This window comes from Streptomyces sp. TLI_146 (assembly GCF_002846415.1).
In the GTDB taxonomy this organism is placed as follows: Bacteria; Actinomycetota; Actinomycetes; order Streptomycetales; family Streptomycetaceae; genus Streptomyces.
On the sequence record NZ_PJMX01000001.1, the window covers coordinates 1,990,810 to 2,047,146 of the forward strand.

Here is a 56,337-nt window from a genome sequence, read left to right on the forward strand (position 1 = left end):
TGGAGGACTCGGCGGTGCTCCTCACCGCCGTCACGGCGACCGGGTAGCGGCGGGGTCCCCGGGGCGCCGCCCCGCTCCCCCGCCCGCCCGGGTCACCAGGAAGCCGGCCAGCGTCAGGACCCAGGCCGCCACCGCGACCCACAGCAGCACCACGCCCAGCGTGTGCAGCCCCTTGACGTGCGCGGCGGCGCCGGTGGAGAGCGTGGCCACGGCCGCCATGCCCAGCGGGAAGACGGTCGCCCAGCGCCGTACGTCGTAGTGCGGCCGGGGTCTGACCACCTCGGCCGTCAGCAGGATGGCGTACCAGGCGAGATCGAGGCCGAGCAGGACCAGGGTGGCCGTGCGCAGGGCCTGGTGGGCGTGCCCGGTCCACAGCGGGGACGCGGTCAGCTTGGAGCCCGCCAGCGCCGAGATCGCCAGCGCCCCGCCCGCGATCCACTGGTCGCCCGCCCCCGTCCACACCTGGCGGAAGTCGAACCGGACCAGTGCCTCCCCGTAGAGCAGCACCCCGAGGCAGAAGATGACGAGGGCCGCCCATGCGAGCCACTCGCCCTCGCCCGCCGCGGCCAGCGCGGCCGCGAGGACCGCGAGGCCCTGGGTGGCGACGCACACCAGGAACGCCCCGCCGGGCATCCGCCGCTTCCAGTGGCGTACGACCGAGTAGAGCAGCCCGGGCCAGAGCGCCGCGGCCAGAGCGAGCAGCGCGGCGGCGGCCGTCTGCCAGCCGAGCAGGGAGAGCCGGGTGCCGAGCACGGCCGTGGCCGCGACGGCGGTGAGCGCGGGCGGTGTGTCGGCCTCCGCGTGCCAGCGCGGGCGGTCGCGCAGGAAACGGGCCGAGAAGTTGGCGGCGAGCACCAGCCACACCGCGCCCGCCAGCGCCAGCGCGGCGCGCGAGAAGGTCTCGTGGCCGACGAGGTGGAGGCCGACGGAGACGATGCCGGTCGCCATGACGGCGGCGCCGGCCGCCGGGGGGAGTTCGGCCCACCAGGGGCCGGGAGGACGGGTCACCGTGCCATCGGTACGCGGCGGCCGCCGGGCCCGCCACTTCGGCTGCGCCAAGGGGACCACGGGAACGCCGCCCCCGGCTTGGTCCAGACCTATTGACGGAAGGTCTGGACCACTTTACGGTGTGGCGCAACCGAACCCCGTACCGCAACCGGACCCGTACGTCTCCAGGTTCCCCACAGCCCAGGAGGTACCCCCATGCTCGGTCGGAAGTTACGTCTCGCGGGAGCCGGCCTCGCGCTGGCCCTCGCCGCGCAGTTGCCCGCCGCGGCCTCGCCCGCGGCGCCCCAGGGCGACACCTGCGCGGTCAAGTCGAAGCCCGCGGGCAAGGTGCTCCAGGGCTACTGGGAGAACTGGGACGGCTCCTCCAACGGCGTCCACCCGCCGTTCGGCTGGACCCCGATCACCGACTCCCGTATCGCCACGCACGGTTACAACGTCGTCAACGCGGCCTTCCCCGTGATCCGCTCCGACGGCACCGCGCTGTGGGAGGACGGGATGGACGCGACCGTGAAGGTCGCCACCCCGGCGGAGATGTGCGCGGCCAAGGCGGCCGGGCAGACGATCCTGCTGTCCATCGGCGGGGCGGCGGCCGGGATCGACCTGAGCTCCAGTGCGGTCGCCGACCGGTTCGTCGCGACGATCGTGCCCATCCTCAAGAAGTACAACTTCGACGGAATCGACATCGATCTCGAAACCGGTCTGGTCGGCAGCGGAAATATCGGCCAGCTCTCCACTTCCCAGACGAACCTGGTCCGCATCATCGACGGCGTTCTCGCCCAAATGCCCTCGAACTTCGGACTCACGATGGCTCCGGAAACGGCGTACGTGACGGGCGGCAGCGTCGCATACGGGTCGATCTGGGGCGCATATCTGCCCATCGTGAAGAAATACGCGGACAACGGCCGGCTGTGGTGGCTGAACATGCAGTACTACAACGGCAGCATGTACGGCTGCTCCGGCGACTCGTACTCGGCCGGGACCGTCCAGGGCTTCACCGCCCAGACCGACTGCCTCAACAAGGGCCTGGTCGTCCAGGGCACCACCATCAAGGTCCCCTACGACAAGCAGGTCCCGGGGCTGCCCGCGCAGCCGGGGGCCGGGGGCGGCTATATGTCGCCGAGCCTGGTGGCGCAGGCGTGGAACCGCTACGGCGGCGCGCTGAAGGGCCTGATGACCTGGTCGATCAACTGGGACGGCTCCAGGAGCTGGACGTTCGGCGACAACGTGAAGGCGCTGCAAGGGCGCTGATTTTGTTACTCCACTGCGGAACCTCACCTTCCACAAACCTGCACACGGCATGCCCGAACCGGTCACGCCGGGCCCGCCGGGGACGGAGCCGCCCCCGGCGGGCCGGCGGCTTAAGGGCCGGAGTGTCCCACTTGGGAGAAAGGGCGCCCGGGCGAACGGAATCCATGAGGTGAAGCTCGTGAAGAAGCTGCCACCACTTCCTCAACGGACCTGCACGGGGCGGTAGTCCAGGACCGGAAGAAGGCCTGATCAGGCCTGGTGGGATTGGCTGGGCGCCGCGTCGGCGTGCTTTGATCCTGGCCCATGCGGAGCCCCCCTGACGGGCACTCTCCGCAGGGATTCCCCCACACCATTCCCCCCAACACGAAGGGCAGTTCCCCATGAACATCACCCCCCAGGTCGAGACCCGCGAGATCTCCGACGCCGACCTCGACAACGTGTCCGGCGGCCTCGTCGGCACCGCGCTCGGCAACGTGACCGGCACCGCCGACTCGCTGCTCCCGGTCTCGGGCATCGTGGGCTCGGTCACGGGTCTGGTCGAGTCGACCACCGGTGTGAACACCGGCGCGGTCACCGGCCTGGCCTCCGGCCTCGTCGCCGGTCTCTGAGACTGCGCGCGAGCCCCGGAACCCGCTCGGTTCCGGGGCTTCCCGCATTGGTTCCCAGGTAAGGGCAGCGTCCCGTGCAATTCCGTCAACAGGCCCTTTCCAAGCTGCAGTCACCGGAGGAACTCGACCTGCCGGTGCGTTTCGCGCGCCCGCAGGGGCGGCTCGTCCTCGCCGTCACCGTGGCCGTCATGGCCGCCGCCTGCTTCTGGGCGGTCACCGGATCGGTCTCCTCCACCCTGAGCGCGCCGGGCATCCTCACCCACGCCCAGGGCAGTTACGTCCTGCAGAGCCCCGTGGCCGGACAGGTCACCGGTGTACTCGCCAAGGAGGGCCAGACCCTCCCCGCCGGAGCACCGCTCCTCAAGGTCCGCACCGAGCACGGCGACCGGGTCGTCCGCGCCATCGCCGCGGGCCGGCTGACCGCGCTCAGGGCCGCCATCGGCGCGGTCGTCGCCACCGGCGCGGACGTGGCGAGCGTCGAGCGGACCGGCGGCGCCGACGACCCGCTGATGGCGATGCTGTACGTACCGGGCGACGGCGGCGCCTCGGTCCGGGTGGGCGCGCCCGTGGACCTCACCGTCCAGTCCGTGCCCAGCGGGCAGTACGGAGTGCTGCGGGGCAGGGTGGCGGCCGTCGGCCGGGTCGCCCAGACCCGCGAGCGGATCGCCGCCTTCCTCGGCGACGCCCAGCTGGGCGAGCAGTTCTCGCGGCACGGCAGGCCGGTCGCGGTCCTGGTGGAGCTCGACCGCTCGGCCGCCACGAAGTCGGGCTACCGCTGGTCCTCCGCCCAGGGCCCGCCGTACGCCGTCGACTCCATGACCCCGGCCACCGGCTCCGTCCACCTGGCCGACCAGCGTCCCCTCGATTGGCTCCTCCCGTGACCGCACCGACCGCCTCCTCCGCACCCCCGCAGCTCCCGCCCCCGGCCGCGGCCGCCACCGCCCCGAGGGCGCCCCGGCGGGCCGGCGCCGGGCGCGGCCGGCGCCGAAGGCGAAGCGGGCGAGGACCGTGCGCAGCCCCACCGTCCTCCAGATGGAGGCCCTGGAGTGCGGCGCCGCCTCGCTGGCGATGGTGCTCGCGCACCACGGCCGCCATGTGCCGCTGGAGGAGCTGCGCATCGCGTGCGGCGTCTCGCGCGACGGCTCGCGGGCCAGCAACGTGCTCAAGGCCGCCCGGAGTTACGGGCTCACGGCCAAGGGCATGCAGATGGAGCCCGCCGCGCTGGCCGAGGTACGCGGGCCCGCGATCCTCTTCTGGGAGTTCAACCACTACGTCGTCTACGACGGCACCGGCCGCCGCTTCGGACGGCGGGGCGTGTACATCAACGACCCCGACAAGGGCCGCCGGTTCGTGCCCGCCGAGGACTTCGACACCAGCTTCACCGGTGTCGTCCTGGTCCTGGAACCCGGTGACGGATTCCGGCGCGGCGGCCGCAGGCCCGGGGTGCTCGGCGCGCTGCCCGCGCGGCTGCGCGGCACCACCGGCACGATGCTGGTCGCGCTCCTCGCCAGCCTGCTGCTCGTGGCGGTCGGCGCGACGCTGCCCGCGCTGAGCCGTACGTACATCGACACGTTCCTGATAGGCGATCAGACCTCGCTGCTCGGCGTGCTGTTCGCGGCCATGGGCACCATGGTGGCGCTCACCGCAGCGCTGACCTGGCTCCAGCAGGCCAATCTGCTGCGCGGGCGCATGATCTCGTCCACGCTCGGCGGCGCCCGTTTCTTCCGGCACCTGCTCCGGCTGCCGGTGACGTTCTTCGCCCAGCGCAGCCCCGCCGACCTCGTCCAGCGCCTCCAGTCCAACGACGCGGTGGCCGAGACACTGGCCCGCGACCTCACCGCGGCGGGCGTCGACGGCGTCGTGGTGCTGCTCTACGCCTTCCTGCTGTGGACCTACGACCCGCAGCTCACCGTCATCGGGGTGGGCATCGCGCTGCTCAACGTGGTGGCGATGCGGGTGGTGGTACGGCTGCGGGCGACCCGTACCCAGAAGCTGCGGGCCGACAGCGCCCGGCTGACCAACACCTCGTACACCGGCCTCCAGTTGATCGAGACGATGAAGGCGACCGGCGGCGAGGACGGCTACTTCCGCCGCTGGGCGGGGCAGCACGCCACCACCCTGGAGGAACAGCAGCGGCTCGGGGTGCCGAGCGCGTGGCTGGGTGTCGTCGCCCCGCTGCTCGCCACCCTCAACAGCGCGCTGATCCTGTGGATCGGCGGGCTGCGGGCGGTCGAGGGGCATCTCTCGATCGGGCTGCTCGTGGCGTTCCAGGCGCTGGTGACCCGCTTCACCGCGCCGGTCACCCGGCTCAACTCGGTGGCGGGCCGCATCCAGGACTTCGCGGCCGACGTGGCCCGGCTCAAGGACGTGGAGAACTTCCCGGTGGACGCGCTGTACACGCGCGACGAGCCGGAGGCGAGCACCCGCAGGCTCAAGGGCCATGTGACGCTCGACGACATCACCTTCGGCTACAGCCCGCTGGACGCGCCGCTGCTCACCGGCTTCTCGCTGTCCGTGGGGCCGGGGCAGCAGGTGGCGCTGGTCGGCGGGTCCGGCAGCGGCAAGTCGACGGTGTCGAGGCTCATCTCGGGGCTCTACACCCCGTGGGAGGGCACGATCCGCATCGACGGGCAGCGCCTGGAGGACATCCCCCGCAGCGCGCTCGCCGCCTCGGTGTCCTTCGTCGACCAGGACGTCTTCCTCTTCGAGGGCAGCGTGCGGGACAACGTGGCGCTGTGGGACCCGTCGATCCCCGACGACGCGGTCGTCGCCGCTCTCCAGGACGCGGCCCTGTACGAGGTCGTCGCCCGCCGCCCCGGAGGCATCCACGGCCGGGTCGAGCAGGACGGCCGCAACTTCTCCGGCGGGCAGCGCCAGCGCCTGGAGATCGCCCGCGCCCTGGTGCGCCGCCCCAGCATCCTGGTCCTCGACGAGGTCACCAGCGCCCTGGACGCGGAGACCGAGCAGGTCATCATCGACAACCTGCGCCGGCGCGGCTGCGCCTGCGTCGTGATCGCCCACCGGCTGAGCACCGTCCGCGACAGCGACGAGATCGTGGTCCTGGACCACGGCGCCGTGGTGGAGCGCGGCCGCCACGAGGAGCTGCTCGCGGCGGGCGGAGCCTACGCCGAGCTGGTCAAGGAGCACTGAGGTGACGTCCGTACACGGTTTCGCGGAGCCGGGCGCGCTCGGCCACGACCCGGTCCTGGCGGCGCTCGGCGGCCTCGGCCAGGAGGTCGACTGCACCGGTCTGCGCGGCTTCTCCCTGGAGGGGCCGCAGGTGCTGTGGCTGGTGGTGGGCGGCGCCCTCGACCTGTTCGCGGTGGACGCGGCGGCGCAGGGCCACTGGCACTTCCTCGGCCGCCTCGAACCCGGCACGCTGCTGCTCGGCCCGGTGGAGGGCCCCCAGCACACCCTCGTCGGCAGACCTCTGCGGGAGTGCGTGCTGCGCCGGATCCCGCTGCGGGAGCTGTACCGGTCCGCCTACGCCGACGCGATGGCGTACGAGAACGGCTACGGCAGCCACTACGACACCGGCGACGCGGCCCTCAGTCTGCTGGAACACGCCTTCTCGCTCGGTGTCGGGCGCGGCCAGCGCGTGCTGTTCGAGGCGCCGCTGGACGGCCGGACGACCCTCGACGAGCCGGTGGCCGACGACGACGTGCTGTGGCTGCCGGTCTCCCCCGGCAGCGTCCAGTACGGCGCCGCGTTCAGCGCCGAGGCGGCCGGGGACCTGCTGGTCGACGGGGCGCTGTGGCAGGGCATGGTCAACCGGCAGCACCGGCTGCTCGCCGCCCTCGACCGCTGGATCGAGCACATGGAGCGCGCGCACGAGGACCGCACGGCGGCCGGTATCAAGGCGGGCGAGGCCGTACGCGACGAGGCCGACCGGGCCCTGCTGACCTCCATCGGCCGCCCCGGCAGGACGCCTTCGCGCACGGCCGGGGCGAGCGACGACGCCACGTACGCCGTGTGCTCCCTCGTGGCCCGCGCGGCCGGGATCACGCTGACCGAGCCGTCCAGGAGCGGCGCGGTGAGCGAGCGCATCGACCCCGTCGAGCAGGTGGCGGTCGCCTCCCGGATCCGGACCAGGCCGGTGCGGCTCGACGGGAGCTGGTGGAGCGAGAACGCCGGGCCGCTGGTGGGCCACCGGGCGGGCGGAACGCCGGTCGCCCTGCTGTGGCGGCGCGGCGGGTACGAGGCGGTGAACCCGGCGACCGGGCGGCGCACCCGCGTCGGCGCGGCCAACGCCGAGGAGTTCGAGCAGCGGGCCGTCATGTTCTACCGGCCGCTGCCCGACACACCGCTGAGCAAGTGGGGGCTGCTGCGGTTCGGGCTCCGCGGCACCCGCGCCGATCTGCGCAACCTGGTCCTCGCCGGGCTGGTGACGGTCGGGCTCGGCGCGCTGGTGCCGCTCGCCACCGGCCAGGTGCTCGGGGTGTACGTACCGCGGGCCGAGACCAGCCTGATCGCCCAGGTCTCGCTGGCGATCATCGTCAGCGGTGTCGTGTCGGCGGCCTTCTCACTGCTGCAGAACCTGACGCTGCTGCGGATGGAGGGGCGCATCGAGAGCACGCTCCAACCGGCCGTGTGGGACCGGCTGCTGAGGCTGCCGACGAAGTTCTTCGCCGAGCGCTCCACCGGCGAGCTGGCGAGCGCGGCGATGGGGGTGAGCGCGATTCGCCGGGTGCTGTCCGGGCTGACCCCGGTGGTGGTCCAGGCGGGCACGGTCGGCGCGATGAACCTGGTGCTGCTGCTCTGCTTCAGCGTCCCGCTCGCCCTGGCCGCGCTCGGGATGCTCACCGTGATCGCGGCGGTGTTCCTCGCCCTGGGCATCTGGGAGCTGCGCTGGCAGCGCCGTCTGGTCGAGCTCGGCAACAAGCTCAACAACCAGGCGTTCCAGACCCTGCGCGGACTGCCCAAGCTGCGGGTTGCCGCGGCCGAGAGCTTCGCGTACGGGGCGTGGGCGCGGGAGTTCGCCCGCAGCCGGGAGCTCCAGCAGCGGGCGGACCGGATCAAGAACCTGACGACGGTGCTCAACGCCGTCTATCTGCCGCTGTGTTCCCTGGTGATGTTCGTGCTGCTGGCGGGTCCGGCGCGCGGGTCGCTTTCGGCCGGGGCCTTCCTGACGTTCAACACCGCCGTGACCATGCTGCTGACCTCGGTCACCCAGCTCACCGGCGCGTTCCTGTCGGCCGCCGCCGCGCTGCCGATGTTCGAACAGATCAAGCCGGTGCTCGACGAGGCGCCCGAGGTGCGGGGCAGCGGCACCCGGCCCGGCGCGCTGTCCGGGGAGATCGAGGCCCGGGGCCTGTCGTTCCGCTACACCGACGACGGCCCGCTGGTCCTGGACGACGTGTCCCTGAAGGTGCGGCCCGGCGAGTTCGTGGCGATCGTCGGCCCCAGCGGCTGCGGCAAGTCGACCCTGCTGAGGCTGCTGATCGGCTTCGACCGGCCGGTGGCGGGCAGTGTCCTGTACGACGGGCAGGACCTGGCGGCGCTCGACCGGGCGGCCGTGCGCCGCCAGTGCGGTGTGGTCCTCCAGCACGCCCAGCCGCTCAGCGGGTCGATCCTGGAGTGCATCTGCGGCGCGGAGGCGTTCACCCAGGAGGAGGTGTGGGAGGCGGCCCGGATGGCGGGGCTGGCCGAGGACATCCAGCGGATGCCGATGGGTTTGCACACCATGATCGCCAATGGCGGCGCGGTCTCCGGCGGCCAGCGCCAGCGGCTGATGATCGCCCAAGCCCTGGTCCGGCGCCCCCGGATCCTCTTCTTCGACGAGGCGACCAGCGCCCTCGACAACGAGACCCAGCGCGTCGTCATCGAGAGCACCCGCGCCCTGGACGCCACCCGCGTCGTGATCGCCCACCGGCTCTCCACGGTCCTGGACGCCGACCGTGTGATCGTGATGTCCGAGGGCCGCGTCGTACAGCAGGGGCCGCCCGCCGAACTCCTGGCGGACACGGGCGGACGGCTCCACGAGCTGGTGCGGCGGCAGCTGCGTTAGCTCTCAGGGGCGCTGACTATCCGTCAGAAGCTGACCTGCGCCCGGACGTCGGCGCGCCCGACGGACTCCAGCTCGTACATCGTGCAGTACAGGTGACGGATGTACTCGATGTCGCGGTCGCGGGTACGGGCCTCCGTGACGGGATACATCACCGTCAGCTCGTACGAGCGCTCCCGGTTGATGTCGCCGTCCTTGTCGCGCCACTGGCCGCGCCCCTCCTGGAGGGTGAGGCCGGAGGGGAAGCGCGGGGTGACCACGTCGGCGACGAACTTCATGAACTCCTCCTCGGTGATGGGCGGCTTGCCGCCGTGGCGGCCCGTGCCGAAGTAGAGGTGCGTGGAGAGGTACGGGCTGCCGCGCCCTTCGATGCTCTCCTCGGTGCTCCGCGCGGCCGAGGCCGCGGCCGTGCCATAGGCGACCTCGGAGACCGGGCCCCCGGTGGCGAAGAGGAGCGCGATCGCCACGAGGGCGGCGGCCGCGGGCGTCGAAATCCGAATGTGCAGCATGCGGGTCCTGTCTGTCGACGGGCGGTGGGGGTGGTTCTCGGAACGGGTGGTTCACGGAACAAGTGGTGCGCGGAACCGGCGGCTCTCAGGCCGGGTGGTTCCGAGGGGCGAGGGGATCGGGGCCGCCGGTCCCGGCGGGCAGCGACTCCAGCAGGAAGGCGGCCGCGTCCCGCAGGTTCGACGGGGCTCCGGGGCGCGCGAGCAGCCGGACCGCCGTGGCACCGAGCGTCTCGGTGGTGCGTACGGAGCCGATCCCGGCGGCCCGCGGCGCGACCTGGGCGATCAGCTCCTCCGCCTCGGCCCAGGCCCGCGCGCGTACCAGCGCGGACAGCAGCTCGGCGGTGAACAGGTGGCGGTAGGACGGGCCGGGCGCGGTGGTCGCCTCGTACAGCAGGGGGACGGCCCGGCCCCAGGCGCGCAGCCGGGAGAGCACCCAGCCCTCGTGGCCGAGCAGTTCGGTGCGGTCGATCCACCAGGCCCACGGAGGGTCGTTCGGGGACGCGCCGTCGAGGAACCGGCTGCGGGCCCGGGAGATCAGCGCGACGGCTTCCCGGCTCCCGCCCAGCATGGCGGTCGCGTGCGCCCGGCGGACCAGGACGAGGCTGCCCACCAGGGCGGGCAGCGGCCGGGGCCCGGCCACCCGGGCGGCGGCCTCCAGCGCGGCCTTCGGGCGGCCGGTGTGGGTCTCCAGCATGCTGTGGTTGAGCAGGGTCAGCCGGGCCGTGGCCCGGTCGCCGCAGAGCTCCGCGAGGGCGAGGGCCCGGGCGTTCATCCGGCGCGCGCGGCGGTAGTGGCCCGCGTCGAAGAGGATCCAGCCGATCACCTCGCTCAACTCGGCGAGGGCGGCGAGCAGATCGCGGTCGTGGCCGCGCAGCCGGGCGGGTACGCCCGACAGCTGTGGGATGCGGCGCAGGGTCTCGCGCACGGCGGGCACCGCGGCCGTGGCGCCGTGCGAGGCGTCGAGGGCGACCAGGCGCTCGATCGCGCCCAGGGCTTCGGGGATCAGCGCGGCGGGCTCCTCCTCGGCACACGTGTGCGCGCGGGCCGAGGCGGCCCGGTACGTCCGAGCGCTCACGTGGTGACCCGGGGCTCGGCGCGCGGGGAGCGGCCCTGGGCGAGCGCGGTGAACGAGGAGGCCACCTCGGTCAGCCACTCCACCTCGTCGCGGAAGTCCTCGTACGGCGGGCGCGCCGGGATGTCGGAGGCGTCGGCCTGCTCGGCCCGCTCCTCGGGCGGACGGCTCAGCACGGCCCGCACCTGGAGCGCCTCGCCGAGCGGCGAGGTGGGGTCCTCGGGCAGGTCCAGGGAGCGGGCCTCGCGCGCGAAGTCGGCGAGCGAGAGCGAGGTGCGCAGGGTCAGCTGGCCGTCGCGGATCTCGATGACGCGGCGGTAGAGGCTGTAGTGCAGATCGCGGGGCGGGATGAGGTCGCGCGGCCAGGACCGCGGCGGGTCGAGCGCGATGTCCGGGGACGCCTGGTACAGCGCCCACCACAGCGGTCGCAGCCGCAGGTACGAGCGGTAGCTGCGCAGCCAGCCGAGCGCGCGGGTGATGTGGATGCCCCAGGACGGGATGGTCCAGCCGGTGATCTGGAGCAGGGCCCCGATGCTGCCGCACGACCACTGCACGGGGTCGAGGGCGGAGCCGTCGAAGTGCAGCCGGGTGCCGGCGATCTGGATGCTGCGCGTGACGCAGTAGACCAGGATCAGGCTCGCGCCGAGCGTCACCGTCCGCATGCCGACCTTGAGCCATTGCCGGTTGGCCATCTTGGTGAACCGCAGGGAAAGCCGGACGGTCTCGAATTGGCCGATCGCGCAAATCACCAAATAGAACGACATGTACAGCGCGTATTCGCCGTGCTGAATACTGAGCAGGATCGTCGAGGTCGCCGTTTTGGACTTTGTCACGGGGCTCACCGCGATGGACGCGGCCACCAGTACGCAGAGCGCGACACCGAAGAACAGCACCCGGCGCCGGGCCCGGAGCCGCGCCTCTTCGGGCGGGCACGACCAGTACACGAGCACGACCTGCTGTGCCGCGGTGAGCACGACCACCGCCACCTGCACGATGAGCGAGGTGACGTTGGGGCGGCCGAAGAGGGCCGAGATGTGCACCCGCAACGCGTCCAGATCGACCAGGAAGCTGATCCCGGAGCAGAGGAAATAGGTGCACAGCGCCCACAGGGCCGGGTCGTGCTTTCTGCGCAGCAGATCAGGCAGCCGGTACGCGAACGCCGCGAGGCCGCCGACGGCGCAGGTCCACGCCAGGAATCCGTAGACAGTGTTCATCTGTTGTCATTCATCCGTTTTCCGGCTTCCCCACACCGTTCTCGATCCGGGCGACGACCTCGGCGGCCTCCTCGGGCACGCCCCAGGCGGGTTCGAGCCATCGCTTGGTGGCCCTGGCCAGGATCAACGAGGCCATCGTCTCGGCCTCCTGCTCCTCGTCGTCGCTGTAGCGCGAGCGCATCAGCATGCTCTGGACGACCCCCGGTTCGACGTCGGTGAACAGCTGTCCCGCGTCCCCGCGGTCGAAATTCACGGAGCCGCGGTGCTGGAAGGCGATATGCGCCAGCTCATGGGCGATGATGTGTTCCTTGTGTGACTGCGATGCGGCCTTCTCGTAAGCGATGACGTCGAAGTCGTCCATTTTCAGCCAAAGACCGAAGAGATGGCGCTCGGGGAACGGCATCGGAATCAGATGGATCGGCCGCCGGTTCTGGACGCTGAGAAAGCGGTGCAGTTCCTCGATGCCGCAGCCGTGCTCCATGCCCCACTTCGCGAGCAGCGCCTCACAGGTGTGGCGGACCTTTTTCAGGCGGCGCCTGCGCCGACGGTCCTCCGCTGACGGTAACGCTGAGTCAGGCAGCACGGAATTGACCTCACTGATTCAACGAGCCCGTGATTCAGGGCCCCTGATCCCCGCGGACAATGCGGCCATGATGCCATACCCCTCAACTCGCGAAAGATTGCCGTGAGTTCCGTTCGGCCGCGTGTGACAGCACCGCGCCGGTGCCCCTTTCGTCCGGGTCATGGTGAATGGGTGTGCGCGAGCCCGTCAGCGGAACTCCGCTCCCGCCGCGCCGCGCGGCGACGATCTCCGCGGCGATGGACAGGGCGGTCTCCTCGGGCGTACGGGCGCCCAGATCGAGGCCGATCGGCGAGCGCAGCCGGGCCAGTTCGCGCTCGCTGAGACCGGTCTCGCGCAGCCTGCGGTCGCGGTCCTCGTGGGTGCGGCGCGAGCCCATCGCGCCGACGAACGCGACGGGCAGCCGCAGGGCCGTCTCCAGGAGCGGGATGTCGAACTTGGCGTCGTGGGTCAGTACGCACAGCACCGTGCGCCCGTCGGTCCGCGTGCCCCGCAGATAGCGGTGCGGCCAGTCGACCACGACCTCGTCGGCCTCCGGGAAGCGCTCGCGGGTCGCGAAGACGGGGCGCGCGTCGCACACCGTCACGCGGTAGCCGAGGAATTTGCCGGTGCGCACCAGGGCCGCCGCGAAGTCCACGGCACCGAAGACGATCATGCGGGGCGGCGGCACGCTCGACTCGACGAACACGGTGATCCGGCCCGCTCCGCAGCGCTCCCCGGTCTCCGCGAGGCCGAACTCCCCGGTGCGCCCCGCCTCAAGCAGGGCGTGGGCCTCCACCGCGGCCGCGCGGTCGAGGCCCACCAGCCCGCCGAGGCTCCCTTCGTACGATCCGTCGGGGCGTACGAGCAGGGCCCGGCCAAGGCGTCCGGCCGGGCCCGCGACCACCCGGGCCAGGGCGGCGGCCCCGCCCCCGGCGGCGGCCGCGAGCGCCGCCGCGACCACCGCCCGGTCCGGCGCGTCCCCGCGCACCGGCGTGACCAGCACGTCGACGACCCCGCCGCAGGTCAGGCCGACCGCGAAGGCGTCCTCGTCGCTGTAGCCGAACCGCTCGCGGACCGCCTCGCCGTCCTGGAGCGCCTGGACGCACAGGTCGTAGACCGCCGCCTCCACACAGCCGCCGGAGACCGAGCCGATGGCCGTGCCGTCGCCGTCCACGGCGAGCGCGGCGCCCGGACCGCGCGGCGCGCTGCCGCCCACGGCCACCACGGTGGCCACGGCGAAGTCCCGGCCCTCCCGCGCCCACCGGTCGAGGTCCCCGGCGATGTCAAGCACGCCGGCTCCCGTCCGGCCCAGTCCCGATCCCTGTCCCGGTCCTCGTCCCGGCCGACAGGACGCGGTCGGGGCGGATGGGGAGGTCGCGGTAGCGGACGCCGGTCGCGTGCCAGACGGCGTTGGCGATCGCCGCCGCGGCCCCGACGATCCCGATCTCCCCGATGCCCTTGATCCCGACCGGGTCGTCCGCGTCCGGGTCGTCGACCCAGTCCGCCTCGATCCGCGGCACATCGGCGTGCGCGGCGAAGTGGTAGCCCGCGAGGTCCGGCCCGACATGGGCGCCCGAGGCCCGGTCGCGGACCGCCTCCTCGTGCAGCGCCATGGAGATGCCCCAGGTCATACCGCCGACGAACTGCCCGCGTGCGGTCAACGGGTTGACGATCCGGCCCGCGGCGAAGATGCCGAGCATGCGCCGGACCCGGACTTCGCCGCTGGTGGTGTCCACGGCGACCTCCGCGAACTGCGCCCCGTACGAGTGCCGCTCCTTCTCGGGCAGCGCGGCGATCGCGGCGGAGGTGTCCGAGCGCGCCGTGACGCCCTCGGGCGGGATGTCGCCGCCGAGCGCCAGCCGTTCGCGCAGCTCGGCCGCGGCCGCCATGATCGCCCAGGCCCAGGAGCGGGTGCCCGTCGAGCCGCCGGCGATCATCGCGGGGCCGAAGTCGCTGTCCCCGATGCGCACCTGGACCCGGCCGGGCTCGACCTCCAGCGCGTCCGCCGCGATCAGGGTCAGCGCGGTGCGCGCGCCCGTCCCGATGTCGGCCGCGCTGATCCGTACGGTGAAGGTGCCGTCCGGCTGCGCCGTGACGGCCGCGGTGGAGGGGGCGGCGCCCGCCGGGAAGGTGGCCGCCGCCGTGCCGGTCCCCAGCAGCCAGCGCCCTTCGCGGCGCACTCCCGGACGCGGGTCGCGCTCCGCCCAGCCGAACCTGCGGGCGCCCTCCTCGAAGCAGGCGAGCAGATTGCGGCCCGCGAACGGCAGCCCGGAGACGGGTCCGGCGGCCGGCTCGTTGCGGGCGCGCAGCTCGATCGGGTCGATGCCGCACCGCTCGGCGAGCTCGTCGAGCGCGGACTCCACGGCGAACGACCCGGGGGCCTCGCCCGGCGCGCGCATCCAGGTCGGCGTCGGCACGTCGAGCCGCACCAGCCGGTTGGCGGTGCGGTGCGCGTCGGCGCCGTACATCACGCGTCCGTACGCGGCGCTCTGCTCGACGAACTCCTTGACGGTGGAGGTGAGGTTCTGGGCGTCGTGCCCGAAGGCGCGCAGCCGTCCGTCGGCGTCGGCGCCCAGCCTGACCCGGTGCGCCGTGGGGCTGCGGTAGCCGACGAGGGAGAACATCTGACGGCGGGTCAGTACGACGCGGACCGGGCGGTGCAGCACGGTCGCGGCCATCGCCGCGGCCACCTGGTGGGGACGGACGCCCTTGGATCCAAAGCCGCCGCCGATGTGCTCGGACAGCACGCGCACCGAGGCCGGGTCGAGCGAGAACAGCCTGGCGAGCTCGTCGGCCACCCACTTGCTGCCCTGGTTGGAGTCGTGGACCTCGAGGCGGCCGCCGTCCCAGCGGACCGTCGCCGCGTGCGGCTCCATGGGGTGGTGGTGCTCCTCCGGCGTGCTGTACCGCGCGTCCACGACGACGGCGGACGCGGCGAGCTCGCGCTCCAGGTCCCCCTTGCCGGTCTCCATGGTCTCGCGCGGCTCCGGGGTGTACGTACCGGGCCGGTCCGGGGCGAACTCGATGTCGTGCGGCTCCGTCTCGTACCGGACGACCAGCGCCTCGGCGGCCTCCCTGGCCTGTTCGGAGGTCTCGGCGACGACCAGCGCCACCGGCCAGCCCGCGCACGGCACCCGGTCGCTCTGGAAGAGCCCGACGATCGGGTCGGGCTTCCCCAGCAGGCCCGTGTAGTCGGCGTCGACGCGCGGCGCGTTGCCGTGGTGCAGGACGGTGAGGACGCCCGGCATGGCGAGGACCGGGGCACTCTCCACCGAGCGGATGCTGCCGCGCGCGACGGTCGACACCACCAGCCAGCCATGGGCGAGGTCGGCGAACGGGACCTCCCCGGCGTAGCGGGCCGCCCCGGTGACCTTGTCGCGGCCCTCGACGCGGGTGTGGGCGGTCCCCACGGCGCCGACGGCCCGGGGGGATCCGGCGGTCGTGGTCATCGGGCGGCCTCCTCGGCGAGTTCGGTGAGCACGGCCACGACGAGATTGCGCATCAGCGTCACCTTGTATCCGTTGTGGGGCAGCGCCTCGGCGGCCGCGAGCTCCGCGTCGGCCGCGGCGGCGAAGGCGTCCGCGCTCACCGGTCCCCCCGTCAGCGCCCGCTCGGCGGTACGGGCCCGCCACGGCCGGGACGCGACCGCGCCGAAGGCCAGGCGCACTTCGTGGACGACGCCGTCGCGCACGTCCAGGGCGGCGGCGATCGAGCCGATCGCGAAGGCGTACGAGGCGCGCTCGCGCACCTTGCGGTAGCGCGAGAGGGCGGCGACCAGCGCGGGCGGCAGGGTCACCGCGGTGATCAGCGCGCCGGGCGGCAGCGCGGTCTCCCGGTGCGGGCTGTCGCCGACCGGGAGGTAGAACGCGTCGAGCGGCAACTCGCCGGGCCCGTCGGCCGTTTCGTAGGAGACGACGGCGTCGAAGGCGGCGAGCGCGACCCCCATGTCCGAGGGGTGGACGGCCACGCAGTGCGCGGAGGCGCCGAGGATCGCGTGGTTGTGATGCTCGCCCTCGACGGCGGAGCAGCCGCTGCCGGGGGCACGCTTGTTGCAGGGGGCGGCGAGGTCGGTGAAGTAGCCGCAGCGGGTGCGCTGGAGGAGGTTGCCGCCGACCGTGGCCATGTTGCGCAGCTGGCCCGACGCCCCGGCCAGGACCGCCTGCGCCAACGCCGGGTAGCGGCGGCGCACTTCGGGGTGGGCGGCGAGGTCGCTGTTGGTGACGGTCGCGCCGATGCGCAGCCCGCCGTCCTCGGTCGCCTCGACGCGGTCGAGGGGCAGTTCGCGTACGTCGACGAGGAGCGCGGGCCGCTCCACACCGGACTTCATCAGGTCGACGAGGTTGGTGCCGCCGCCGAGGTAGCGCGCCTCGGGTTCGGCGCCGAGCAGCGCCACCGCGCCGGGAACGTCGACGGCGCGCCGGTAGCCGAACTCCCTCATGCCGCCGCCTCCGCCCCGGCCGCCGGGCCCTGGGCTGTCCCGGCTGCCCGCGCCACCGCTTCGACGATCGAGACATAGGCGCCGCAGCGGCACAGGTTGCCGCTCATCCGCTCGCGGATCTCCTCCGCGGTCAGCTGCGGCACGCCCGCCTCCGGCCGCACGTCGGCGGTCACGGCGCTCGGCCAGCCCGCCGCGTGCTCCTCGATCACGGCGAGGGCCGAACAGATCTGCCCCGGCGTGCAGTAGCCGCACTGGTAGCCGTCGAGATCGAGGAAGGCCTGCTGTACGGGGTGGAGCCGGTCGCCGTCCGCGACGCCCTCGATGGTGGTGATCTCGCGCCCCTCGGCGGCCACCGCGAGCTGGAGGCAGGAGACGGCACGGCGCCCGTCGATCAGTACGGTGCAGGCCCCGCACTGCCCCTGGTCGCACCCCTTCTTCGTACCGGTCAGATCGAGGCGCTCGCGCAGGGCGTCGAGCAGCGTGGTGCGGTGGTCGACGGGCAGCGTGTGCTTCTCGCCGTTGATGTTCAAGGTGATGGCGCTGGACGTCGATGGGGTCATGAGCAGCCTTCTTTCGCGTGGTTGATGCGAAGCGCCGTCCATCGGAAACCTGCGGCGGGCACTGCGGGCGAAAGGCGGTCGGACGTGCACCGGCCGTCCACTCCGGGCGCGTCTGCCGCTATGGTGGACCTAAACGGACAGTTGTCCGTTATCCCCGAACCTAACGGACAGCTGTCCGTTTAACAAGAGCCGAATCCGCCGGGCGGCCCGGCGGCAGGTGCCCGCGCCTGCGGAAGGAGGACGAGTGCAGCAGAGGAAGGACGCGCCGTTGCGCTCGGACGCGCAGCGGAACCGCGAGCGCATCCTGGAGGTGGCGCTCGCCGAGCTGACCCGTTCGGCCGACGCCCCGCTGAGCGCGATCGCCAAGAAGGCGGGGGTCGGGCAGGGGACGTTCTACCGCCACTTCCCCAACCGCGAGGCGCTCGTCCTGGAGGTCTACCGGTACGAGGTGCAGCAGCTCGGCGAGACCGCGGCCCAGCTCCTCGAAACCCGCGCCCCGGACCGGGCCCTGCGGGAGTGGATGGACCGCTTCGCCCAGTACTCGATGGCCAAGGCGGGCCTCGCCGACGCGCTGGGCAAGGCCACCGCCCGGGGCACCCTGGCCGCGCTCGGCCACGGGCCGGTGACCGCGGCGATCACGCTGCTCCTGAACGCCAACGACGAGGCGGGCACCATCCGCCCGGGCGTGACCCCCGACGACTTCGTCCTCGCCATCGCCGGACTCTGGCAGATCGACCCGCACAGCGACTGGCAGCCCCGCGCCGCCCGCCTCCTCGACCTCGTCATGGACGGGCTGCGGGCGGGGGCGCCGGGCGCCGGGGCTCGCGGCTGAGGCCGGTCCCGCGCAGCTCAGCCGAGAAAGCTCAACCGAGGAAACTCAGCCGAGGAAACTCAACCGCACCTGCCGCTCCGGGTTGTCCTTGTTCGTGTCGACCAGGCACACCGACTGCCAGGTGCCCAGCTCCAGCCGCCCCGCGACCACCGGCAGCGTCGCGTGCGGCGGCACGAACGCGGGCAGCACATGGTCGCGGCCGTGGCCGGGGCTGCCGTGGCGGTGCTGCCAGCGGTCGTCGGCCGGAAGGAGCGTGTGCAGCGCGGCCAGCAGGTCGTCGTCGCTGCCCGCGCCGGTCTCGATGACCGCGATCCCGGCGGTGGCGTGGGGCACGAAGACGTTCAGGAGGCCGTCGCCGCCGCCGGCCGCCTCGCGGAGGAACCGCTCGCACTCCCCGGTCAGATCGGTGACGGTCTCGGACGTTCCGGTGGTGAGGCGCAGAACGCGCGTGGTGAAGACGGACATGGCCCCATCCTCGCGCCCATCCGGCAAGATCGCGCGTCCGGCTGGCGAGACACCATTGACCGGGTCCTGACCGGTCGCTACCTTCGGCGCCATGTTGCGTACAGCTCTGCTCACCACGCGCGGTCACATCGACCTGCTGCGGGTGGCCTCCGCCGCGTGTCCTCGCGGCTGCTGACGCCCTTTCAGCGCCTTCGCACGCTCCCCGTCCGGCTCGCCGTCCACCGGCTGAGCCCTGCCGTACGCGCGCCCCGCTGACGTCACCCCCCCGGGTCCGTCCGGCCGCGTACGCGCCCGCTCTCCCCGACCGCCGCCCCTACGGCGGCTTCCCTGGAGCCCTCATGACCGTCGGCCATGCTCCGCCGGATATTTCCGGTAAATCCCCCTCCTTCGAGCCACCCCTCCCGGCCCGCGCCCAGGGCCTCGAACTCGTCACCGTCCCGCCCTCCTCCCGCCGCCGTCGGCTCGCCGTGCCGCGCTGGCTGCGGCGGACCGCCGGGCCGCTGCTGCTCCTCGCCGTGTGGCAGGTGGCCAGCGCCACCGGCGCGCTCGACCCCGACGTCCTCGCCTCGCCCGGCACCATCGCCCGGGCCGGCCGGGACCTGATCGCGGACGGCACCCTGCCCTCCGCGATGGCCGTATCGCTCCGGCGCGTCGTCTTCGGGCTGCTCATCGGCGGGGTCGCCGGCGTCGGGCTCGCCCTGGTGTCGGGGTTGTCGCGACTGGGCGAGGATCTGGTGGACGCCACCGTCCAGATGCTCAGGACCGTTCCCTGGGTCGGCCTCATCCCGCTCTTCATCATCTGGCTCGGCATCGGCGAGGCCCCCAAGGTTGCCCTCATCGCCCTCGGGGTCGCCTTCCACCTCTATCTGAACGTGTACGCCGGGATCCGCGGCGTGGACGAGCAACTCGTCGAGGCCGGGCAGTCGTTGGGGCTCGGCCGGTGGGGGCTCGTACGGCACGTGGTCCTGCCGGGCGCGCTGCCCGGCGCGATGACCGGGCTGCGGTACTCGCTCGCCACCGCCTGGCTGGCCCTCGTCTTCGGGGAGTCCATCAACGCCGAGGACGGCATCGGCTTCCTCATGAACCAGGCCCGCGAGTTCTTCCGCACCGACGTGATCGTCGTCTGCCTCGTCGTCTACGCCTTCCTCGGCCTGATCGCCGACGCCGTCGTCCGCACTCTCGAAAGGCTGCTGCTGCAATGGCGACCGACCTTCAAGGGCCAGTGACCGCACCGGTGACCACCGACGCCGTACGGGTACGGGGGCTCACCCGGGCCTTCGAGGGCCGTCCCGTCATCGACGGCCTCGATCTGACCCTGCGCGCGGGCGAGTTCACCGCGCTCCTCGGCCACAGCGGCTGCGGCAAGTCGACGCTGCTGCGCGTGCTGGCCGGGCTCGACCGCGACATCGAGGGCACGGTCCTCGTCCCCAAGCGGCGCGCGGTCGCCTTCCAGGCACCCCGGCTCATGCCCTGGAAGCGGGTGTGGCGCAATGTGCTGCTCGGCCTGCCGGGCAAGCCCGAACGGGCCGTGGCGGAGAGGGCGTTGGAGGAGGTCGGGCTCGGCCACCGCTCGGGTGCCTGGCCCAAGACGCTCTCCGGCGGCGAGGCCCAGCGCGCCTCGCTGGCCCGCGCCCTGGTGCGCGAGCCGGACCTGCTGCTGCTCGACGAGCCGTTCGGCGCGCTCGACGCACTGACCCGGATCAAGGCGCAGCAGCTGGTGGCCGAGCTGTGGCAGCGGCGCGGCTGCGCGGTGCTGCTGGTCACGCACGACGTGGACGAGGCGCTGCTGCTCGCGGACCGCGCGCTGGTGATGCGGGACGGCGTCATCGCGTACGACACCCCGGTCACCCCGGCCCGTCCGCGCACCCGCGACGCCCCCGCCCTGACCGGGCTGCGCTCCCGACTGCTCACCGAACTCGGCGTGGAGCAGCCCGCGGCCCCCGCCGCCGGCCACCCCACCGCCGCCTGACCACTCCCCGAGGAACTCCTCCATGCGACACCGCTCACTCCCCCTGCTCCCGCTGCTCCTGCTTCCGCTCCCCCTCGCCCTCACCGCCTGCGGCGGCGACTCCGCCGCCGACGACAGGTCCGGTTCCGCCGCCGTCACGCTCAACGTCGGTGACCAGAAGGGCGGTTACGAAGCCGTCCTGCGAGCCGCCGGTGAGCTCGACCATCTCCCGTACAAGATCAAGTGGTCCACCTTCACCTCCGGGCCGCCGCTGCTCGAAGCCGTGAACGCCAAGGCCGTCGACATCGGCGGCGTCGGCAACACCCCGCCCGTCTTCGCCGCCGGAGCCGGCTCCAGGATCAAGGTGGTCGCCGCCACCCACGGCTCCTCCGCCGGGGAGGCGGTCCTCGTCCCCGCCGACTCCCCGCTGAAGGGACCGGCCGACCTCAAGGGCAGGTCCATCGCGGTCGCCCGGGGCAGCTCCGCCCACTACCAGTTGCTGACCACGCTGAAGAAGGCCGGGCTCACCCTGTCCGACGTCAAGGTCGACTACCTCCAGCCGGCGGACGCGCTCGCCGCGTTCAGCCGGGGCAAGGTCGACGCCTGGGCGGTGTGGGACCCGTACACCTCTCAGGTCCTGAAGGGCGGAAAGGCCCGCGTCCTCACCACCGGCGAGGGCAGCGTCAACGGCCTCGGCTTCCAGGTCGCCGCCCCGGCCGCCCTCTCGGACCCCGCGAAGGCCAAGGCGGTCGCCGACTACCTCAGCCGCCTCCAGCGCGCCCAGGACTGGGTCTTCAAGCACCCCGAGGCCTGGGCGAAGGCCTGGTCGAAGGAGACCGGTCTGCCCTACGACGTCGCCCTGGACTCGGTGAAGCGCAGCAACGGCACCCGGGTGGCGGTCGCCGTCGACGACGCCGCGATCGCCTCCGAGCAGCGGATCGCGGACACCTTCGCCGACCTGAAGCTGATCCCGCGCCGCTTCTCCTTCAAGGAGTACGTCGACACCCGCTTCAACGGCACCCTGCCCGCCTCCACCACCGCGCCCCGCACCTATGGAAAGGCCGCCTCATGACCGTCCGTCTGCACTGGTTCCTGCCCACCGGCGGTGACGGCCGCACCCTGGTCGACCGCCACGCGTACACCGACGGGGGGATCAAACGCTCCCGGATCACCCCGGTCAGCGGCGTCCGCGCGCCCGACATCGACTATCTGGTCCAGATCGCCAAGGCGGCCGAGCAGTTGGGGTTCGAGGCCGTGCTCACCCCGACCGGGACGTGGTGCGAGGACGCCTGGCTGACCACGGTCGCCCTCTCCCAGCACACCGAGCGGCTGAAGTTCCTGGTGGCGTTCCGGCCGGGCGTGATCTCGCCGGTGCTCGCCGCGCAGATGGCCGCGACCTACCAGCGCGTCACCCGCGGGCGACTGCTCCTGAACGTCGTCACCGGCGGCGACTCCACCGAACAGCGGCGCTTCGGCGACCACTTGGACCACGACCGCCGCTACGCCCGTACCTCGGAGTTCCTCTCGGTGGTACGGGGTGTGTGGCGCGGGCAGCCGTACGACTTCGACGGCGAGCACTTCCAGGTGGCGGGCGGGCTCACCGCCCTGCCGCCGGACCCGCTGCCGGAGATCTTCTTCGGCGGCTCGTCGGCCGCCGCCGGGCCGGTCGCGGCCGACCACGCCGATGTCTACCTCACCTGGGGCGAGCCGCCCGCGCAGGTCAAGGAGAAGATCGACTGGATCCGGGCGCTGGCCGAGGAGCGCGGCCGGACCGTCCGGTTCGGCATCCGGCTGCACACCATCTCCCGCGACTCGGCGCGCGAGGCGTGGGCGACGGCGTACCGGCTGCTCGACGACCTCGACCCCGAGACGGTCGCCGCGGCCCAGCAGGCGCTCGGCAGGAGCGAGTCGGTCGGCCAGCAGCGGATGCTGGCGCTGCACGGCGGCGGCTCGCTGGAGCGCGACCAGTTGGAGATCTCCCCGAACCTGTGGGCGGGCGTGGGCCTGGTGCGGGGCGGCGCGGGCACCGCGCTGGTGGGCAGCCACGGCGAGGTGGCGGACCGCATCGAGGAGTACCACGACCTGGGCATCGAGCACTTCGTACTGTCGGGCTATCCGCATCTGGAGGAGGCCTACTGGTTCGGCGAGGGCGTCACCCCCGAGCTGGCCGCGCGGGGCCTGCTGCCGACGGTCCCCGCCTCCCCGCTCCTCGGCGTACCAGCGGCCAACGGGCGCCCGGCCTCGGCACCCGGAGGGGCTCCGCTGCTGGTGGGAGGGGGTCGCTAGCCTCCGGGAAGATCCACGTACCTCCCTTGGTTGGTAGAACCGTGAACGACTTCGGGGCACAGGACGTGGACGTGGTGGTCATCGGCGCCGGACAGGCGGGTCTGTCCGGCGCCTACCATCTGCGCCGGGCGGGGTTCGAGCCGGACCGCGACTTCGTGGTCCTCGACCACGCGCCCCGGGCGGGCGGCGCCTGGCAGTTCCGCTGGCCCTCACTGACGTACGGCAAGGTGCACGGGATGCACGCGCTGCCCGGAATGGAGCTGACCGGCGCGGACCCGGCCCGGCCCTCCTCGGAGGTGATCGGGGAGTACTTCACCGACTACGAGGACGCCTTCGGGCTGCGGGTGCACCGGCCCGTGGACGTGAGCGCCGTACGGGAGGGCGAGGGCGGGCGGCTGCGGGTGGAGACGTCCGAGGGTGTGTACGCCACGCGCGCGCTGATCAACGCCACCGGCACCTGGGACCGGCCGTTCTGGCCGCGCTACCCGGGCCAGGAGACGTTCCGGGGACGCCAGCTGCACACCGCGAACTACCCCGGGCCCGAGGAGTTCGCGGGCCGGCGGGTGGTCGTGGTCGGCGGGGGCGCCTCCGGCACCCAGCATCTGATGGAGATCGCGGAGTACGCGGCCGCCACGACCTGGGTGACCCGGCGCCCGCCGGTGTTCCGGGAGGGCCCGTTCACCGAGGAGTGGGGGCGGGCGGCGGTCGCCATGGTCGAGGAGCGCGTACGTCGGGGCCTGCCGCCCAAGAGTGTGGTGTCGGTGACGGGGCTGCCGCTGAACGACGCGATCCGTGCCGCGCGCGAGAGCGGGGTGCTGGACCGGCTGCCGATGTTCGACCGGATCACGCCGAGCGGGGTGGCGTGGGACGACGGGCGGGTCGTGGACGCGGACGTCATCCTCTGGGCCACCGGGTTCCGGCCCGTGATCGACCATCTGGCGCCGCTGAAGTTGCGGGGGCCCGGCGGTGGCATAGCGATCGATGGCACCCGGGCGGTCAAGGACGAGCGGATCCATCTGGTCGGCTATGGGCCTTCGGCGTCCACGATCGGGGCGAACCGGGCGGGGCGGGCGGCGGTCCGGGAGATCAGGAAGCTGCTCGACGCCCCCGTTGAGGTGCGCTGACGTCGCTCAGCGGGTGACTTTGGCCTGGTTCCGGTTGAACTCCCGTACGTTTCGCTGCTGTTCCGCGTAGTCCGCCGTGAAGCGCGTGTCCCCGGGCGCCACCGTGACGAAGTAGAGCCAGTCCCCCGGCGGCGGGGCGATCGCCGCGTCCAGCGCCTGTTGTCCCGGGTTGCCGATCGGTGTCGGCGGCAGCCCGCCGCGCGCGTAGGTGTTGTACGGGCTGTCGGTGCGGGTGTCGGCGTGGGTGGTGGCCAGGGTGGAACGGTTGAGCGCGTAGTTGAGCGTCGAGTCCATCTGCAGCGGCATGCCCTTGGCCAGCCGGTTGTGGACGACCCGGGAGACCCTGCCCATGTCGGCGGCGGTGTCGGCCTCGGCCTGCACGATGCTGGCGACGGTCACGGTCTGATAGACCGTCATGCCCTGCCGTCGGGCGCCCGCGCCGATGTGGTCCTTGCCGAACCGCTTGTTGGCGGTGTCGACCATATAGGCGAGCAGTCCGCGCGGGGTGGTCTTCCCCGTCACCGGGTAGGTGGCCGGGAACAGATAGCCCTCGGGGTTGCCCCGGGCGTCGGCCGGGAGGGCGAGCTCCGCCTCGGAGGCCGCCCGGCGGGTGGTGCCCGCCGCCACGCCGAGGCTCTTGTCGACCGCGGCGTACACCTGCCCGGCCCGCCAGCCCTCCGGGACGACCAGGGACTTCACCTTGCCGCCGGTCTCCCGCAGCACCAGGACGAGCACCGCTCCTCCCACCACGAGCAGCAGGGCGAGGAGGCCCAGGAGCAGCCGGCCGCGCCGGGTGAGCCGGGGCCGGGGGCCGGACGCCCCGCGCGTGGACTCCGTCATACAGGCACGGTAAACCCGCGACCCCCGTCAGGAGGCGACCGGCGCCAGCCGTGCGTCGCGGCGCACCAGTGCGGCGTACTTGCCGTCCTGGTCGAGCAGTTGCTCGTGAGTGCCGCGCTCGGCTATCCGGCCGCCGTCCAGGACGACGATCTGGTCCGCGTCGCGGACGGTGGAGAGCCGGTGCGCGATGGTGAGCGTGGTGCGGCCCGCCGAGAGCGCGTCGATGGCCTGCTGCACCGCGTGTTCCGTACGGGTGTCCAGTGCGCTGGTCGCCTCGTCCAGGATCAGGACGGGCGGGTCGCGCAGGATCGTCCGGGCGATGGCGAGCCGCTGCTTCTCGCCGCCGGAGAAGCGGTAGCCGCGCTCGCCGACCACCGTGTCGTAGCCATCGGGCAGCGAGGCGATGTGGTCGTGGATCTGGGCCGTGCGGGCGGCGGCCTCCAGTTCCTCGGCGGTGGCGTCGGGCTTGGCGAAGCGCAGGTTGTCGGCGACGGAGGCGTGGAAGAGGTAGGTCTCCTGGGAGACGACGCCGACCGCGCGCGCGAGGGTGTCGAAGTCCAGGTCGCGCACGTCGACGCCGTCGAGCGTGACCCGGCCGCCCGTCACGTCGTACAGCCGGGGCACCAGATAGCTGAGCGTGGACTTGCCGGAGCCGGTGGGACCGACGACGGCGAGGCTGGTGCCGGCCGGGACGGTCAGGTCGACCCCGCTGAGGGTGGGGCCGCTCTTCTCGTCGTAACTGAAGTCGACCGACTCGAAGCGGATCTCGCCGCGGACCTTCTCCAGGCGGACCGGGTCCTCGGTCTCGGTGATGTCGACCGGGAGGTCGAGGTATTCGAAGATGCGCTGGAAGAGGGCGAGCGAGGTCTGCATCTGCACGCCGGTGGAGAGCAGGCTCACGGCGGGCCGGAACAGGCCCTGCTGAAGCGAGACGAACGCGACGAGCGTGCCGATGGAGATCGAGGGGCCGCCGGACTGGAGGGCGATGCCCGCCGCCCAGTAGATGACGGCGGGCATGGCGGCCATGACGATGCCGATGGTCGACATCCGCCACCGCCCGGCCATGCTGGAGCGCACTTCGAGGTCGACCAGGCGCTCGGACTCGGCGGCGAAGGACTTGGTGAGCGAGTCGGCGCGGCCCATGGTGCGGCCGAGCAGGATGCCGCTGACCGACAGCGACTCGGTGACCTCGGCGGCCATCGCGGCCATCTGCTTCTGGCGCTGGGTCGTGATCTTCTTGCGCTCGCGCCCGACCTTGCGGCTGATCCAGACGAAGACCGGCAGCAGGAGCAGCGAGACGGCGGTCAGCCGCCAGTCGAGCGCCAGCATGGCGACGACGGTGGCGATCACGGCCGTGAGGTTGGAGACGAGCGAGGTGGCGGTGGAGGTGACGGTCGCCTGCATGCCGCCGATGTCGTTGGCGATGCGGGACTGGACCTCGCCGGTCCGGGTCCGGGTGAAGAAGGCGAGCGGCATCCGCTGGAGCTGGGCGTAGACACCGGTGCGCAGGTCGTGCATGACGCGCTGGCCGACGGTCGTCGAGATCAGCGTCTGCAGGACGCCGAAGACCCCGGTGACGACGGCGGTGGCGAGCATGCCCAGGGCGAGCAGGCTGAGCAGCCCGGTGCGGCCCTGCGGGATGGCGACGTCCAGGATCTCGCGCAGCAGGAACGGCGAGGCGACCGAGACGAGTGAGGACGCGGCGACCAGCAGGCCGACGATCGCCAGCCGGCCGCGGTAGGGGCGGAAGAGCCGCAGGATGCGCCGCGTCTGGGCGGGCGGCTGCTCGCGGTCACGGGGCGAGGGCGTCCAGGAGGATTCTTCGGGGTGCATGGGCTCCTTCGGCAAGGGGTGGGACGGCAGGACGGCGCCGTTCGCAGGTCCGTACGGCCCGCTGGGGCGACGCCACTGACAGGACTTTGTGGAGCATAGCTCACTGTTACCTATACTCACAATGCACAAGGTCCTGTTATTGTTCCCGTATGAGCACCACCGACGCCGACGGCGTGCTGGCCGAGCAGCTGCTCCGGCTCACCCGCCGGCTCCACCGCATCCACAAGCAGCATCTGGAGCCGGTCGGCATCACCCCCGCCCAGTCCCGGCTGCTGCGGACGGTCGCGCACTACGAGAGCCCGCCCCGCATGGCCGATCTCGCCGCCCGTCTGGAGGTGGTCCCGCGCGCCGTGACCACCCTGGTCGACGGGCTGGAGGAGAGTGGCAACGTGCGCCGGGTCCCCGACCCGACCAACCGCCGCGTGGTGCGTATCGAGCTCACCGACACCGGCCGGGCGACGCTGCGTTCCCTGCGCGGCGCGCGCCGGGGCGCGGCGGAGGAGATCCTGGCGCCGCTGTCCGCCGACCAGCGCGAGGTGCTCGGCGGACTGCTGTCCGCTCTGGTCGACGGAGTGCCGGAGCGCCGCTGCTGAGGGGATCCGCCGCATGCCGCTCCTGGAGCCGAAGCCGCAAGCCCTGCGCCCCTCCGGGCGGCGTACTGAATCCCCGGACACGGTCCCGGACCGGGTCCCCGACCGGCTCGCGGACGGCACCCCTCAGCCGCTGCGCGGTGAGCTGACCGCCCTGCTCGGCGCCGAGAAGGTGCTGTGGAAGGTCTCCGACCTGGTGCGGTACGCCTCGGACGCCAGCCCTTACCGGTTCGTCCCCCAGGTCGTGGTGGTCGCCGAGGACATCGACGACGTCTCGGCCGTCCTCTCGTACGCGCACGGCAAGGGCCGCGAGGTCGTCTTCCGGGCGGCCGGGACCAGCCTCAACGGCCAGGCGCAGGGCGAGGACATTCTCGTGGACGTGCGCCGCCACTGGGCCGGTGTCGAGGTCCTGGACGGCGGCGCCCGCGCCCGGATCCGGCCCGGCACGACCGTCGCGCAGGCCAACGCGGCGCTCGCCCGGCACGGCCGCGTCCTCGGCCCCGACCCGGCCAGCGCGCTCGCCTGCACGATCGGCGGGGTGGTCGCCAACAACGCCTCGGGCATGACGGCGGGCACGACCCGCAACTCGTACCGTACGGTCGCCTCGCTCACCTTCGTCCTGCCGAGCGGCACCGTGGTCGACACCGGCGACCCGCGCGCCGACGACGACCTGGCGCACGCCGAACCCCGGCTGTGCGCGGGCCTGCTGGCGCTCAAGGCGGAGATCGAGGCGGACCCGGAGCTCACCGCCCGGATCCGCGCCAAGTACACGATCAAGAACACCAACGGCTACCGGCTCGACGCGTTCCTCGACGGCTCGACGCCGGTGGAGATCCTGCGCGGACTGATGGTCGGCTCCCAGGGCACCTTCGGCTTCCTCTCCGAGGTCGTCTTCGACACCCTGCCGCTGGAGCGCCTGCTCAGCACGGCGCTGCTCTTCTTCCCCACGCTCCCGGCCGCCGCCGCGGCGGTGCCGCTCTTCAACGAGGCCGGGGCGCTCGCCGTGGAGCTGATCGACGGCAACACCCTGCGCGCCTCGGTGAGCGTGGCGGGCGTCCCCGCCGACTGGGCCGCGCTGCCCAAGGAGACGGCCGCGCTGCTCGTGGAGTTCCGCGCGGCGGACGAGGCGGCCCGTGAGGCGTACGAGGAGGCGGCCGCCCGGGTGCTCGCCGGGCTCGACCTGGTGGCCCCGGTCGCCTCGGTGACCAACGCGTTCACCCGGGACCCGGAGGCGATCGCCGGGTACTGGAAGGCCCGCAAGGCGTTCGTGACGGCGGTCGGCGGCTCCCGCCCGGCCGGGACGACGCTGATCACCGAGGACTTCGCGGTGCCGCCGCCACGGCTCGCCGAGGCCTGCGAGGCGCTGCTCGCCCTCCAGGAGACCCATGGCTTCGACGCGGCCGTCGCGGGCCACGCGGCCCACGGCAACCTCCACTTCCTGCTGGCGTTCGACGCGGCCGAGCCCTCCGACGTCGAGCGGTACGCCGCGTTCATGGCCGACTTCTGCCGCCTGACCGTGGAGCGCTTCGACGGCTCGCTCAAGGCCGAGCACGCCACCGGCCGCAACATCGCGCCGTTCCTGGAGCTGGAGTGGGGGCCGCGGGCCACCGAGCTGATGTGGCGGACCAAGCAGCTCATCGACCCGGACGGGGTGCTCGCGCCGAGGATCGTGCTCGACCGCGACCCGCGCGCCCATCTGCGCGGCCTCAAGACCATCCCGAAGGTGGAGCGGATCGCGGACCCGTGCATCGAGTGCGGCTTCTGCGAGCCCACCTGCCCCAGCCGCGACCTGACCACCACACCCCGCCAACGGATCGTGCTGCGGCGGGAGATGATGCGCCAGGGCGACGGCTCGCCGGTCCAGGACGCGCTGCTCGACGCGTACGGATACGACGCCGTGGACACCTGCGCGGGCGACTCGACCTGTGCGCTCGACTGCCCGGTCGGCATCGACACCGGCGCCCTGATGAAGCACTTCCGGCATCTGCGGCACAGCCCGCGCGAGGAGCGGGCCGCCGCCCTCACCGCCCGGCACTTCAAGGCCGTGGAGGCCTCGGCGCGCCTCGCGGTGGCCGCCGCCCGCGCCCTCGGGGACCGCGTCGGCGACCGCGCCCTCGCGCGCGTGACGGGCCTCGCCCGCAGGGCCGTGCGCCCCGATCTGGTGCCCGAGTGGCTGCCCGAGATCCCGGGCGCCGCCGCCCGCGCCCTGCCCCGTACGCGACGGGTCGGCGCGAGCGCCGTGTACTACCCGGCCTGCGTCAACCGGATCTTCGGGGAGCCGGAGGGCCACCGGGGCCCGTCGCTGCCGCAGGCCGTGGTGGCTCTCGCCACGCGCGCGGGGAAGCCGGTGTGGATCCCCGAGGACGTGAGGGGCACCTGCTGCGCCACCATCTGGCACTCGAAGGGGTACGAGCTGGGCAACGCCGTGATGGCCAACCGGATCGTCGAGGCCGCCTGGGGCTGGACGGCCGGCGGCACGCTCCCGCTGGTCGTCGACGCTTCCTCCTGCACCTTGGGCATCGCGCGCGAGGTGGTGCCGTATCTCACCGCGGACAACCGGGAGTTGCACGCCGCGCTGACCGTCGTGGACTCGGTGGTGTGGGCCGCCGATGAGCTGCTGCCGGAGCTGACGGTGCTGCGCCGGGCGCGCTCGGCCGTGCTCCACCCGACGTGCTCCCTGCGGCATTTGGGCGACGAGGCGCGACTGCGGGCCGTCGCCGAGGCCTGCGCGGAAGAGGTCGTGGTGCCGGACGACGCGGGGTGCTGCGCCTTCGCGGGCGACCGGGGGATGCTCCACCAGGAGCTCACGGGGGCGGCGACCGCACGGGAGGCGGCCGAGGTGACGGGCCGTCACTTCGATGCGCACCTCTCCGCGAACCGGATGTGCGAGATCGGCATGGAGCGGGCGACCGGCCGCGCCTACGTCTCCGTACTGCTGGAGCTGGAGCGTGCGACCCGGCCCGGTCCGGAGTATCTGCGGCGCACCTGAGCCGCGCACGGGCCGACGGTGACTGACGGACCGTCAACGACCCGTCGGCGTCCGTTCCCCGCGCCTCCCACGACCCGGGCGTATCCGGACGTACCGTGACGGGGTGCAGCGGTGTACCTTCCCGGGGCGGCCCCGAGCGTCGACAGGCCCCCTTGCGCGGCAGCAGCCCCAACAACCATGGTCCTTACCGAGGTTCGTGTAACGCCGCGCAGAAATCAGCTCCCTCTCTTTCCAGGAGACTCGATGAACGACGCAGCTCCGCAGAACCACGACATCAGCCGACGTGACGTCCTGTGGACGGCGGGGGCCGCGGGCGCCGGGATCGGAATCGGCGGCCTGGGCACGGGCAGCGCCTCGGCCGCCGAACAGGCCCCGGCCCAGCCCCAGGAGGCGCCCGCGCCCAAGCGCCAGGGCAGGACCATGATCGGGGTGCCGTTCCAGCGGCGCTCCACGGTCCGGGTGGGCCTGATCGGCCTCGGCAACCGCGGCGGGAGCATGATCGACCTGTACCTCGCCGTCCCCGGGGTGCGGGTCGTGGCGCTCTGCGACCCGGTGAGGGCCAAGACGGAGAGCGCCGCCGCCAAGGTGATCGCGGCGGGCCAGCCCGCGCCCGCCGTCTACGTCAACGGCGACCACGACTACGAACACCTCCTCAGGCGCGGCGACATCGACTTCGTGCACATCGCCACGCCCTGGGACTCCCACTTCGACATCACCAAGGCGGCCCTGCTCAACGGGGTGCACGCGGGCGTGGAGTGCCCGGCCTCGATGCGCCTGGACCAGCTGTGGGAGCTGGTCGACCTCTCCGAACGCACCAGACGCCACTGCATGCAGCTGGAGAACTGCTGTTACGGCAGGAACGAGATGCGGGTGCTGCGGATGGCGCACGCGGGCAAGTTCGGCGAGCTGCTGCACGGCGCGGGCGCGTACATCCACGATCTGCGCGGTCTGATGTTCGACCCGAAGTACTACGAGGGGCCCTGGCGGCGGCTGTGGCACACCCGGCTGCGCGGCGACCTCTACCCCACGCACGGCTTCGGCCCGGTCGCCAACTACATGGACGTCAACCGCGGTGACCGCGTGGTGTCCATCGTCAGCGTCGGCACGCCCGCGCTCGGCCTCGCCGAGTACCGCGCGGCCCATATGCCCGCGGGCGACCCCAGCTTCAAGGAGTCGTACATCGAGAGCGACCGGACGATCAGTCTGGTGCAGACGGCCAAGGGCCGGGTGATCCGGCTGGAGCACGACGTGTCGACGCCGCACCCCTACAGCCGCATCAACAGCCTCGGCGGCACCAAGGGTGTCTTCGAGGACTACCCGGAGCGGATCTACCTGGAGCCGGACCAGCACGACGACAACTGGGGCGACTTCTCGAAGTACACCGACTGGGACCACTGGCTCTGGAAGGAGCACGCCAACCCGCCCGGCGGGCACGGCGGCATGGACTACATGCTGGTGTTCCGCACGATGCAGTGCATGCGCCTCGGGCTCGTCCCGGACTTCGACGTGTACGACGCGGCGACCTGGTCGGCGCCGGTGCCGCTGAGCCACCTCTCGCTCAAGGCGAAGGGCGCGCCCCAGCGGATCCCCGACTTCACCCGCGGTGAATGGCACCGACCCCGCCCCGGCATGGACTCCGAGAAGCCTGCCGAGGCCTGATGCCGCGGGGCCCGTGCTTGGCGGCGAGCACGGGCCCCGCACCCGTCGTCAGCAGCGCCGCAGATCCTCGGTGAGAGTGCCCTGGGCGGTCCTCAGGCTCCGGTCGTAGCAGCCGTCGGAGCCGTACAGACGGTAGCGCTCGGCGGAGGTGCCGGTGGCGTGCCGCTGGTCGCGCGGGACGTTCATGGTCCAGGAGGCGTCGCCCCGGTAGGTGTCGTCCAGATGCGAGAAGGAGGCGGTCCGGCCGCCGCGCAGGGTGGCGGAGTCCGCGCGGTCCCCGAGGGTGATCACGGTCCGCAGCCGGTTGTCCGCGCCGATGGTGATGGTGCCGTCCATCGTGTACGTACGGTGCACGCGCGCGGTGACGGCAGGGCCGCGCCCGTCCGTGGTGACCGCGCTGTCATCGGTCCAACTCCCCTTCAGGGCGTCGGTGTTCTCGCCCTCGGTCCAGCGGTGGACCGTGTCGGCGGCGACGCCGCGGGCGACCGTGGTGGTGACGCGGCCGTGCGAGGTGTCCACATAACCCGCCGTGGTCAGCCGGTGGCCCGCCTTCGCGTCGAGGCGCAGTTCGGTTCCGGGCGTGTAGGTGGTGGAGTCGGTGGGCGCGCTCTCCTCGTGGCGGGTGAGCGCCCCGGTGACGACCTCGCTGCCCCGGTCCTGCCAGACCAGCACGTTGACCGGTGTCGACCAGCCGGACTGCCCCTCGGGGACCCCGGCCACCGACACCTCCACCTGGTGCGCGCGGCCGTCGTTGAGCAGCGCCGCGTACGGCGTCAGGTCGTACTCGATCGGCCGGACGTCGAAGGCGTGGGGCGCCGGGACGACGTACCAGAGGAAGGGGTTGGACCAGCCGCCGGTCCACACGTTCGGGAACGGTGAGGCGATTCCGGCGAGTCGGCCGTCGACCTTGATCCGCACCTCGCGGTTGGGTCCGGCGGCGGCCTTGCAGGAGTAGGGCGCGGGGTCGGGCACCGCGAGGTACCAGAACTCCTCGCAGCCGCCGCCCGAGCCGGTCGCGTACACCTCGGCGAGAATGCGTTCGGAGTTGCGCGGCGTGGTCAGCGTGGTGCCCTCCAGCGGCAGCACCTTGTCCGGCGTCGCGGCGGGCTTCACGCGGCCCTCGGCGGCGTAGAACGTCAGCGTGACCTTGACGTCGATCACGCCGGTGTACGTCTCGTCGACAACGTTGCCGATGAGCATCTCCACGGGCTGCGCCGAGCGGAAGGTGTCGCTGTAGCGGGTGACGTCCTTCTCCACGTTCCAGGCGATGCCGTCCGGCGAGGGCTCGGGCGTCGACGTCCGCAGCACCTCGACGCCGCCGACGTGGAGGTAGCCGAGGCGGTCGTACTGCCTGCCCTTGACGGTGCCGTCGAGCCGCAGCACCACCTTGCTCCACCGTTCGCCGCACCCCTTGGGCGGCGCGTAACTCCCCTTGTACGGCGTGAAGTCGCGGAACTGCGCCTGCGCCAGGGTGACTTGGCAGCCGCGGGTGTGCGGGACGGCGACCGGCGGCGCCGCGGTGACCGGGTCGTGCCAGTCGGTGCCGAACTCGGCGGGCGGCTCGGCCGGTTGGGCGGCCGCCGCGGCCGGGCCTGCGCCGAGCAGCGCGCCCGCCGCGAGTACCAGACCGCCGATCATGGACATGATCCTGAGTGATCTCATGCGTCAGGAGTGAAGCGCGAGCGGGCGCCGTGCGCCAGGGGTGGACCGCCGGTCTTGGCGTGTTCCGGTCTCCCGGACGCGAAAATCGTTTGCCCCGGGGCTCCGCCGAACGCGAACCTTGTTCGGTTTGAACCACTCTTTCCGATCCTTGGGACGTCATGCAGATTCGCGATCTTCCTTATACGGATCCAGGCGAACCGGACGTCCGCTCGGGTCCCCGCTTCCTGCTGTGGCTGGGCCGCGGCCAGCTCGCCGGACAGCTCAAGTCGCTGGCCTGGGGGCTGCTGCACCAGTGCGGCATCGCCGGGCTGCCGCTCGCCGTGGGCATCGCCGTCCAGGCCGTGATCGACCGCTCGGGGGCGCGGCTCGCGCTCGCGGGCGGCCTCCTCGCGCTGCTCGGTGTGGCCATCGCCGTCGGCGAGACCATGCTGCACCGCACCGCGGTGACCAACTGGATCACGGCCGCCGCACGCGTGCAGCAGCTGCTCGCGCGCAAGACCGCCGAGCTCGGTTCGGTGCTCACGCGCCGGGTCGCTGCGGGCGAGGTCGTGGCGGTCTCCACCAGCGACGTCGAGAAGATCGGCTGGTTCGTGGAGGCGCTGTCGCGGTTCGCGGCGGCCGCCGTGACACTGGTGATCATCTGTGTCGGCCTGGTGCTGTACCAGCCGGCCCTCGGCGTCGTGGTCGCCCTCGGCGTTCCCGTACTGGCCCTGGCCGTCCTGCCGTTGCTGCCGCACGCCACCCGGCGGGCCGACGTCCAGCGCGAGAAGGCGGGCCGCGCCACCGAGCTGGCCTCGGACACCGTGGCCGGGCTGCGGGTGCTGCGCGGCATCGGCGGCGAGGAGCTCTTCCTCGGCCGCTACCGCGAGGCCTCCCAGCAGGTCCGCGGGGCCGCCGTGCGCAGCGCCCGTATGTGGTCGCTGATCTCCGCGGTCCAGGTGCTGCTGCCGGGCCTGCTGCTGATCGCGGTGGTCTGGTACGGCGCTTCGCTGGCCCGCGACGGCCGGATCGAGGTCGGTGAACTGGTCACCGTCTACAGCGCGGTGACGCTGATGCTGTACCCGCTGCGCCACTTCGAGGAGATCGCCATGGCGTACTCCTTCTCGCGGCCCTCGGCCAAGCGCGCGGCCCGGGTGCTCGCGCTGAGCCGTTCCATCGACCCGTCCGGGACGGACACGGGGGTGCCGTCCCGGGCGGGTGCACAGGAGGCAGGGGCCGAGGGGCCGTCCGGCGACCTGTACGACCCGGCGAGCGGACTCCTCGCGCCCGAGGGCCGGTTCACGGCCGTGGTGTGCGGCGACCCGGACGCGGCCGGACGGCTGGCCGAGCGGCTGGGCGGGCACGCCGTCGAGGCCGACGGCCTGCCGTCCGCCCTGCTCGGCGGGGTCGCGCTCGACGGGCTCCCGCTGGATGCGGCACGGGCCGCCGTCCTGGTGCAGGACAAGGACCCGGTGCTGCTCTCCGGCACGCTCCACGAGCTCCTGGACGTGCCCTCGTCCGGAAAGGTCACGCCCGACGAGGCCCTGGCGGCGGCGCAGTGCGACGACGTCCTCGACGCGCTGGCGCAGGCGTCGGTGGACACCGACGGCGACCCGATGCGCACCCGGATCACCGAGCGCGGCCGGTCACTCTCCGGCGGCCAGCGCCAACGCCTGGCGCTGGCACGGTCGTTGGTGACCGACCCGGACGTGCTCGTCCTGGACGAGCCGACCTCGGCCGTCGACTCGCACACCGAGTCGCGGGTCGCGGGCGGCATCAAGCGGCTGCGCGCGGGCCGTACGACGGTGGTGTTCTCCTCGTCGCCGCTGCTGCTGGACCTGGCGGACCGGGTCGTCCTCGTGCACGACGGCGAGGTCGCCTCGGTCGGGGTGCACCGCGAGCTGCTGCACACCGACACCCGCTACCGCGCGGTGGTCACCCGCGAGACCGACGAAGAGACAGACGCACTTCAGACCTGGGAGGAGACGGCATGATCGGCGTGGCACCACCCGAGTACGACCCGGCGGCCCCGCGGTCGGCCACCACCCTGCCCGTGGGCACCCCGGCGACCGTCCTGGCGTACGTACGTGAGCTGATGCGGCGCCACCGTACGGCGTTCGCGCTGCTCGTCGGCGTCAACGCGATCGCGGTGATCGCCTCGATGGTCGGCCCGTATCTGCTCGGCGGCGTGGTCGAGGACCTGTCGAACGACGCACGGGACCTCCATCTGGAGCGCACGGCCGCGCTGTTCGCGCTCGCGCTGCTCGTGCAGACCCTGTTCGTCCGGCTGGTGCGGCTGCGCGGCGCGATGCTCGGCGAGGAGATGCTGGCCGATCTGCGCGAGGACTTCCTGGTGCGGTCGGTGGGGCTGCCGCCGGGCGTCCTGGAGCGGGCGGGCACCGGCGATCTGCTCTCCCGGATCACCACCGACATCGACCGGCTGTCCAACGCGATGCGCGAGGCCGTGCCGCAGCTGGCCATCGGGGTGGTGTGGGCGCTGCTGCTCCTGGGCGCGCTCGGCGTCACCGCGCCCCCGCTGGCGCTCGCGGTGCTGGTCGCCGCGCCGCTGCTGGTCACCGGGTGCCGCTGGTACTTCAAGCGGGCGCCCTCGGCGTACCGTTCGGAGACCGCCGGGTACGCGGCGGTCGCGGCCGTGCTCGCCGAGACCGTCGACGCGGGCCGGACCGTCGAGGCGCACCGGCTGGGCGAGCGCCGGATCGCGCTGTCCGAGCAGCGGATCACCGAGTGGACCGCGTGGGAGCGGTACACGCTGTGGCTGCGGTCGGTGCTCTTCCCGGTGATCAGCTTCACCCATATGACGATCATGCTCGCGGTGCTGATGATCGGCGGCACGTTCGTCCTCCACGACTGGCTGACGGTGGGCCAGTTGACCACCGGCGCGCTCCTCGCCCAGATGCTGGTCGAGCCGGTCGGCCTCATCCTGCGCTGGTACGACGAGCTCCAGGAGGCCCAGGTCTCGCTGGCCCGGCTCGTCGGCGTCCGGGAGATCGAGCCGGACGCGGGCGACGCCGAGGTGCGCCCGGACGGCCGGGACGTCGAGGCGGCCGGGGTGCGCTTCGGCTACCGCGAGGGCGTGGACGTACTGCACCAGGTCTCCCTGTCGGTGGCGCCGGGCACCCGGCTGGCCCTGGTGGGCCCGTCCGGCGCGGGCAAGTCCACGCTCGGGCGGCTGCTGGCGGGCATCTACGCCCCGCGCGAGGGCCGCGTCACGCTCGGCGAGGCGGAACTGTCGCGGATGCCCGCCGAGCGGGTGCGCGAGCATGTGGCGCTGGTCAACCAGGAGCACCATGTGTTCGTGGGCTCGCTGCGGGACAACCTGCTGCTCGCCCGGCAGGGCGCCGGGGACGCCGAGCTGTGGGCGGCCCTGGGCGCGGTCGACGCCGACGACTGGGCGCGGGCGCTCGACGACGGCCTGGACACCGAGGTCGGCTCCGGCGGGCTCTCCCTCACCCCGGCCCAGGCCCAGCAGATCGCGCTGGCCCGGCTCGTCCTGGCGGACCCGCACACGCTGGTCCTGGACGAGGCGACCTCGCTCCTGGACCCGCGCGCCGCACGGCACCTGGAGCGCTCGCTGGCCCGGGTGCTGGACGGCCGTACGGTCGTGGCGATCGCCCACCGGCTGCACACCGCGCACGACGCGGACGTGATCGCGGTGGTCGAGAACGGCCGCATCAGCGAGCTGGGCAGCCATGACGCCCTGGTCGAGGCGGACGGGGCGTACGCGGCGCTGTGGCGGTCCTGGCACGGGTGAGGCGCGACTGGGGGCGCGGCGGTCAGTCGGGGAAGGCATCTCCCGGACCGACCGCCTCCCGGGACAGACACTTCCCGATCGTGGTCAGCAGGGCGTCGGGGTCGACCGGCTTGGTCAGATACGCCGATGCGCCCGCCTCGATGCAGCGTTCGCGATCGCCCGGCATGGCCTTGGCGGTGAGCGCGATGACCGGCAGAGCCTCACGGCCCGGCATACGCCGGATCCGTGCCGTCGCCTCGTTGCCGTCCATGTGCGGCATCATCACGTCCATCAGGACGAGCGCGATGTCGGTGTGTCCTTCGAGCAGTTCGATGGCCTCCTGGCCGCTCTCGGCGTAGAGGACGCACAGCCCGTTCTTTTCGAGGACCGAGGTGAGGGCGAAGACATTGCGTACGTCGTCGTCGACCACCAGGACGTACTCGCCGTGAAAACTGCCGGTGAACGACGGAAGCAGGACCGACTTCGCCTGGGGCGGCGGCTCGGGCGGCGCTTCGGGGCCCGCCATGTCCACCGGCTCCCTCGGCAGGTCGAGGGTGAACGTCGAGCCCCGGCCGACCTCGCTCTCACAGCGGATCTCGCCGCCCAGCAGCCCGGCCATCTCGCGGCTGATGGTCAGACCGAGCCCCGTACCGCCGTATCTGCGGCTCGTCGTGCCGTCGGCCTGCTGGAACGCGTCGAAGATCATCTGGATTCTGTCGGCGGGGATGCCGATCCCCGAGTCCGAGACCGAGAACACCACGCGCTGGCCCGCCTGGCCGATCCGCAGCTCCACGGCCCCGTCCACATCGGTGAACTTCAGCGCGTTGGAGAGCAGGTTGCGCAGCACCTGGAGCAGCCGCTGCTCGTCGGTGTGCAGCTCGGCGGGGAGCCCGGGGGCCAGGCTCACGGAGAAGTGGAGCCCCTTCTCCGCCATCAGCGGGCGGAACATCGCGTCCACGTGGTCCACCAGCTGGGCCAGCCGGACCATGGCGGGGGAGATGTGCATCCGGCCCGCCTCGATGCTGGAGAGGTCCAGGATCTCGCTGATGAGCTGGAGCAGGTCGGAGCCCGCGCGGTGGATCGTCTCGGCGAACTCGACCTGCCGGGAGGAGAGGTTGCCGTCGACGTTGTCGGCCAGCAGCTTCGCGAGGATCAGCATGGAGTTCAGCGGAGTGCGCAGCTCGTGGGACATGTTGGCGAGGAACTCCGACCGGAACTGCATCGAGACCGCCAGCATCTCCGCCCGCTCCTCCAGGACCTGGCGGGCCTCCTCGATCTCGTGGTTCTTCACCTCGATGTCCCGGTTGGCGCGCGCGAGGAGCTCGGCCTTCTCCTCCAGCTCCGCGTTGGAGGCCTGGAGCGCCTTCATCTGCCGCTCGGTGCGCTCCTGTTCGACCAGCACCGCGAGGCTCCTGCGCGTCAGCGCCCCGACCTCCGGCGGAATGTCGTCAGGGCGCTCGTCCAGCCAGCGCTGCGCCTCCGCGACCCGAGCGGCGGACAGCAGGTCGCCCTCCGTCGCCCGCTCCTCCGCGACCGCCAGCCACTGCTGGAAGTCGGCGTCCTCGTCCACCCAGCCGGCCAGCCGCTGCCAGCCCCGGATCAGGGCCTCGTGGGCGATCTCCGCCGTGCCGGGCCCCTCCGGCCCCAGGACGACCAGACGCCGCTCGGGGTCGGCCATCAGCTGGGCCACGTACCAGTCGGCGCCGAGGTGCTCGCGCCGGGCCGCGACCCGTACCGCGCTGGCGGCGCCGCCCCGGGCCCGGATCATGGAGAGCAGGACGCGCCGGATGCGGGCCTCGTCCAGAGTCTGGGTCAAGAAGCGGTAGACCTGCTCGGCATGGCGGTTGAGGGCGCCCGAGACGCCGCCCAGGCCGTGGTAGCTGTCGAAGCTGATCCGGCGCTCGCGCTGCATCGGCCACAGCTCGGTCAGGGCGAACTCAAGGAGCGGCAGCCCGCCCGGCCCCTTGCTCGCCTCGGCCGCGACGGCCTCCGCCAGCCCCTCGGTGAAGGTCACTCCGGCGAGCGCGGCCGGCTCCACGATCACCCGGGTCAGCGCCGCCTCGTCGAGCGGGGACACGTTCAGCTGCCGGTCCTGCAGCCGTGGCCCGATGTCCGCCAGCTCCAGCAGATCGGGCAGGAAGTCGGAGCGCAGGGTGCAGACGAGGCGCACATCGGGGCTCTGCACCGTCTCGGGCGGCGGGAAGGTCTGCTGGAGGAAACGCACCGGGTCCGCCCCGTCCGCACCGGCGCTGAACACCTCCTCGAACTGGTCGCCGATGAGCGCGAGTCGGCGGCCCGAGAGCACCGACACCCGGGTCGCCACCGGCCAGAAGCCCTCTTCGCGCAGGGCGTGGCAGCGGTGCTCCAGCTGTTCGAGCGAGTGGTCGCCGCCGGGGCACTCCAGGTCGAGCAGCGCCCTGGCCAGCGTGTCGTACGGCGTGGCGCCCGGGCGGAAGGTGGCCACCGACCAGCCGTCCGCGCGCAGCCCCGGTTCGAGCCCGGCCGCCACCAGCGAGGACTTGCCGACCCCGGACGGGCCGGTGACCACGACCAGCGGCCGGTCCTTGACCATCGCCCGCAGCCCGGCGACCTCCCGCTCGCGGCCGACGAAGAGCCCGGCCCGGGCGTCGGCGGCGGTGAAGGACCGCAGGCCCCGGTAGGGACAGGGCGGCAGCATGCTGTCGCCGAGGACCTCGGGCCAGGCGGCCGACACCTCGGTCATGGGCACCGCGTACGCGTCGCCGGTGCGGCCCTGCCGCCCGGCGACCGCCAGCATCCCGACGACCGCGTCGCCCCACGCGTCGCCCACGATCACCGGGGCGCCACTGAAACCGGGCTGGGCGCGCAGCGCGGACTCGCTCTCGGCGTCGAGCTGGACCAGTCCCCCGCCGACCGCGCCCCGCAGCCGGCAGGACGACCAGGCGCCGTTGGCCGTACGGGACGGGCTCACCGGATAGCCGAACACCCCGGCCCGCACGTCCTCGGCCCCGCCGCCCCGCACCGCGACCAGCCGGGCGGGACCGGCGCCGACCGGCAGCGTGTCGCCCACCACGACGAGCCCGGCCGTGTCGCGCCCGCCGAGCCCGGGCGCCGCGGGCGGGTCCCAGGCGGCGACGCGGCACTCGCGCAGCGGGGCGCCCTCGGCGTCCCCCAGGAGGGGGAAGTCGACGCGGATCCTGGCGCTGTCCGGCGGCCGCTCGCGGTCGGCCATGTCCCGGCCGAGCGCCGCGTTGACCACATGGGCGCAGGTCACGATGTGTTTCTCGGCCACGACACAGCCGACTCCGGCCGCCATCGGGGGTTCGCCCGTGGCGTGCCGGATCCTGACGACGAACCCCTCCCGCCGGGTCATGCTCCGGCGCGATTCCCGACGAGCCGGACGGCGAAGTTCACCTCGGCCGTCCCCTTGGCGACGATCACGCCGGACTCGCCGTCGCCGCCGGTCCCGAACAGGGTTGACGCACCGCTGCCGCGCTCCGGCGCCATCATCAGAAACTGCCCCATGCGGTCGCCCCCGCCGCCCTCACTGCCGTACGAGCGCGGCGCGTCCGCCCGGAACGCGGGAGCCGCCGCGATGACGGGTCCCATCGTCGGCCACGGCGGGCCGCGGGCGCAGGCGGTTCACACAAACCCACCCGGGGCCGGGCCCGGCCCGCGGGCTCAGATGAAGTTGAGCGCCCCCGCCGCCCCGGCCCCGCCGAGCACCATGAACGCGGGCATCAGCACCTTCAGCTCGACCCAGCTCCCGGCCCGGAACCGCATCGCCTTCGGCGGGCCCAGCGGGTACCAGCGCTTGCGGCCCAGCGGGATCGGCCACAGGATCGGGCAGCCGGAGACGGTCAGCGCGTCCCCGATGTCGTGGACCAGGGCGCCGAGCACGATCGGCAGGCCCAGCCACAGGTACTCCTGGCCGGAGCCGGTGAAGAGCCAGTCCGAGCCGTTGCCGGGCTTGTCCAGGACCCCGGCCATGATCCAGGCGCCGGCCGCGCCGAGCAGCCACACCAGGACGTCGCTGGACATCCGCGCGGCCCGCCACAGCAGGCCCTCCACGGCGAGGACGACGTGCACGAAGAGGATGCCGAGGACGGCCCAGCGCCCGCCGAACACCGCCGCGGCCGAGGCGCCCGCCCCGATGAGGACGGCCCACAGCCAGGTGTGGGTCAGCGTGCGGTGGCCGCCGTTGCGGCGCGGGTCGCCGGGGCCCCGGGTCGCCTTGTAGACGGCGTGCGAGAGGTCGTCGACGATGCCGCACAGAGCCCGGGAGACCGGTCCGAAGGCGCGCGAGATGGTCGCGGACTTGTGGTCGAGGTCGGGCGCGAGCGCCGCCCCGGCGCTGATCAGCGCGCCGACGACGAGCACCGGCCAGGGCATGGCGTGCCCCGCGGCCGCGGTGGCGGCCCCCACCCCCAGCCAGGCCGCCGCTCCTGACAGTGAGTGCGCAGGTCCCATCATGACCGTGCCCCGCCCCTTTTCCTGTTGTCCCGTGGCCCAGTTGACGTCGCAGCCTATCGCTCTTGATCTTGTCGTCCTCCTCCGGTTCCCTCTCACGGGGTGAAGCCAGGCAAGATGGGGGCGTGACCCTTATCGATCAGCTGCCGCCGAGTGCCGACCCCGATGCCCTTTTCGAGGCCTTCTCCACCTGGGCCGAGGAGCGGGGCATCTCCCTGTACCCGGCGCAGGAGGAAGCCCTGATCGAGGTGGTCTCGGGCAACAACGTGATCCTCTCCACCCCCACCGGCTCGGGAAAGAGCCTGGTGGCGGCGGGTGCGCACTTCGCGGCGCTGGCCCGGGACGAGGTCACGTTCTACACCGCGCCGATCAAGGCGCTCGTCTCGGAGAAGTTCTTCGACCTCTGCAAGCTCTTCGGCACCGAGAACGTCGGCATGCTCACCGGCGACGCGTCCGTGAACGCGGACGCGCCGGTCATCTGCTGCACCGCCGAGGTCCTCGCCTCCATCGCGCTGCGCGACGGCAAGCACGCCGACATCGGCCAGGTCGTGATGGACGAGTTCCACTTCTACGCGGAGGCGGACCGCGGCTGGGCCTGGCAGATCCCGATCCTGGAACTGCCGCAGGCCCAGTTCGTCCTGATGTCGGCCACCCTCGGTGACGTCTCGATGTTCGAGAAGGACCTGACCCGGCGCACCGGCCGGGAGACCGCCGTGGTCCGCTCGGCGACCCGCCCGGTCCCGCTCTCGTACGAGTACGTCACCACGCCCATCACCGAGACGCTGACCGAGCTCCTGGAGACCAGGCAGTCGCCGGTCTACATCGTGCACTTCACCCAGGCCCAGGCGGTCGAGCGCGCGCAGTCGCTGATGTCGATCAACATGTGTACGCGCGAGGAGAAGGACGCCATCGCGGAGCTGATCGGCAACTTCCGCTTCACCACCAAGTTCGGCCAGAACCTCTCGCGCTATGTGCGCCACGGCATCGGCGTGCACCACGCGGGCATGCTGCCCAAGTACCGCCGCCTGGTGGAGAAGCTGGCGCAGGCGGGCCTGCTGAAGGTGATCTGCGGTACGGACACGCTGGGCGTCGGCGTCAACGTGCCCATCCGCACCGTGCTGTTCACCGCGCTCACCAAGTACGACGGCAACCGGGTGCGCACCCTGCGCGCCCGTGAGTTCCACCAGATCGCGGGCCGGGCCGGGCGGGCCGGGTTCGACACCGCCGGGTTCGTGGTCGCCCAGGCGCCCGAGCATGTCATCGAGAACGAGAAGGCGCTCGCCAAGGCGGGCGACGACCCGAAGAAGCGCCGCAAGGTGGTCCGCAAGAAGGCCCCCGAGGGCTTCGTGGCCTGGTCGGACACCACCTTCGAGAAGCTGATCGCCGCCGATCCCGAGCCGCTGACCTCGCGCTTCCGCGTCACCAACATCATGCTGCTCTCGGTGATCGCCCGGCCGGGCAACGCCTTCGAGGCGATGCGCCGTCTCCTGGAGGACAACCACGAGCCGCGCAAGGCGCAGCTGCGGCACATCCGCCGCGCCATCGCCATCTACCGCTCGCTGCTGGACGGCGGTGTGGTGGAGCAGCTGGACACCCCGGACGCCGAGGGCCGCACCATCCGGCTCACCGTCGACCTCCAGCAGGACTTCGCGCTCAACCAGCCGCTGTCCACGTTCGCCCTGGCCGCCTTCGACCTGCTCGACCCGGAGTCGCCCTCGTACGCGCTGGACATGGTCTCGGTGGTCGAGTCGACGCTCGACGACCCGCGCCAGATCCTCGCCGCCATGCAGAACAAGGCGCGCGGCGAGGCCGTCGGGCAGATGAAGGCGGACGGCGTCGAGTACGAGGAGCGCATGGAGCGGCTCCAGGACATCTCGTACCCGAAGCCGCTGGAGGAGCTGCTGTGGCACGCGTACAACGTCTACAAGAAGTCGCACCCGTGGGTGGGCGACCACCCGGTCTCGCCGAAGTCCGTCATCCGTGACATGTACGAACGGGCGCTCACCTTCACGGAGTTCACCTCCTGGTACGAGCTGGCGCGCACCGAGGGCATCGTCCTGCGCTATCTGGCGAGCGCGTACAAGGCGCTCGACCACACCATCCCGGACGACCTGAAGACCGAGGACCTGGAGGACCTGATCGCCTGGCTCGGCGAGATGGTCCGCCAGGTCGACTCCAGCCTGCTCGACGAGTGGGAGCAGCTCGCCAACCCGGAGATCGAGACGGCCGAGCAGGCCCAGGAGAAGGCCGACGAGGTCAAGCCGGTCACGGCGAACGCCCGCGCCTTCCGCGTCCTGGTGCGCAACGCGATGTTCCGCCGGGTGGAGCTGGCCGCGCTCGACAACGTGGCCGCGCTCGGCGAGCTGGACGCGGAGTCCGGCTGGGACGCGGACGCGTGGGGCGACGCGATGGACAAGTACTGGGACGAGTACGAGGACCTGGGCACCGGCCCCGACGCGCGCGGCCCCAAGCTGCTGGCGATCGAGGAGGATGCGGCGCACGGGCTGTGGCGTGTGCGGCAGACCTTCGCCGACCCGAACGGCGACCATGGCTGGGGCATCAGCGCGGAGGTCGACCTCGCGGCCTCCGACGAGGAGGGCCGGGCGGTGATCCGGGTGACGGACGTAGGCGAGCTGTGATCACGAGAGTGGAGACGGACCCATGACGAACCCCGCCGAAAGACTCGTCGATCTGCTCGACCTGGAGCAGATCGAGGTCGACATCTTCCGCGGCCGCAGCCCGCAGGAGTCCCTGCAGCGCGTCTTCGGCGGCCAGGTGGCCGGGCAGGCGCTGGTGGCGGCCGGGCGCACCACGGACGGCGAGCGCCCGGTGCACTCGCTGCACGCCTACTTCCTGCGCCCCGGCCGCCCCGGCGTCCCGATCGTCTACCAGGTCGAGCGGGTCCGGGACGGCCGGTCGTTCACCACCCGCCGGGTCACCGCGGTCCAGCAGGGCCGCACGATCTTCAATCTGACGGCGTCCTTCCACCAGCCGGAGCCGGGCAGCATCGAGCACCAGCTGCCGCCGCGCCATCTGGTGCCGCCGGACACGCTCCCAAAGCTCGTGGACGAGATCCGCGAGCACCTGGGCGCCCTGCCGGAGGCCCTGGAGCGGATGGCGCGCCGCCAGCCCTTCGACATCCGATATGTGGACCGGCTGCGCTGGACCCCGGACGAGATCAAGGACGCGGACCCGCGCAGCGCGGTGTGGATGCGCGCGGTCGGCCCGCTGGGCGACGACCCGCTGGTGCACACCTGCGCGCTGACCTACGCGTCCGACATGACACTGCTCGACGCGGTCCGCATCCCGGTCGAGCCGCTGTGGGGCCCCCGGGGCTTCGACATGGCCTCGCTCGACCACGCGATGTGGTTCCACCGGCCGTTCCGGGCCGACGAGTGGTTCCTGTACGACCAGGAGTCCCCCATCGCGACCGGCGGCCGGGGCCTGGCCCGCGGCCGCATCTACGACCGCGAGGGCCGGCTGCTGGTGTCGGTGGTCCAGGAGGGCCTGTTCCGCCCGCTGCCGACCGGCGACTGACCGGTCCGTATCCCCTTACATCCCCACATCCCCCTGTTACGAGGAGTCTGCCGATGAGCCTGTACGACATCCCGCTGCGCACCCTGTCCGGCGAGCCCACCTCGCTGGCCGACTACAAGGGCAAGGCGGTGCTGGTCGTGAACGTGGCGTCCAAGTGCGGTCTGACCCCGCAGTACGCCGGTCTGGAGCGCCTCCAGGCGCAGTACGGCGAGCGCGGCTTCACCGTACTCGGCGTGCCCTGCAACCAGTTCGGCGCCCAGGAGCCCGGCAGCGCCGAGGAGATCCAGACGTTCTGCTCGGCGACGTACGGAGTGACGTTTCCGCTCCTGGAGAAGACGGACGTGAACGGCGACGGCCGCCACCCGCTGTACCAGCGCCTCATCGAGGTCGCGGACGCGGACGGCGAGGCCGGTGACATCCAGTGGAACTTCGAGAAGTTCCTGCTCTCCCCCGCCGGCGAGGTGGTCGCCCGGATCCGTCCGCGCACCGAGCCGGAGGCCCCGGAGCTCGTCGCGGCGATCGAGGCGCAGCTGCCGGTCTGATCCACCGCTGTCCGGTCCACACTGTCCGGCCCGCCGGGGAAACAACGCGGCTCCGTTCCCGCCACACGGGAACGGAGCCGGTCTCCTGGCCGGTGGGGAGGTTAGCGGATCGGCATGCCCGAGAGGGTGCGGGCGATCACGAGTCGCTGGATCTCGCTGGTGCCCTCGAAGATCGTGTAGATGGCCGCGTCGCGGTGCATGCGCTCCACCGGGTACTCGCGGGTGTAGCCGTTGCCGCCGAGGATCTGGATCGCCTGCGCGGTGACCTTCTTGGCGGTCTCGCTCGCGAACAGCTTGGACATCGAGCCCTCGGCGGAGGTGAAGGGCCGGCCCGCCGTGGCCATCCAGGAGGCGCGCCACACCAGCAGCCGGGCCGCGTCGATCTGCGTACGCATGTCGGCGAGCTGGAACGCGACGCCCTGGTTGTCGATGATCGGGCGGCCGAACTGCTCGCGGCCCTTGGCGTATTCGAGCGCGTAGTCGTAGGCGGCGCGGGCCGTGCCGACCGCCATGGCGCCGACGGCCGGGCGGGAGGCCTCGAAGGTGGCCATGGCGGCGTTCTTCACCCGCTCGCCGCCGCCGGCCCTGACCTTCTCGCGGGCCCGGGCGAGCCGCTCGTCGAGCTTCTCCTTGCCGCCGAGCAGGCAGTGCCCGGGGACGCGGACGTCTTCGAGCACGACCTCGGCGGTGTGCGAGGCGCGGATGCCGTGCTTCTTGAACTTCTGCCCCTGGGACAGACCGGGGGTGTTCGGCGGCACGATGAACGAGGCGTGCCCCTTGGAGCCGAGCTCCGGGTCGACGACCGCGACCACGACGTGCACATTGGCGATGCCGCCGTTGGTGGCCCAGGTCTTGGTGCCGTTGAGGACCCACTCGTCCTTGGCCTCGTCGTACACGGCCTTGGTCCGCATGGAGGCGACGTCGGATCCCGCGTCCGGCTCGGAGGAGCAGAAGGCGGCGACCTTCACGTCGTCCACGTCGCCGTACATCTGGGGTATCCAGGTGCCGATCTGCTCCTCGGTGCCGTTGGCGAGGACGCCGACGGCGGCGAGGCCGGTCCCGACGATCGACAGGGCGATGCCCGCGTCGCCCCAGAACAGCTCCTCCATGGCGACCGGGATACCGAGACCGGTCGGGTCGAAGAACTGCTGGGCGTAGAAGTCCAGGGAGTAGATTCCGACCTTGGCGGCTTCCTGGATCACCGGCCAGGGGGTCTCCTCGCGCTCGTCCCACTCCGCGGCGGCGGGCCGGATGACGTCCTTCGCGAACCCGTGCAACCAGTCCCTGACCTGCTTCTGGTCGTCGTTGAGCTCCATCGTGAACTCAGCCATGTCCCCTCCACCACTTCCCGTGCCACAGTCAAGCGTTACTTGCGGTAACGGCAGTATGTTACTGGCCGGTAGAGCCTGTCAACCGACCATCGCTCGATCAGCGCGAGACCTGGCCCAAGTGTTACGTTGCGCAGGCATTCCGGATCGCGGAACAACGCAAGACGCAGGACGAGTACGGGCGGGGAGACGAAGCCATGGAGACCACACACCAGGCCGAGCAGCAGCGGACGTCGGCCGAGAGCCGTCGGCGGGAACTGCTGGAGGCGGCGGACCGGGTGGTGCTCCGGGACGGCCCCAAGGCGTCGATGAACGCGATCGCCGCGGAGGCGGGGATCACCAAGCCGATCCTGTACCGGCACTTCGGGGACAAGGGCGGGCTCTACCGGGCGCTGGCGCAGCGCCACACGGACGCGCTGCTCGCGGCGCTGCGGGCGGCGCTGGACGCGCCCGCGGAGCGCCGCGAGCGGGTCGAGTCGACGCTGGAGACGTATCTCGTGGCGATCGAGGCGCGGCCGCAGGTGTACCGCTTCCTGATGCACCCCGCAGAGGAGACCGGCAGCGGTGAGCACGCCGGGTTCGACGTGGGACGGCACTCCGCGCCGCTGCTGCGGCGGATGGGCGAGGAGCTGGGCGTGGTGATCGCCGAGCGGATCGACCTGGGTCCGGGGAGCGAGGCGCTGGCGCGGGTGTGGGGCCACGGGATCGTCGGCATGATGCATGCGGCGGGCGACTGGTGGCTGGGCGAACGCCCCTGCTCGCGGGCGGAGTTGGTACGGGGTCTGGCGGACCTGCTGTGGGGCCGCCTGGCCGCGGCGGCGGACCGCGCGGGCGGCCCGGGCTTCTGAGCCCCACCCCTCCCGTCCGGGGGCTTCGCCCCCGGACCCCGCAGGTCTCAGTCGTCTGCAGACCGTCCGTGGCTGGTCGCGCAGTTCCCCGCGCCCCTAACTACCCAGGGGCGCGGGGCTGTGACATTTGCGGCTCCGCCGCGCGGGCGCGAGCAACCCACCACGGTCCGCAGCCAAACTCAGGGGGTCCGGGGCCGAAGCCCCCGGCCACCCCACGGCGCCCGCCGCACCCCCCGCTCCAGCCGCGCCTTCCGCCACCCCGTCAAGCGGTCCGCGTACACGACCCCCTCCAGGTGGTCCATCTCGTGCTGGAGGCACCGCGCGAAGAACCCGGTGCCCGAGATCCGTACGGGCGCGCCCGAGACCGTCGAGCCCTCCACCACCGCCGAGTCGTACCGCTCCGTCCCCGCTTCGAGGCCCGGCAGGGACAGGCACCCCTCCGGCCCCCGCAGCACGAGCCCGTCCGCCGTCACCAGGCGCGGGTTGACGACGTGTCCGAGGTGGCGGACGTCCTCGTCGTCGGGGCAGTCGTAGACGAACACCCGCAGCCCCACGCCGATCTGATTGGCCGCGAGCCCCACCCCCTGAGCCGCGTACATCGTCGCGAAGAGGTCCTCGACCAGCCGGCCGAGGGCCGGACCGAAGTCGGTGACGGGCTCGCAGGGGGTGTGCAGAGCGGGGGCGCCGAGGAGAGACATCTCTCGTACGGAGCCGGAACTGCCGGGAATGGGACGGTGACGCATGGTCGTAAGCGTACGTTCCAGGGGGCTCGCGGCCGCGCCGGTGGTGGCGCGGTTCGGGCCGCTGTCCGGATCTCGATAGGCTGAGGTCCGACCCAGGCGCAAGGAGGATCAAGGACGATGGCAGGCAACGCGGAGCCGCTGTCACCGCGGGCCAAGCTCGCCGTGACGGCGGGCAAGGCCGCTGCGGCGGTGTCGCGCGCGGCGGGGCGGGGCAGTGGATCGGTGATCGGCGGCCGGGTGGCGCTCAAGCTGGACCCCGATCTGCTGGGGCGGCTGGCGACTCACCTGGACGTGGTCCTGGTCTCGGCGACGAACGGCAAGACGACGACGACCCGGCTCATCGCCGAGGCGCTGCGGGCCAGCGGCCCGGTGGTGTCCAACGCGCTGGGCGCCAACATGCCCGCGGGCATCACCTCGGCGCTGGCGGGCGGCTCGGACGCCCGCTACGGCGTGATCGAGGTGGACGAGAAGTACCTCGCGGGTGTCGCGCGCGATGTGACGCCCAAGGCGATCGCGCTGCTCAACCTGAGCCGCGACCAGCTCGACCGGGCCGCCGAGACCCGGATGCTCGCCGAGAAGTGGCGCGAGGGGCTCCAGGGCACCAAGGCCGTGGTGATCGCCAACGCCGACGACCCGCTGGTCGTGTGGGCGGCGTCGTCCTCCCCCAACGTGGTGTGGGTGGCGGCGGGCCAGGAGTGGAAGGACGACGCCTGGTCGTGCCCCGCCTGCGGCGGTGTGATGCAGCGCCCCGGCGACGACTGGTTCTGCGGTGAGTGCGGCTTCCGCCGCCCCGCCCCGAGCTGGGTGCTCAACGGCGACTACGTCCTGGACCCGCACGGTTCGGCCTGGCCGATCCACCTCCAGCTGCCCGGCCGCGCCAACAAGGCCAACGCCGCCACCTCCGCCGCGGTCGCCGCGGTCTTCGGGGTGCCGCCGCAGGTCGCCCTGGAGCGGATGTACCAGGTGCAGGCGGTCGCGGGGCGCTACGACGTGGTGTCCTTCCAGGACCGCGAGCTGCGGCTGCTGCTGGCCAAGAACCCGGCAGGCTGGCTCGAAACGTTTTCCCTGATCGACCCGCCGCCCACGCCGGTGATCCTCTCCGTCAACGCCCGCGGCGCCGACGGCACGGACACCTCGTGGCTGTGGGACGTCGACTACACCCGGCTCGCCGGTCACCCGATCTTCGTGATCGGCGACCGCAAGCTGGACCTGGCGGTCCGCCTGGAGGTCGCGAACCTGGACTTCCGGGTCTGCGAGAGCCTCGCGGAGTGCGTCCAGCTCGCGCCGCCCGGCCAGATCGAGCTGATCGCCAACTACACCGCCTTCCAGGACGTGCGCCGCACGGTCGGCAACTGAGACCCCCTAAGGAGCAAGCGAGCATGAGCGACAACAGCCTGCGCCTCGTGTGGGTCTACCCCGACCTGCTGAGCACCTACGGCGACCAGGGCAACGCGCTGGTCGTGGAGCGCCGGGCCCGTCAGCGCGGCCTCGACGTGGCCCGCCTCGACGTCCGCAGCGACCAGCCGGTGCCGTCGTCGGGCGACATCTATCTGATCGGCGGCGGCGAGGACCGGCCGCAGCGGCTGGCGGCCGAGCGGCTGCGCCGCGACGGCGGGCTCCAGCGCGCCGCCGCCAACGGCGCCATCATCTTCTCGGTCTGCGCCGGGTACCAGATCCTGGGCCACGAGTTCATCAACGACCTCGGCGAGCGCGAGCCGGGCCTCGGCCTGCTCGACGTGGTCTCCACCCGGGGCGAGGGCGAGCGGTGCGTCGGCGACGTGCTGGGCGACATCGACGAGCGGCTCGGCCTTCCGCAGTTGACCGGCTTCGAGAACCACCAGGGCATCACGCACCTGGGTCCCACGGCCCGTCCGTTCGCCCGGGTCCGCCTGGGCCGGGGCAACGGCACCGGCGACGGCACCGAGGGCGCGTACAACGAGACGGTCTTCGGCACGTACATGCACGGCCCCGTGCTCGCGCGGAACCCGCAGATCGCGGACCTGCTGCTGAAGCTGGCCCTCGATGTGAACGCGCTGCCGCCGACCGACGACCGGTGGTACGAGGCGCTGCGCGCCGAGCGCATCGCCTCCGCGACCCAGCCCGCCTGACCCGGAATCAGGCACCCGGACGGCGATTCGTAGCTTCGTACGACGTCCATCAGTCGGACCGCTGATTCGGCCCCGCCACCCTGCGCCGGTAGGGTGGCGGGGATCCAACCGGACGACGGGGTCCGGTCGTCGGCCCACGTTGCAAAGGTTTTCCGGGCAATGCGAATTGGTGTACTCACCTCCGGCGGCGACTGCCCCGGCCTGAACGCCGTCATCCGTTCCGTCGTGCACCGCGCGGTGGTCGACCACGGCGACGAGGTCATCGGCTTCCACGACGGCTGGAAGGGTCTCCTGGAGGCCGACTACCGCAAGCTCGACCTGGACGCGGTCGGCGGCATCCTCGCCCTCGGCGGCACGATCCTCGGCTCCTCCCGCGTCCAGCCCGCGCATCTGCGCGACGGCGTCGAGCGCGCCAAGGGCCACGTCGCCGAGCTCGGCCTCGACGCGATCATCCCGATCGGCGGCGAGGGCACGCTCAAGGCGGCCCATCTGCTCTCCGAGGCGGGCCTGCCCATCGTCGGCGTGCCGAAGACCATCGACAACGACATCGCCTCGACCGACGTCACCTTCGGTTTCGACACGGCCGTCGGCGTCGCCACCGAGGCCCTGGACCGCCTCAAGACCACCGCGGAGTCGCACCAGCGCGTGCTGATCGTCGAGGTCATGGGCCGCCACACCGGCTGGATCGCCCTGCACTCGGGCATGGCCGCCGGCGCCCACGCGATCGTCGTCCCGGAGCGCCCCTTCGACATCGACGAGCTGACCGAGCTGGTCGGCCGCCGGTTCTCGGCGGGCAAGAAGTTCGCGATCGTGGTCGTCGCCGAGGGCGCCAAGCCGCGCGAGGGCTCGATGCGCTTCGACGCGGGCGGCACCGACATCTACGGCCACGAGCGCTTCGCGGGCGTCGCCAGCCAGCTCTCCGTGGAGCTGGAGCGGCGGCTGAACAAGGAGGCCCGCGCGGTCATCCTCGGCCACGTCCAGCGCGGCGGCACCCCGACCGCGTACGACCGCGTCCTGGCCACCCGGTTCGGCTGGCACGCCGTGGAGGCCGTGCACCGCCGCGAGTTCGGGATGCTGACCGCGCTGCGCGGCACCGACATCACCATGGTCCCGCTCGCCGAGGCGACGGCGACGCTCAAGACCGTCCCGGCCGAGCGGTACGCCGAGGCGGAGTGCGTCCTGTAGCACCCGGATTGTTCTGCGCCCAAAGAGCCGCCCCCGGTCGCGATCGCGGCCGGGGGCGGCTCTACTCTGGGTGCGGACAACCGGTACGAAATCAGGAGTCAGCGGATGGATCACAGCGGGCACGGCATGGGCATGAACATGGATCTGCCGCCGTTCACGCTGGAGCGCGGCCTGGAGTGGTCCACGGACCCGTTCTTCCTGATCGGCTGTCTCGCGGGGCTCGGGCTGTACGGCTGGGCGGTGCTGCGGCTGCGCAGGCGCGGCGACTCCTGGCCGGTGAGCCGGATGGTCTTCTGGACCCTCGGCGTGCTGAGCATCGCCCTGGTGATGTGCACCAAGCTCAATGACTACGGCATGGTCATGTTCAGCGTGCACATGGTCCAGCACATGGTCATCAGCATGCTCTCGCCGATCCTGCTGCTGCTCGGCGCGCCGGTGACGCTGACGCTGCGCGCGCTGCCGGTCGCCGGACGCGGCCGCAAGGGCCCGCGCGAGCTGCTGCTCGCCCTGCTGCACAGCCGCTATCTGAAGGTGATCACGCATCCCGCGTTCACCATCCCGATGTTCATCGCGAGCCTCTACGCGCTCTACTTCACCCCGCTCTTCGACTTCCTGATGGGTTCGAGGACCGGCCACATCGCGATGATGGTCCACTTCCTCGCCGTCGGCCTGGTCTTCTTCTGGCCGATCATGGGCGTCGACCCGGGCCCGCACCGCCCCGGCTACATCATGCGGATGCTGGAGCTCTTCGCGGGCATGCCGTTCCACGCCTTCTTCGGCATCGCCCTGATGATGGCGACCCAGCCGATGATCGGCACGTACAAGAACCCGCCCTCCTCGCTCGGCATCGACGCGCTCGCCGACCAGGAGGCGGCCGGCGGCATCGCCTGGGCGTTCAGCGAGATCCCGTCCGTGGTGGTCCTGATCGCGCTGGTCTTCCAGTGGTACGCGACCGAGAAGCGCGAGGCCAAGCGCCAGGACCGGGCCGCCGACCGCGACGGCGACAAGGAGCTGGCCGCCTACAACGCCTATCTGGCCTCGCTCAACGCACGCGGGCAGTAACACCCGGTGCGCCGCTCTGGCGCGGCGGGCCTTTTCGGGGCGACCATGGACTCCACGGCAGCGGCCGGGAGGAAGGGGACCCCATGCCCGGCACGACGAAGGCGATGGTGGTGCTCACCGTCGTGGCGCTGGTGATGATCACTGCGTACACGGTGGCGCTCGGCAGCAGCGGCTGGCTCTGGTTCGGCTGGGTGGTCCTCGGCCTGGCGACGGTGGGCATGGCGGCTTCGCGCAGCGCCTGAGCGGCGGCCCGGCGGGCGGGCCGAGTGAGGAGCTGGTGCGTTGCTGTACTACGTGCTCAAGTACGCCCTGCTGGGACCGCTCCTGCGACTGCTGTTCCGGCCCAGGATCGAGGGTCTGGAGCACATTCCGGACGAGGGGCCGGCGATCGTCGCGGGCAACCACCTGTCGTTCTCCGACCACTTCCTGATGCCGGTGATGCTCAAGCGCCGCATCACCTTCCTCGCCAAGCAGGAGTACTTCACCGGGCCCGGCATCAAGGGCCGGCTCACCGCCGCCTTCTTCCGCGCGGTGGGGCAGATCCCGGTGGACCGCTCCGGCAAGGAGGCCGGGCAGGCGGCGATCCGCGAGGGCCTCGGGGTGCTGCGCAGGAACGAGCTCCTGGGCATCTACCCGGAGGGCACCCGCTCGCACGACGGAAAGCTCTACAAGGGCAAGGTCGGCGTCGCCGTGATGGCGCTGAAGGCGCAGGTGCCGGTGATCCCGTGCGCGATGGTCGGCACCTTCGAGATCCAGCCGCCCGGGCAGGTCATGCCGAAGATCAGGCGGGTCACCATCCGGTTCGGCGAGCCGCTCGACTTCTCCCGCTACACCGGCATGGAGAACGAGAAGGCCGTGCTGCGGGCCGCCACCGACGAGCTGATGTACAAGATCCTGGAGCTGTCGGGGCAGGAGTACGTGGACCGGTACGCGGCCGACGTGAAGGCCGAGGAGGCCGGAAAGTTCCCCAGGATCCTCGGCTGACAGCGGATCCGCGCACGGCGCAACTGTCTGGCCCCGGTGATCACGCGGCCGTAGCGTCCCGTGCATGGGCAAGGGAACAGCGTTCGTCATAGGGGCCACGGGACAGATCGGGCGGGCCGCCGTGCGCGCGCTCGCCGAGGACGGCTGGGAGGTGCGGGCCGCCTCGCGCGGCGGCGGGAGCGATCCGGGCTGGCCGGACGGGGTACGCCCGCTCGCGCTCGACCGGGACGGGGAGGGGGCGCTCGCGGCGGCGCTCGGCGACGGCTGCGACGTCCTGGTGGACATGGTGGCGTACGACGGCGGGCACGCCCGGCAGCTGGCCGGACTCGCGGACCGGATCGGCTCGGCCGTGGTGATCTCCAGCGGGGCGGTGTACGAGGACGACCGGGGCCGCAGCTTCGACACCCAGGCGGAGCCGGACGGCTCGCCCCGCTACCCGGTGCCGATCCCCGAGACGCTGGCCACGGTCGCGCCGGGCGACCGGACATACGGTACGCGCAAGATCCAGCTGGAGCGGGAGCTGCTCGCCTCGGGGCTGCCGTCGACGCTGCTGCGCGCGGGCGCGATCCACGGCCCGCACTGCCGCGGCCCGCGTGAGCTGTTCTTCGTGAAGCGGGCGCTGGACGGGCGGCCGGTGCGGGTGCTCGCGCACGGCGGGCGGAGCCGCTTCCATCCGGCGCATGTCGCCAACATCGCCGAGCTGATCCGGCTGGCCGCTCTGCGGCCGGGCTCGCGGGTGCTCAACGCGGCCGATCCGCAGGCGCCGACCGTCGCCGAGATCAGCGCGGCCGTCGACGAGGTGCTCGGGGTCCGCAGCGAGACGGTGCTCTTCGAAGGGGCGCCGCAGGAGGGCCTGGTGGGCCTCACCCCGTGGGGCGGCCCGCACCCGATCGTCTACGACATGGCGCAGGCGGAGCGCGAGCTGGGCTACCGCCCGGTGACCGGGTACGTTCAGTCGCTGCCCGAGACGGTCGCCTCGATCGCGGACCGGCTCGGGGACAAGGACTGGCGGGAGGCGTTCCCCGGCATGGCCAACTACCCGGACCTGTTCGACTACGCGGCCGAGGACGCCTGGCTGGCCGGGCGAGCCTGACGCGCGAAGGGGGCAGCCGCGGTGGCGGCCGCCCCCTCTTTCATGCGTAGTGCGTGGTTACGGCTTCGGCGTGGCGTGCGGGGTGCACGTCACATCGGCGCTGTCGACCTTGCCGGAGAGGAAGTAGGCCTCCACCCGGGTGTTGATGCACGGGTTGACCAGACCGGTCACCCCGTGCGAGCCCGCGTCCTTCTCGGTGATCAGGCGCGAGCCCTTGAAGCGCTGGTGCAGCGAGACGGCGCCCTGGTACGGCGTGGCGGCGTCGCGGGTGCTCTGGACGATCAGGACGGGCGGCAGGCCCTTGCCGGTCTTGACCTCGACCGGGGTCTGCTGCTTGGTCTGCCAGGTGGCGCACGGCAGGTTCATCCAGGCGTTCGCCCAGGTCATGAACGGGTTGTTCCTGTGGAGCCGGGTGTTGTCCCGGTCCCACTTCTTCCAGCTGGTGGGCCACTTGGCGTCCGCGCACTCGACGGCGGTGTAGACCGCGTTGCCGTTCTCGGCGCTGATGTTGCCCTTGGTGTCCGACATGTCGGGAGCGGCCGCGTCGACCAGCGCCTTGGTGTCGCCCGCCACGAACTTGCTCCAGTTCTGGGCGGTGGGCGCCCAGGCGGAGTCGTAGTACGGGGCGTTCTGGAAGTACGCGATGAGCTCGGCCGGGCCGACCACGCCGCCCAGGGGGCTCTTCTTCGCCTGGGCGCGCAGCTTGAGCCACTGCGCCTCGACCTCGGCCCGGGTGTCGCCCAGGTGGAAGGTGGCGTCGTTCTTGGCGACCCAGTCCTGCCAGTCGTTCCAGCGGCCCTGGAAGGCGACGTCCTGGTTCAGGTTGGCCTGGTACCAGATGTTGTCGCGCGCCGGGTCGACGACGCTGTCCACCAGCATGCGGCGCACGTGCGACGGGAAGAGCGTGCCGTAGACCGCGCCCAGGTAGGTGCCGTAGGAGACGCCCAGGTAGTTGAGCTTCTTCTCACCGAGCGCGGCGCGGATCACGTCCAGGTCGCGGGCGGTGTTCGGGGTGGTCATGAACGGCAGCATCCAGCCGCTGCGCTCGGCGCACCCGTCCGCGTACTCGGCGGCGAGCTTGCGCTGGGCGCGCTTGTCGGCCTCGCTGTCCGGGACCGGGTCGGCCTTCGGCGCCTTGACGTACTCCTGCGGGTCGACACAGGAGATCGGCGTCGAGTGGCCCACGCCGCGCGGGTCGAAGCCCACGAAGTCGTACGCCTTGGCGGTGTTGACCCACAGGGGGTTCTTGTTGGTCACCCGGGTCGGGAACCGCATGC

Annotated in this window: 47 protein-coding genes and 2 pseudogenes (2 of these 49 cut by a window edge); 29 read left to right on the forward strand and 20 right to left on the reverse strand. The window is 72.4% G+C overall.

Features of this window, described 5'->3' with window-relative positions:
* A protein-coding gene (locus BX283_RS09150) for a cupin (protein ID WP_101387134.1) crosses the window boundary here: on the forward strand, window positions 1-47 show its 3' portion. 277 nt of this gene lie to the left of the window's left edge; the window shows 47 of its 324 coding nt (coding positions 278-324); the start codon falls outside the window, past its left edge; its stop codon occupies window positions 45-47.
* Here the strand turns inward: BX283_RS09150 and BX283_RS09155 are convergent.
* Window positions 31-948: a tellurite resistance/C4-dicarboxylate transporter family protein gene (locus BX283_RS09155; protein ID WP_101392239.1), complete on the reverse strand. Its 918-nt coding sequence runs from the start codon at window positions 946-948 to the stop codon at window positions 31-33. The genes BX283_RS09150 and BX283_RS09155 overlap by 17 nt on opposite strands.
* Before the next feature lie 255 nt (window positions 949-1,203).
* Here BX283_RS09155 and BX283_RS09160 point away from each other — a divergent pair, with 255 nt between their 5' ends.
* The 5 genes from BX283_RS09160 (at window position 1,204) to BX283_RS09180 (ending at window position 8,871) form a co-directional block, all read left to right on the forward strand.
* On the forward strand, window positions 1,204-2,256 hold the full coding sequence (locus BX283_RS09160) for a chitinase (protein ID WP_101387135.1): 1,053 nt from the start codon (window positions 1,204-1,206) through the stop codon (window positions 2,254-2,256).
* Window positions 2,257-2,636: 380 nt separating this feature from the next.
* On the forward strand, window positions 2,637-2,864 hold the full coding sequence (locus tag BX283_RS09165) for a type A2 lantipeptide (RefSeq protein WP_101387136.1): 228 nt from the start codon (window positions 2,637-2,639) through the stop codon (window positions 2,862-2,864).
* Window positions 2,865-2,938: 74 nt separating this feature from the next.
* Window positions 2,939-3,745, forward strand: coding sequence for an HlyD family efflux transporter periplasmic adaptor subunit (locus BX283_RS09170; protein ID WP_101387137.1), 807 nt, complete (start codon window positions 2,939-2,941; stop codon window positions 3,743-3,745).
* Between the two features lie 151 nt (window positions 3,746-3,896).
* On the forward strand, window positions 3,897-6,014 hold the full coding sequence (locus BX283_RS09175) for an NHLP family bacteriocin export ABC transporter peptidase/permease/ATPase subunit (RefSeq protein ID WP_257584274.1): 2,118 nt from the start codon (window positions 3,897-3,899) through the stop codon (window positions 6,012-6,014).
* Between the two features lies 1 nt (window position 6,015).
* Window positions 6,016-8,871 carry an NHLP bacteriocin export ABC transporter permease/ATPase subunit gene (locus BX283_RS09180; RefSeq protein ID WP_101387139.1) on the forward strand — a complete coding sequence of 952 codons (2,856 nt, stop codon included), beginning with the start codon at window positions 6,016-6,018 and terminating at the stop codon, window positions 8,869-8,871.
* A gap of 23 nt (window positions 8,872-8,894) precedes the next feature.
* Here the strand turns inward: BX283_RS09180 and BX283_RS09185 are convergent, their stop codons facing one another.
* The 8 genes from BX283_RS09185 to BX283_RS09220 all read right to left on the reverse strand — a co-directional run bounded on the left by BX283_RS09185 (window position 8,895) and on the right by BX283_RS09220 (window position 17,223).
* Window positions 8,895-9,377, reverse strand: coding sequence for a DUF3574 domain-containing protein (locus BX283_RS09185; protein WP_101387140.1), 483 nt, complete (start codon window positions 9,375-9,377; stop codon window positions 8,895-8,897).
* A gap of 85 nt (window positions 9,378-9,462) precedes the next feature.
* Window positions 9,463-10,452 (reverse strand): DNA-binding protein, encoded by a 990-nt coding sequence (locus BX283_RS09190; RefSeq protein WP_257582346.1) that lies wholly within the window; start codon window positions 10,450-10,452, stop codon window positions 9,463-9,465.
* On the reverse strand, window positions 10,449-11,663 hold the full coding sequence (locus BX283_RS09195) for an MAB_1171c family putative transporter (RefSeq protein WP_101387141.1): 1,215 nt from the start codon (window positions 11,661-11,663) through the stop codon (window positions 10,449-10,451). Before BX283_RS09195 ends, BX283_RS09190 begins: the two co-directional genes overlap by 4 nt.
* Before the next feature lie 10 nt (window positions 11,664-11,673).
* Window positions 11,674-12,246: a toxin gene (locus BX283_RS09200; protein ID WP_143676417.1), complete on the reverse strand. Its 573-nt coding sequence runs from the start codon at window positions 12,244-12,246 to the stop codon at window positions 11,674-11,676.
* Between the two features lie 82 nt (window positions 12,247-12,328).
* Window positions 12,329-13,516: an XdhC/CoxI family protein gene (locus tag BX283_RS09205; RefSeq protein WP_101387143.1), complete on the reverse strand. Its 1,188-nt coding sequence runs from the start codon at window positions 13,514-13,516 to the stop codon at window positions 12,329-12,331.
* Complete coding sequence (locus BX283_RS09210; protein WP_101387144.1) at window positions 13,509-15,674, reverse strand: xanthine dehydrogenase family protein molybdopterin-binding subunit; 2,166 nt, start codon at window positions 15,672-15,674, stop codon at window positions 13,509-13,511. Before BX283_RS09210 ends, BX283_RS09205 begins: the two co-directional genes overlap by 8 nt.
* Complete coding sequence (locus tag BX283_RS09215; RefSeq protein WP_101387145.1) at window positions 15,671-16,663, reverse strand: xanthine dehydrogenase family protein subunit M; 993 nt, start codon at window positions 16,661-16,663, stop codon at window positions 15,671-15,673. The genes BX283_RS09210 and BX283_RS09215 overlap by 4 nt, the downstream gene beginning before the upstream one ends.
* Window positions 16,660-17,223, reverse strand: coding sequence for a (2Fe-2S)-binding protein (locus BX283_RS09220; protein ID WP_101387146.1), 564 nt, complete (start codon window positions 17,221-17,223; stop codon window positions 16,660-16,662). Before BX283_RS09220 ends, BX283_RS09215 begins: the two co-directional genes overlap by 4 nt.
* A 244-nt stretch (window positions 17,224-17,467) precedes the next feature.
* Between BX283_RS09220 and BX283_RS09225 the strand changes: the two genes are divergently transcribed.
* A complete protein-coding gene (locus BX283_RS09225) occupies window positions 17,468-18,055 on the forward strand; it encodes a TetR/AcrR family transcriptional regulator (RefSeq protein ID WP_101387147.1) in 588 nt (195 codons plus the stop codon).
* Window positions 18,056-18,100: 45 nt separating this feature from the next.
* Here the strand turns inward: BX283_RS09225 and BX283_RS09230 are convergent, their stop codons facing one another.
* Window positions 18,101-18,520: a YjbQ family protein gene (locus BX283_RS09230; RefSeq protein ID WP_101387148.1), complete on the reverse strand. Its 420-nt coding sequence runs from the start codon at window positions 18,518-18,520 to the stop codon at window positions 18,101-18,103.
* A 91-nt stretch (window positions 18,521-18,611) separates the two neighbouring features.
* Here BX283_RS09230 and BX283_RS42420 point away from each other — a divergent pair, with 91 nt between their 5' ends.
* The 6 genes from BX283_RS42420 to BX283_RS09255 all read left to right on the forward strand — a co-directional run bounded on the left by BX283_RS42420 (window position 18,612) and on the right by BX283_RS09255 (window position 23,878).
* On the forward strand, window positions 18,612-18,695 hold the full coding sequence (locus tag BX283_RS42420) for a putative leader peptide (protein ID WP_356842044.1): 84 nt from the start codon (window positions 18,612-18,614) through the stop codon (window positions 18,693-18,695).
* A 163-nt stretch (window positions 18,696-18,858) separates the two neighbouring features.
* Window positions 18,859-19,746: an ABC transporter permease gene (locus tag BX283_RS09235; protein WP_101387149.1), complete on the forward strand. Its 888-nt coding sequence runs from the start codon at window positions 18,859-18,861 to the stop codon at window positions 19,744-19,746.
* Entirely contained in the window at window positions 19,719-20,489 is a 771-nt protein-coding gene (locus BX283_RS09240; RefSeq protein ID WP_101387150.1) for an ABC transporter ATP-binding protein, read from the forward strand. Before BX283_RS09235 ends, BX283_RS09240 begins: the two co-directional genes overlap by 28 nt.
* 22 nt (window positions 20,490-20,511) lie before the next feature.
* The gene (locus tag BX283_RS09245) at window positions 20,512-21,540 is read left to right on the forward strand and encodes an ABC transporter substrate-binding protein (RefSeq protein ID WP_101387151.1); all 1,029 of its coding nucleotides are present in this window, start codon (window positions 20,512-20,514) and stop codon (window positions 21,538-21,540) included.
* Window positions 21,537-22,754, forward strand: a complete 1,218-nt coding sequence (locus BX283_RS09250; RefSeq protein WP_101387152.1) for an LLM class flavin-dependent oxidoreductase — start codon at window positions 21,537-21,539, stop codon at window positions 22,752-22,754. The genes BX283_RS09245 and BX283_RS09250 overlap by 4 nt, the downstream gene beginning before the upstream one ends.
* Before the next feature lie 41 nt (window positions 22,755-22,795).
* Window positions 22,796-23,878 carry an NAD(P)-binding domain-containing protein gene (locus tag BX283_RS09255; protein ID WP_101387153.1) on the forward strand — a complete coding sequence of 361 codons (1,083 nt, stop codon included), beginning with the start codon at window positions 22,796-22,798 and terminating at the stop codon, window positions 23,876-23,878.
* A gap of 6 nt (window positions 23,879-23,884) precedes the next feature.
* Here the strand turns inward: BX283_RS09255 and mltG are convergent, their stop codons facing one another.
* Window positions 23,885-24,718, reverse strand: coding sequence for an endolytic transglycosylase MltG (gene mltG / locus BX283_RS09260; RefSeq protein WP_101387154.1), 834 nt, complete (start codon window positions 24,716-24,718; stop codon window positions 23,885-23,887).
* Between the two features lie 27 nt (window positions 24,719-24,745).
* Window positions 24,746-26,551: an ABC transporter ATP-binding protein gene (locus BX283_RS09265; RefSeq protein WP_101387155.1), complete on the reverse strand. Its 1,806-nt coding sequence runs from the start codon at window positions 26,549-26,551 to the stop codon at window positions 24,746-24,748.
* A 149-nt stretch (window positions 26,552-26,700) separates the two neighbouring features.
* Between BX283_RS09265 and BX283_RS09270 the strand changes: the two genes are divergently transcribed.
* The 3 genes from BX283_RS09270 to BX283_RS09280 all read left to right on the forward strand — a co-directional run bounded on the left by BX283_RS09270 (window position 26,701) and on the right by BX283_RS09280 (window position 31,789).
* On the forward strand, window positions 26,701-27,144 hold the full coding sequence (locus tag BX283_RS09270; protein WP_101387156.1) for a MarR family winged helix-turn-helix transcriptional regulator: 444 nt from the start codon (window positions 26,701-26,703) through the stop codon (window positions 27,142-27,144).
* Window positions 27,145-27,157: 13 nt separating this feature from the next.
* Window positions 27,158-30,130 (forward strand): FAD-binding and (Fe-S)-binding domain-containing protein, encoded by a 2,973-nt coding sequence (locus tag BX283_RS09275; RefSeq protein WP_101387157.1) that lies wholly within the window; start codon window positions 27,158-27,160, stop codon window positions 30,128-30,130.
* A 243-nt stretch (window positions 30,131-30,373) separates the two neighbouring features.
* Window positions 30,374-31,789: a Gfo/Idh/MocA family protein gene (locus tag BX283_RS09280; protein WP_101387158.1), complete on the forward strand. Its 1,416-nt coding sequence runs from the start codon at window positions 30,374-30,376 to the stop codon at window positions 31,787-31,789.
* A gap of 48 nt (window positions 31,790-31,837) precedes the next feature.
* Here BX283_RS09280 and BX283_RS09285 read toward each other — a convergent pair whose 3' ends face one another.
* Window positions 31,838-33,451 (reverse strand): peptide-N4-asparagine amidase, encoded by a 1,614-nt coding sequence (locus BX283_RS09285; RefSeq protein ID WP_306822797.1) that lies wholly within the window; start codon window positions 33,449-33,451, stop codon window positions 31,838-31,840.
* Between the two features lie 158 nt (window positions 33,452-33,609).
* On the opposite strand from BX283_RS09285, the gene BX283_RS09290 reads away from it, so the two are divergent.
* Both BX283_RS09290 and BX283_RS09295 read left to right on the forward strand, forming a co-directional pair.
* Window positions 33,610-35,424, forward strand: coding sequence for an ABC transporter ATP-binding protein (locus BX283_RS09290; protein ID WP_101387160.1), 1,815 nt, complete (start codon window positions 33,610-33,612; stop codon window positions 35,422-35,424).
* Entirely contained in the window at window positions 35,421-37,202 is a 1,782-nt protein-coding gene (locus BX283_RS09295) for an ABC transporter ATP-binding protein (RefSeq protein WP_101387161.1), read from the forward strand. Before BX283_RS09290 ends, BX283_RS09295 begins: the two co-directional genes overlap by 4 nt.
* A gap of 22 nt (window positions 37,203-37,224) precedes the next feature.
* On the opposite strand, the pseudogene BX283_RS41510 reads toward BX283_RS09295, so the two are convergent.
* The 4 genes and pseudogenes from BX283_RS41510 to BX283_RS09310 form a co-directional block, all read right to left on the reverse strand.
* Window positions 37,225-38,559 (reverse strand): annotated as a pseudogene (locus tag BX283_RS41510) (hybrid sensor histidine kinase/response regulator); the annotation flags it as partial.
* Between the two features lie 198 nt (window positions 38,560-38,757).
* Window positions 38,758-40,533 (reverse strand): annotated as a pseudogene (locus tag BX283_RS42425) (AAA family ATPase); the annotation flags it as partial.
* Window positions 40,530-40,769, reverse strand: coding sequence for a hypothetical protein (locus tag BX283_RS09305; protein WP_101387162.1), 240 nt, complete (start codon window positions 40,767-40,769; stop codon window positions 40,530-40,532). The gene BX283_RS09305 and the pseudogene BX283_RS42425, both read right to left, overlap by 4 nt.
* A gap of 72 nt (window positions 40,770-40,841) precedes the next feature.
* A complete protein-coding gene (locus BX283_RS09310; RefSeq protein ID WP_101387163.1) occupies window positions 40,842-41,633 on the reverse strand; it encodes a metal-dependent hydrolase in 792 nt (263 codons plus the stop codon).
* 122 nt (window positions 41,634-41,755) lie between these two features.
* Here BX283_RS09310 and BX283_RS09315 point away from each other — a divergent pair, with 122 nt between their 5' ends.
* Genes BX283_RS09315 through BX283_RS09325 form a run of 3 tightly spaced genes read left to right on the forward strand, consistent with a single transcriptional unit; the run spans window position 41,756 to window position 45,709 of the window.
* Window positions 41,756-44,269, forward strand: a complete 2,514-nt coding sequence (locus BX283_RS09315; RefSeq protein WP_373979152.1) for a DEAD/DEAH box helicase — start codon at window positions 41,756-41,758, stop codon at window positions 44,267-44,269.
* A gap of 22 nt (window positions 44,270-44,291) precedes the next feature.
* Complete coding sequence (locus BX283_RS09320; RefSeq protein WP_101387165.1) at window positions 44,292-45,167, forward strand: acyl-CoA thioesterase II; 876 nt, start codon at window positions 44,292-44,294, stop codon at window positions 45,165-45,167.
* 53 nt (window positions 45,168-45,220) lie between these two features.
* On the forward strand, window positions 45,221-45,709 hold the full coding sequence (locus BX283_RS09325; RefSeq protein WP_101387166.1) for a glutathione peroxidase: 489 nt from the start codon (window positions 45,221-45,223) through the stop codon (window positions 45,707-45,709).
* Between the two features lie 101 nt (window positions 45,710-45,810).
* Here BX283_RS09325 and BX283_RS09330 read toward each other — a convergent pair whose 3' ends face one another.
* A complete protein-coding gene (locus BX283_RS09330; protein ID WP_101387167.1) occupies window positions 45,811-47,040 on the reverse strand; it encodes an acyl-CoA dehydrogenase family protein in 1,230 nt (409 codons plus the stop codon).
* Window positions 47,041-47,234: 194 nt separating this feature from the next.
* Between BX283_RS09330 and BX283_RS09335 the strand changes: the two genes are divergently transcribed.
* Window positions 47,235-47,885: a TetR family transcriptional regulator gene (locus BX283_RS09335; RefSeq protein ID WP_101387168.1), complete on the forward strand. Its 651-nt coding sequence runs from the start codon at window positions 47,235-47,237 to the stop codon at window positions 47,883-47,885.
* Between the two features lie 179 nt (window positions 47,886-48,064).
* Here BX283_RS09335 and def read toward each other — a convergent pair whose 3' ends face one another.
* Window positions 48,065-48,628 carry a peptide deformylase gene (gene def, locus BX283_RS09340; RefSeq protein WP_101387169.1) on the reverse strand — a complete coding sequence of 188 codons (564 nt, stop codon included), beginning with the start codon at window positions 48,626-48,628 and terminating at the stop codon, window positions 48,065-48,067.
* A 117-nt stretch (window positions 48,629-48,745) separates the two neighbouring features.
* On the opposite strand from def, the gene BX283_RS09345 reads away from it, so the two are divergent.
* From BX283_RS09345 to BX283_RS09370, 7 genes are all read left to right on the forward strand, one after another.
* Window positions 48,746-49,984: a MurT ligase domain-containing protein gene (locus BX283_RS09345; RefSeq protein ID WP_101387170.1), complete on the forward strand. Its 1,239-nt coding sequence runs from the start codon at window positions 48,746-48,748 to the stop codon at window positions 49,982-49,984.
* Window positions 49,985-50,007: 23 nt separating this feature from the next.
* Window positions 50,008-50,736 carry a type 1 glutamine amidotransferase gene (locus BX283_RS09350; RefSeq protein ID WP_101387171.1) on the forward strand — a complete coding sequence of 243 codons (729 nt, stop codon included), beginning with the start codon at window positions 50,008-50,010 and terminating at the stop codon, window positions 50,734-50,736.
* Between the two features lie 159 nt (window positions 50,737-50,895).
* Window positions 50,896-51,921, forward strand: a complete 1,026-nt coding sequence (locus tag BX283_RS09355) for a 6-phosphofructokinase (protein ID WP_101387172.1) — start codon at window positions 50,896-50,898, stop codon at window positions 51,919-51,921.
* Between the two features lie 105 nt (window positions 51,922-52,026).
* Complete coding sequence (locus BX283_RS09360) at window positions 52,027-52,983, forward strand: cytochrome c oxidase assembly protein (RefSeq protein WP_101387173.1); 957 nt, start codon at window positions 52,027-52,029, stop codon at window positions 52,981-52,983.
* 83 nt (window positions 52,984-53,066) lie between these two features.
* Complete coding sequence (locus BX283_RS40565) at window positions 53,067-53,225, forward strand: hypothetical protein (RefSeq protein WP_180357116.1); 159 nt, start codon at window positions 53,067-53,069, stop codon at window positions 53,223-53,225.
* 40 nt (window positions 53,226-53,265) lie between these two features.
* Window positions 53,266-53,967, forward strand: coding sequence for a 1-acyl-sn-glycerol-3-phosphate acyltransferase (locus BX283_RS09365; RefSeq protein WP_101387174.1), 702 nt, complete (start codon window positions 53,266-53,268; stop codon window positions 53,965-53,967).
* A 64-nt stretch (window positions 53,968-54,031) separates the two neighbouring features.
* A complete protein-coding gene (locus BX283_RS09370; protein WP_101387175.1) occupies window positions 54,032-55,060 on the forward strand; it encodes an NAD(P)-dependent oxidoreductase in 1,029 nt (342 codons plus the stop codon).
* Window positions 55,061-55,117: 57 nt separating this feature from the next.
* On the opposite strand, the gene BX283_RS09375 is transcribed toward BX283_RS09370, so the two are convergent.
* Window positions 55,118-56,337, reverse strand: the 3' portion of a protein-coding gene (locus BX283_RS09375) for an alpha/beta hydrolase (RefSeq protein WP_257582359.1). Its footprint extends 358 nt past the window's final position; the window shows 1,220 of its 1,578 coding nt (coding positions 359-1,578); its start codon lies off the right edge, out of view; it ends in the stop codon at window positions 55,118-55,120.

What these genes read in the sequence shown, in the direction of transcription:
- BX283_RS09360 (WP_101387173.1), top strand. Translation starts at nt 52,027, where the DNA reads ATGGATCACAGCGGGCACGGCATGGGCATGAACATGGATCTGCCGCCG.
- BX283_RS09185 (WP_101387140.1), bottom strand. Translation starts at nt 9,377, where the DNA reads ATGCTGCACATTCGGATTTCGACGCCCGCGGCCGCCGCCCTCGTGGCG.
- BX283_RS09290 (WP_101387160.1), top strand. Translation starts at nt 33,610, where the DNA reads ATGCAGATTCGCGATCTTCCTTATACGGATCCAGGCGAACCGGACGTC.
- BX283_RS09320 (WP_101387165.1), top strand. Translation starts at nt 44,292, where the DNA reads ATGACGAACCCCGCCGAAAGACTCGTCGATCTGCTCGACCTGGAGCAG.
- BX283_RS09245 (WP_101387151.1), top strand. Translation starts at nt 20,512, where the DNA reads ATGCGACACCGCTCACTCCCCCTGCTCCCGCTGCTCCTGCTTCCGCTC.
- BX283_RS09235 (WP_101387149.1), top strand. Translation starts at nt 18,859, where the DNA reads ATGACCGTCGGCCATGCTCCGCCGGATATTTCCGGTAAATCCCCCTCC.
- BX283_RS09275 (WP_101387157.1), top strand. Translation starts at nt 27,158, where the DNA reads ATGCCGCTCCTGGAGCCGAAGCCGCAAGCCCTGCGCCCCTCCGGGCGG.
- BX283_RS09165 (WP_101387136.1), top strand. Translation starts at nt 2,637, where the DNA reads ATGAACATCACCCCCCAGGTCGAGACCCGCGAGATCTCCGACGCCGAC.
- mltG (WP_101387154.1), bottom strand. Translation starts at nt 24,718, where the DNA reads ATGACGGAGTCCACGCGCGGGGCGTCCGGCCCCCGGCCCCGGCTCACC.
- BX283_RS09345 (WP_101387170.1), top strand. Translation starts at nt 48,746, where the DNA reads ATGGCAGGCAACGCGGAGCCGCTGTCACCGCGGGCCAAGCTCGCCGTG.
- def (WP_101387169.1), bottom strand. Translation starts at nt 48,628, where the DNA reads ATGCGTCACCGTCCCATTCCCGGCAGTTCCGGCTCCGTACGAGAGATG.
- BX283_RS09240 (WP_101387150.1), top strand. Translation starts at nt 19,719, where the DNA reads ATGGCGACCGACCTTCAAGGGCCAGTGACCGCACCGGTGACCACCGAC.
- BX283_RS40565 (WP_180357116.1), top strand. Translation starts at nt 53,067, where the DNA reads ATGCCCGGCACGACGAAGGCGATGGTGGTGCTCACCGTCGTGGCGCTG.
- BX283_RS09280 (WP_101387158.1), top strand. Translation starts at nt 30,374, where the DNA reads ATGAACGACGCAGCTCCGCAGAACCACGACATCAGCCGACGTGACGTC.
- BX283_RS09265 (WP_101387155.1), bottom strand. Translation starts at nt 26,551, where the DNA reads ATGCACCCCGAAGAATCCTCCTGGACGCCCTCGCCCCGTGACCGCGAG.
- BX283_RS09355 (WP_101387172.1), top strand. Translation starts at nt 50,896, where the DNA reads ATGCGAATTGGTGTACTCACCTCCGGCGGCGACTGCCCCGGCCTGAAC.
- BX283_RS09295 (WP_101387161.1), top strand. Translation starts at nt 35,421, where the DNA reads ATGATCGGCGTGGCACCACCCGAGTACGACCCGGCGGCCCCGCGGTCG.
- BX283_RS09175 (WP_257584274.1), top strand. Translation starts at nt 3,897, where the DNA reads ATGGAGGCCCTGGAGTGCGGCGCCGCCTCGCTGGCGATGGTGCTCGCG.
- BX283_RS09310 (WP_101387163.1), bottom strand. Translation starts at nt 41,633, where the DNA reads ATGATGGGACCTGCGCACTCACTGTCAGGAGCGGCGGCCTGGCTGGGG.
- BX283_RS09160 (WP_101387135.1), top strand. Translation starts at nt 1,204, where the DNA reads ATGCTCGGTCGGAAGTTACGTCTCGCGGGAGCCGGCCTCGCGCTGGCC.
- BX283_RS09370 (WP_101387175.1), top strand. Translation starts at nt 54,032, where the DNA reads ATGGGCAAGGGAACAGCGTTCGTCATAGGGGCCACGGGACAGATCGGG.
- BX283_RS09210 (WP_101387144.1), bottom strand. Translation starts at nt 15,674, where the DNA reads ATGACCACGACCGCCGGATCCCCCCGGGCCGTCGGCGCCGTGGGGACC.
- BX283_RS09350 (WP_101387171.1), top strand. Translation starts at nt 50,008, where the DNA reads ATGAGCGACAACAGCCTGCGCCTCGTGTGGGTCTACCCCGACCTGCTG.
- BX283_RS09230 (WP_101387148.1), bottom strand. Translation starts at nt 18,520, where the DNA reads ATGTCCGTCTTCACCACGCGCGTTCTGCGCCTCACCACCGGAACGTCC.
- BX283_RS09305 (WP_101387162.1), bottom strand. Translation starts at nt 40,769, where the DNA reads ATGGGACCCGTCATCGCGGCGGCTCCCGCGTTCCGGGCGGACGCGCCG.
- BX283_RS09215 (WP_101387145.1), bottom strand. Translation starts at nt 16,663, where the DNA reads ATGAGGGAGTTCGGCTACCGGCGCGCCGTCGACGTTCCCGGCGCGGTG.
- BX283_RS09285 (WP_306822797.1), bottom strand. Translation starts at nt 33,451, where the DNA reads ATGAGATCACTCAGGATCATGTCCATGATCGGCGGTCTGGTACTCGCG.
- BX283_RS09330 (WP_101387167.1), bottom strand. Translation starts at nt 47,040, where the DNA reads ATGGCTGAGTTCACGATGGAGCTCAACGACGACCAGAAGCAGGTCAGG.
- BX283_RS09270 (WP_101387156.1), top strand. Translation starts at nt 26,701, where the DNA reads ATGAGCACCACCGACGCCGACGGCGTGCTGGCCGAGCAGCTGCTCCGG.
- BX283_RS09220 (WP_101387146.1), bottom strand. Translation starts at nt 17,223, where the DNA reads ATGACCCCATCGACGTCCAGCGCCATCACCTTGAACATCAACGGCGAG.
- BX283_RS09250 (WP_101387152.1), top strand. Translation starts at nt 21,537, where the DNA reads ATGACCGTCCGTCTGCACTGGTTCCTGCCCACCGGCGGTGACGGCCGC.
- BX283_RS42420 (WP_356842044.1), top strand. Translation starts at nt 18,612, where the DNA reads ATGTTGCGTACAGCTCTGCTCACCACGCGCGGTCACATCGACCTGCTG.
- BX283_RS09195 (WP_101387141.1), bottom strand. Translation starts at nt 11,663, where the DNA reads ATGAACACTGTCTACGGATTCCTGGCGTGGACCTGCGCCGTCGGCGGC.
- BX283_RS09155 (WP_101392239.1), bottom strand. Translation starts at nt 948, where the DNA reads ATGGCGACCGGCATCGTCTCCGTCGGCCTCCACCTCGTCGGCCACGAG.
- BX283_RS09335 (WP_101387168.1), top strand. Translation starts at nt 47,235, where the DNA reads ATGGAGACCACACACCAGGCCGAGCAGCAGCGGACGTCGGCCGAGAGC.
- BX283_RS09325 (WP_101387166.1), top strand. Translation starts at nt 45,221, where the DNA reads ATGAGCCTGTACGACATCCCGCTGCGCACCCTGTCCGGCGAGCCCACC.